The following is a 47,872-nucleotide window of genomic DNA, read 5'->3' as shown; positions in this document are numbered from 1 at the left end:
ACCCGCTCGAACAACTCCCACAACTCGTCCGGCACCAACCGCTCCACAAGCGTCACCGCATCAGACTACCGATCAATCCAAATGAGACGACTTCTTAGGCGGCTCCCTCAAGGCCCAGGTCAGCAAGTCTCTGACCTGGGCCTTTTGCATTCCTTGAGGCTTTCTGGGGCCTGCTGTCAGGTCCAGAGTCGGTTGCCCGGGGTGCCGCCCGGGGTGATGCCCGGGAGTACGTAGGCCACGGCCGAGGCGTGGTGTCCGATCAAGGGGGTCGGTGCGTCCTTCGTGGCCAGGCGGTTCTGGGCGGCCGGGGTCGACGAGGAGTCTCGGCAGCCGAGTCGCGGCGGTCGAAAGCCGCGCCGCTCATCCGCGCGGCGACGTCACCCGGCGATCCACGGCGCCTCCGGCATGCGCACCTTGTCGTCGCGCCCGGCGATCTCGATGGTCGTCGGGGTGTCCAGGCCCGGCATGCGCATCGTCGCCCGCCGCAGACCGCCGTCGCCGTCGACCCAGTACGTCAGCGGCGACCGGGCGCCGGCGCTTTGCCCCTCGCGCGCCGCGTTCTGGGCGCGCGGACCGGAGAACCGGTCGTAGTCGCGGCCCTGGAGGCGCTCGCGGCCCAGCCAACGCGCCCCGGACTGCGCGAGCAGCAGCGGGTTGTCCGGCCGGTCCGCGCCGAGCTGGATCAGGAACCGGAGCCCGGAGTCCAGCGGGGCCGCGGTGTAGGCGCGCGGTGACCAGCCCTGGCGAGGGATGCGCTCGGCCTGTTCCCACGCCGGGCCGCCGGCGCCCTCCGGCATCGGTGCCACGCCCAGGCCGTTGCCGTCCCAGACGATCAGGCCGCGGTCGAGTCGACCGGCGGTCCCGGTGACCTGATAGCTGCCCACGGCGTGGTGGGTGCGGTAGTCCACCACCGCCTCGACCCGGGTCGAGACACCGCCCCCCTCGGTGGCGGTGAGGGTGATCGCGACCGGACTGGCCTGATACAACGTCAGCCGCGACAGCGCCAGCCGTGACGCCTCGTCGACGGTCACCGCCCGGTCCGAGTCCCCGTCGTCGGACAGTGCCCGATAGCCCGCCAGGCCGGCTGCCACGGTCGCGCACACCGCGACCGCCACCAGCGTCACCAACCAGAGCCGCCGACGCGGCGTGCGGTCGTCGGCCTTCTTCCGGGTCATGCGGATGCCTTTTCTCCCGTCGGTCAAAAACTCGGGCGGGTTCACGGACCAATGGTCCGTGAACCCGCCCGATCCATCCCGATCGGCGGTCGGGGGTCGACTGCCGATCGCCGTAACGGAGTTACCTCTGCCGGGCTTCGCGCCTACGGAACAGCACGAGTGCCCCGCCGCCCAGGGCGATCAACGCCGCCGAGATGCCGAACACCAGGGGCAGGTTCCCACCCAGGCCGGTGTGTGCCAGGGGATTCGACGAGCCCCCGTGCCCGCCACCCGACGTCGATGGCGCATCGGGAGTCGCCGGCGGGGTCGTCGGCGGAGTCGTCGTCGGCGGCGTGGTGGGCAGCCGCTTGTTGACCGCGGTCACCGACACCCCGGCTTCGAGGTTGTCGGCATTGAGTACCAGTGGGCCGAGCACCGGCTTCTCCGGCGGGGCGTAGCCCTCGGGAGGGCTGACTTCCTGCCAGTAGTACGTCCCGGGTGGCACGTCGCGGGTGCAGATGCCGTCGGTCCCGGTCGTACAGGCGTCCCCGATCTTCGTGTCGGGGGTGGCGCCGTCGGGTTGGAGTCCGTCGGTGCCGTTGGTTTCCTTCCAGAGTTCGAATTTCGCTCCGGCGAGGGGTTTGCCGTCCTGGTCGTTCTTGACCAGGCGTACCGCGCCTTCCTGTTGGCGGTATCCGAAGTCGAAGGTGTGGTCGTTCTCGCCGGGTCCGCCGGTGGTCAGCGCGCGTTCCGGGTAGTGTCCGCCCTTGGGGACGATGCCCTTGGAGTCGACGAAGCGGTTGTCGCCGACCCCCTCGTCGGTCGGCACCCACTGATAGAGGGGGCCGCCCTTGGCGTAGTCGGCCGGGTTGTCGATCCGGATGGTGTACTTGGTCTTCGGTTTCAGGCCGCCGGTGACGTTCGAGTCGTCGAAGTAGTACTCGCCGCGCTTGGTGGTCCTGGTCGTGCCGACCACCTTGCCCGACTCGTCGTAGAGGTTGACGGTGGCGCCCTCGACCGGACGTTGACTCGGGCTCTGGATGCCCTTGCGCTCGGGGTCGTACCAGACCCGGTTGCCGATCTGCAGCGGCGCCTGGTCGCAGAGCACCTCCAGGTCACCCATCGAAGCACCCTTGCCGAACGAGGCGTTGCCCTCGGTGTTCAGACGCAGACCGGCGGCGGGCTGCCGCTTTCCGTCCCGTCCGATGAACATCGTGCCGGCGCTCCACGGCGTGTCGGTGGGGTCCACACCGGCGGTCGCGACGAACTCCTCGACCTTCGACAGCGCGAGGCCGGCGTAGGACGCGTTCGGGTGGCCGCCACCCATGGTGTTCGTGTCGAAGAACCTGGCGCCCCGCGCCGTCTTCCCGCAGCCGGTGTTCACGTCCATGACGTACTTGCCGTCGGACAGGCACGCCTTGTTCAGGTCACCGCCGGCCACCATCGCGATGGTGGTCGTGGGGTCTCCGGCGCGTGCGTACGCCGTCGTCCGGTCGGTGAACCGGTCGCGGAACGCCAGCAGCATCGAGCCGTCGGTCTCGAACGCGAGGTCGGCCAACTCGGGTTCGGGGTTGGCCATGGCGTTGACGCACGTCTGACCGTTCTGCTGCGTGGGGAACGTATTCGTCCACGGGAACCAACCCTGCCCGGGGCAACTGCCACCGAGGGTGGCCTGGCGCGGGTAGTCCAGGGGCTGGTTCAGCACGGCCGCGCGGAAGGTCCCCGTCGCCGGGTCGAAGGGCAGGACCACGGCGCGCAGGTCCGAGACCTTCCCGGTCGATTCGCCCGAGCAGACGCCGCCGACGTAGCCGACGCCGTCCTGCAGGCCGAGGCCGTACGGACGCCAGTCGCCCGGTGCGGGGCAGCCGGGGTCCGGGATGGCGTAGGAGGCCACCGGCGCGGTCGCGGTCGGCTGGGTGGCGTCGTAGCGGTACAGCTTGCGGTTGTTGAGGTTGACGACGAACAGGTCGTGGCCGTCGTCGGAGACCTCGATGTCGCCCAGGCTCTCCTTGCCCGGAGCGGTGAGGAAGGCTTCGTCACTGGCGCCCACGCCGTGGGCCGACGTTCCGGCGTCCGGGACGGTGGTGAACAACGACGTCGTCTTGTTCGCCACGTCGGTGACGTAGATCCCACCGGCCCCGCCGGGGCCGTACGTCGTGTCGCGCTTGGCCGATGCCGAGCTGAACAGCCGCTTGTCCGACTTGCTCCAGCCGATGCCGTAGAGGTTGCCGGTCTCGGCCCTCGTGGCCAGGTTCGTCACGTTCGTGTTGACGCCGCGTGCGTTGTAGGGGAACGTCACCAACGTACGTTGGGACGTCGGTTCGTTCGTCGCGGGCTGGCATGCGGTGGCCAGCGGCGCGTTCTTCTGGCAGTAGTCGCCGGGGCTCCACAACCCCGTCGTGTACGCGACCTTCTTGCCACCGCCGAGGTCGACGAACTCCTCGTTGCTGCTGAGCTGGTTGGGCGCGCCGTCCAGGCCCTGCCGCGACGCGAACGCCGGGAACAGCACGCCCGGCTTCGGATTCACCACCTGGACCCGATACTTGCCGCTGCCGGACGGCTTGGCCTTGTCGGGCGCCAACGTGACCGTGCCGTCGGCGACCGTCACCCCGGTGACCTTGCCGCCGTCGTCGCCGGTGAGCGTCACCGTCACGCCACCGATACCCGGCTCCAGAACGGGACTCCACACACCGGTCGTGTCCACGGCCCGCACCACCCGGACCGTCACCGAACCGTCGTCTGTCTGCGAATACGCCGGCGTCGCCGCCAGCGCGAAACCGCCGAAACCCACGGCGAGCGCCGCGAGGCCGCCTATGGAGCGACGCACGCGTGCAGCCGACCGCAGTCGGCCCGGCGGGTTTAAGGCGCCGTCCGTCCGTTCACTTGAAGGTCCCATACCTGCTCTCATCGTCTACAAGGGCCCGACGTGATCCTGCGGGTGACTCACGGATCGGCCGTGACCCGCCTCGTTGGCGGAAGCCTAGAGTGGATTTGGCAAGTGCGTGACACCAAGGGGAAGTTGACGTTGAAATCGGTCCCCGAAGCGGCCTCCGCGCGCTCGTCGTGCCCGGACGCAGCCGATCCGGACGGCGATGACGAACACGCATTCGCATGGCGGTCGCCATCGCCACCGCTGTCCTGCGGCAGCCGACCGGCCGCATGCGGGCCGTCGCGGACGAAGCGAACAGGCCCCTGCGGGCACCTCGTTGCGCCCGCCACCACCCCCGCCCCCGCCGGGCTCAGCCCTGTGCCGCCCGCACCGGATTCGAGCGAAGCGCGTGCCACGTCGGCAGCAGCGTGGCCGCGAAGGTGAGGGCCGCCGCGGCGCCCACCACGGTCGCGTAGATCGTGATCGGGCCGTCCGGCAGCCAGGAGTCCGCCGCCGACAGGCTGAACGGGACCACTGCCGCGGCCGCCGCGGCGGTGCCCAGGAGTACCCCGATCAGCGTGGTGAGCGTCGCCTCGACCGCCGCCATGTGCAGGATCTGCCGCCGGGTCGCGCCGTTGAGCCGTTGCAGGCCGAACTCGCGGCGTCGGTTGTGGGTGGCCAGGATCAGCGAGTTGACCAGGGCCAGCGACGTATACAGCGTCAGCATGCCGATGATCAGGTAGTTGACCCACGCCTGGGTCTTCGATTCCTCGGCGTGCGTCTCCACAAGCGCGGCGCGGGACGCGGCCCGCACCCCCGGATGGTCCTTCGCCCAGACACCGAGCGAGTCGACCAGCCGATCCGGGGTGGTGCCCTCGGCGGCGCGGACCAGGATCTGCGCGGGCAGCCCGTTGGTGGTGTGCGGCGCGAGCAGCGACACCGGCAGCAGCATCGACTCGTATCCCGCCCGGGAGTCGAACAGCGCGACCACCCGCACGTCCGCCGAACTGCCGTCGCCGAGCCGCAGTCGGATCGAGTCGCCGGGCCCACGACGCACCTTGCCGGCGAGCCGGTTCGGCAGCGCCACCGTGTTGCCGCGCAGCTCGGCCAACGACCCCGAAGTGGCGGTCACCCCGACCGTGGCCAGGCCCGATTCGACGTCGACGCCCTGGAAGCGGATGCCGTGCCGATTGTCCGGCGCGGTGCGCGGGCTCTCCACGAAGCCCGTGCTCGCGACATACGTGCTCGCGCTCGCCACCCCCGGGAGCCCCCGGACCCCGGCGAGCAGCGCCGGGTCCAGACCGCCGCCCACGCCGGTCAACACCGCGTCGGCCCGCAGGCTTCGGGTGTACTCCCGCTCGCCCTGCGTGGTCGTGGTGGTCTGGATGTACAGCTCGCCGGTGCTGATCGCCACCGCGAGCATGATCGGCGTCACCACGGCGGCCATCCGGACCGAGGTGACCCGCGCGCCGAGCATCGCGACCCGGCCGGACTCGCCGGTGAGCGCGCCGAGCGGGCGGGCCAGTACCGATGTGCACATCCGGATCAGGCCGGGCGCGAGCAAGGCCAGCGCGATCGCGGCGCAGATCGCCGCCGGACCCGCGGTGCTCGCCGCGACCGGGCCCTTCAGGACGTACGCGGTGACCAGCATCAAGGTGGCCGTGCCGGCCAGTGCGAGCAGCGCGACCACCAGCCGGAACCAGTTGAACCAGCGCTGTCGGAACGCGGATTCGGCGAGCGCCTCGGTCGGCTTCGCGGTCACCGCGCGCCACGCGCCTACGTACCCGCCGACCAGCGCGGTCAGCAATACCGCGCCCGCCGCGGCCACCGTCGGGATCCAGCCCGATTCGAACTCCACCGTCTCGGCGACCATGCCCGAAGCCACCAGCCGGTCGAACAGCCCCCGCCCGGCCGCCGGCCCGGTGAACCAGGCGACGCCCGCCGCCAACACCGTGACCAGGAACGTCTCGCCCAGCAACATCCGGCGCAATTGGCGGGGCGTGGCGCCGATCGCCCGCATCAGCGCGAACTCGCGACGCCGCTGCTGTACGGACAAACCGATGGTGCCAGCCACCACGAATACCGCGACCGCGACCGCCAGTCCGCCGAACACCGCGGCCAGCGTGATCAGGTCCGACCCGTTCGTCAGGATCTCGGGATGTTCGACCGCGCCACGATCGTCGCCGGTGAGGATCCGGATCGGCTGGTCGTGCAGGGCCCGGGAGACCCGCTTGCGCACGGTGCCGCGATCGGCGCCGGGTGCGAGGGTGATCGCGATGTCGGCGACGGTGCCGGCCGGCGCGGCGAGCCGATCCGCCTCGGCCGGGTCGAAGAACACGCCGGCCTGCGGGACGGTGCGCGCGGCCCGCGCGATGCCGGTGACCCGGTACGCGCTCGCTCCGCCGTGCGCGGCGATCTCGATCCGGTCGCCGACGGCCACCCCCGCGCGGCGGGCCAGCACGGTGTCCACGACCACCTCGTCCGGCGCGGTCGGCGCGGCGCCGCGATCCAGTGCGTAGGGGGTCAGCGGCGCCGAATCCCAGCCGTGGCCCTGGGCCTTGTGGTTGCCGCCGGGCCCGGTCAGCGCGGTTGCGAAGGTACGTTCCCCGACCACCGTGCGCACCCCCTCCAAGGCGCGCACCCGATCCACCAGCCGCGCGTCCAACGGCACCCGCTCGCGGAGCGCGTAGTCCCGGGTACGGTCCGACCCCTCGCGCGGGCCGGTGAAGGTCGGGTCGCCGATCACCAACAGCGAGGCCTGGGCCAGTCGTTGCGGCGGCGCGTTGTTGCGGATCCCGGTCTCCAGGAGGCCACCACAGGCCATCACCACGGTCGCGCCGAGGCACAGCGCGATGAAGGTGGCCACGAAGCCGCCGGCCCGAAAACGCAGCGTGCGCAGCGCGAGCCCCCACATCAGCGGACCTCGCCGAACGACTTGCCCGGACGGGTGCGCGGGTCGTCCGCGAACGCGCCCAGGTGGGTCATCCGCTCCGCGATCGTGTCCACGGTCGGCGCGGTCAGCCGATCGGCGATCCGCCCGTCGGCGAGGAAGACCACGTGGTCGGCGTAGGACGCGGCGACCGGATCGTGGGTGACCAGCACGATGGTCTGCCCGTCGACTCGTACCGACTCCCGCAGCAGGCCGAGCACTTCGGCCGCGGTCCGGGTGTCGAGCGCGCCGGTCGGCTCGTCCGCGAACAGTACGGCGGGGCGCACGGCCAACGCGCGGGCGATCGCGACCCGTTGCTGCTGGCCGCCGGACAACTCGTGCGGGCGGTGCCGGGCCCGGTCGGTCAGGCCGACCCGGGCGATCACCTCGGCGATCTCGCGGCGGTCGGCACGTTTGCCCGCGAAGCGCATCGGCAATGTGATGTTCTGCTCCACGGTGAGCGTGGGCAGCAGGTTGAACGCCTGGAAGACGAAGCCGATCCGCTCTCGGCGCAGCCTGGTCAACGCGTTCTCGTCGAGCTCGGCCAGCGGCCGGCCGGCCACCGTGACCGAGCCCGAGGTGGGCCGCTCCAGGCCCGCCGCGCAGTGCAGGAACGTACTCTTCCCGGACCCGGACGGGCCCATCACTGCGGTGAACGAGCCGGGTGCGAAGGCGATCGTGACCCCGTCGAGGGCGGCCACCGAGGCCGAGCCCCGGCCGTGGACCTTGCGTACCGCGTCGAGCCGGACGGCCGACTGCCCGCTCTCCTCGACGTCGTTCGTGCGCCGTTGCCCTGTCGGTCGCCCGCTCACATTCGTCCTCCCGCCGGGTTGCGCCGCCGCCCGCCGCGACGCCGTACCCAACGCTAGGAACGCGCGACCCACCCGCCCATGGGGCGGGCCGGCCTCTGGGGGGTGGGTCTAGACCCCCCTGACCCCGGCCCGATGGGCGGCAAGATCGGCGTGGTGCTGCTGATCGTGGGTCTGGCCGAGGTGCTCTACGCGCTCTACCTGATGACCCGAGAGTTGCGCAAGGCATGACGCGGCGCCGTTCGGCCGACCCGCGCGCCGGTCGGTCGGCGGCGGGCGACCAGGACCAGTACGCCCGCGGCGGGCAGCGCGCTGGCCAGAAACGCCAGGAGCAGCCACCGTCCATCCGCACCGGCCCCGGTGGAGTGCGGGCGCGGCGCCCATTCGGCGGCGGCCGGCCGCAGTCGGCCGACGCCGCGACGCCCGCTGAGTCGATCCGAGATCGGCTCGCCCACCTGCGCGCCCGCGCGGGAACCGGCCGGCAACACATCGATCCGCACACTCGCGCCGGCCTGCCGACCGAGCCGGTCGCCGATCGTGTAGCGGAAGCCGTCCCGGCCGGTGAAGCCCGGACCCGGGGTGTAGCGCAACACGGCGGCCGGCCCGGTCGGTTGCTCGGGGCGGAACACCAGGCCGTGCTCGGGCATGGTGTACGACAACACGACCAGCCCCTCGCCGATGTCGTTGTCCAGGATCGGCACATCCACCGGTTGCCCGGCCCGGGTCTCGGCCCGATCGGCGACGGCCCGCGGTGCGGGCGGCCCAACCGGTGCCGGCGGGCCCGGCCGGGGGTCGGCGGCCTGCGCCCCGGTCGGCGCGAACAGGACGGCGCAACACGCGAGTACCGCACCCGCTCGGCGGGTGCGGGTGGGCGCGGCGAACGCGGTGGGCACGAACATCTCCCTGTATCGGGGGCATCGATGGCATCGAGGGCATCAGGGGTATCAGGGGTATCAGGGGCATCGGTCCGGAAACGGGACGATCTCCGGGCGATCCCTCCGATCCTGGGCCCCCACGTCCGCCGGTCCCGGGCACGGCACGCGGACCGGCGCCGGCTTCACCCCCACGCGTGGCGGTGGACCGGGCCCCGCGCGCGTGCGATGGTGGTGGACGCCATGCGACGGCGGTACGCGGAAGCCGGTGTGAATCCGGCACGGTCCCGCCACTGGGATCGGAAGCGACTCCCGAACCGGCCACGACCCCGGCGGGGTTGGCAGGCCGGGAGGAGCGACGATCCGAGAGCCGGGAGACGCACGCCGTCGCCACCCCACGACCCGGGGCGGAGCTCCCCGAGAGAGGCCGGTGTGCCGCCATGTCCTCGGTGTCGAGCCGCATCCACACCCGCGCCGGCGCTGCCGGCCGCGCCGCGCCGGGCGTGCGCCGTTGACCGGGGTGGGCGGGCGACTCGCCGAGGTGGGGCCCTACTTCGAGCTGCGCACCGGGTCGATTGCCGACGGTGCGGGTTTTCGGCCGTTGGCCGAGTTGTACGACCCGGCCGCGCCTGCCGCGTGGGCGGATCGGGTGGAGTGGGTCGGGGGCCGGCTGGGCACCGACGAACCTCGCGTCGCCGCGTCGATCCTGTATCAGGGCGTGGCCTCGCGACTGTGGTCGGTGGCGCTCGGCGCGGCGGTGCTCGGCCGAGTGTTGCCCGACCTGGACCCGGGCCGGACCCACTGGCGTTTCCCGGACACCGGGCCGATGGAGCTGTGGACGCCGGATCCTGTCGGCACCCCGGTGGCCGCCGACCGGTCGGGGATCGACGCCCTGTACGACGCGGTGGTCACCGCCCAGCTGATCCCGCTGACCCGCGTCACCCGGGCCGTCGTACCGGTCGCGGAACGCCTCCTGTGGGGCAACGCGGCAGCCGCGCTGGCCGGCGCGGCCCGTGCGCTGGACCGGCACGTCGCCGGCACCGAACCGGAACTCACCGCGACGATACGGTCGTTCGCCGCGGGCATGCTGACCCGGGACCGACTGCGCGGCATGATGTTGGCGTGCCGCCGCACCACGTGCTGTCTGTACTACCGAGTCCCCGGCGGCGGCGTATGCGGCGACTGTGTCTTCCACGACAACCCCCCACAACCACCCCGCCCGCGGCTCGCCGCCCTGGCCCTCGGCCACGAGGGCGACCACTGACCGGTACACGATCGTGCGCCGTCCACGGCGTGCCGCGCCCGGTACGGAACGGCGGGGCGCGGTCCGGGGTTCCGCCCCGCGCCTGCGCGGCGGCCTCGAACGCCCGGGCCGGGTAAGGGTGTTCGGCGTCGAGGTCGGCGGTGGACCGGGCCCGGTCGGCGGCCGGGCCGACGGCCGGATCGGACACGCCGGGCGAGGCATCCGGGTGACATTCCCCGATCCTCGGCCCGAACCTTTCTAGCCTCGGCCACGAGGCACCGATTCCGGCCCGACGAACGTGGGCGCCGGGAGCGTGTCCTCGGTCCTGCCGGGTCTGCGCCCCCGGCAGGATCGGGGAGACGGTCCCGGACCCCGAAGCGCCCCAGAGGACGAACGACCCGCCGGGGCGCGTTCCTCGGCGGCAGAGGAGCACGCCCCCCATGAGTACGAACAGCGGGCCCACGGCGCCCGATCCCGCCCCGTCCCCCGCCGAGTCGGCCGGCGCGTCCCGCGCCGTCGACCCCGAACTCCCGCACCACGAGCAAGGTGCGGCCCACGAGCCCGCACGCCTCGACCAAGCCGGCGCACACCACGGCGAGCGGCCCGACCGGGTCACCGTGCAGAGGCCCGAACAGGTCGGCCGAGCCGGCACCCCCGGGCCGGAGCCGCTCGACGAAGCGACCGCCCACCGGCCGGAGCAGCCCGCCGTGCCCAAGGTCGGACGGGCCACCGAAGCCACCGCCCGCCGGGCGGAGCAGGCCGAAGCAGCCACCGCCGACCGGCCCGGCCGGGGCGCCGGGCCCACGTCCCGACCACTCGGCCGAACCCCCACGCCCAAGGCCCGGCCCGGTGCCGGGGCCAGTCGGCTTCGGGCCGCCGGGCAGGGCCGGGAGGCCGCCGGCCGCAGGGTCACGGAGGTCAGGGAGCGGACCGTGGAGGTCGGCCACACGGCGGGGCGGCAACTCTTCGATCACACGCCGGACCCGTTGCGGTATGCCACCGTCGTCGGCACCGCCCGGGCCCGTCGACGGCCCACCCCCGCCGCGTTCGCCGCCGTGGCGATCGTGGTCGCCCTGGTCTGGGCGATCCGTCGGTCGCGGCGCTGACTCAATCCGCGGGCGCGTCCTGCGCCCACGTCCGGAGCATCCGCCGGGTCGCCTCGTCCGCGCCCGCGCCGTACTTCGCGGGCGCCGTCGCGGCGATCGCGACCCGTACGTCCGCCTCGGCGCACCCGGCCCCCCGGGCGTACTCGGCGGGCAGCGCGGTCTCCAGGGCCGAGGCCAACTCCGGCTCGCCCGCGTGCGCGAGGATCAGTCCGCTCAGGTCCTCGCCCGGCAGCCCGTAGCCGGCATACGCCCAGTCGAGCAGTACGACGTCCCGATCCCGCGCGATCAGGTCGACCGGCCGCAGGTCCAGGTGGCACAGCACGTACGGGAGCGCCGCGGCCCGGGTCGCCCACGGCCCGACCGGGGGCGGTCGTTCGAACAACCAGGACGGCCCGGCCGGTCGCGAGGCCGCCTGCGCCGCGCCCAGGCGTCGGGCGAAGTCGGCCCAGCGGGGGAGGTCCCACGTGGTCCCGGACATCCCGCGTACATAGTCCAGCCACAACGCCACCGACCCGTCCCCGCGCGAGTCGGCCTGCAGGGTCCGGGGCGCGGTCAGCCCCTGCGCCGCGTAGACGGTGTGCGCGAAGCCGCTCCGATACGCCTCGACCTCCCGGGCCCAGTAGCGCGGATTGGCCGGTGTCGTGTCGTCCGGCGTGGCCAGCTTGAGCACCGCGTCGGCGTCGCTGCCGAGGATGTGCCAGACGTGGGCGTGGGCGGACAGCGGGGCGGCGCCGAGGGGCGAGCCCAACTCCGGCGGGACGGATTCGATGCGCACCGGGGGCGGCGCGCCGGACTCACTCAGGTTCGGCTCCGGGACGATGCGCCGACGGTCGACGCAGGACCGAGGCTCGGGGCGGGCGCCGCCGGCCGATGTGGTGGCGGTAGGCGAGCAGGGACGCAGGCCGGCGGGCGTGTCGGCCCCGGCCGCGCACGGCCCGCCCGGCCGGATGCGGCTCGCCGGCCCGAGCGGGCGACAGCGGTGCGGGCCCGGATCCGGGTGCAGGCGCGGGCATCGACACCGGAATCCGGTCTCGAACCGGAGGCGCCGCGTCGGCGGCCGGTGCGACCTTCGGCAGCGGCGGTGCCGGTGTGGGCGGCTTCGGCGGCGGGTGTGGCCCCAGCAGGCGGTCCTCGAGCCAGGCGAGTCCGGGTATCAGCAGGAACATCACGATCGGTGCCAGCAGAGCGAGGACCAAGTACATGGTTTGCCGCCTGGGGTGAGCGTATCCGGGCCGTAGTGACCCCCTAGCCGGTGGCGAACGGCGCAAACGTGACGGTTAGGCAACGGCAGATGTTTCCCCAGGTCCAGAGTTGATCACTTTCGATCGATTTCTGAGCTGTGTGGGTGGTCGATCAACGCAACGTGATCATGCGGCGGAAAAGCCTCGACGTTGCCCCGCCGCCCCTGACAGCCTGGTCGAATGGCGAACGACGGTACGACGCTCGACTGCGACGCGGTCCTGTTCGATCTGGACGGCGTGCTGGTGGACTCCCATCCCCTGATCGAACGCATCCTGCGCGCGTGGGCCCTCGATCGCGGCGTCGACCCGGACACCGCGGTGGCCGCCTCGTACGGTCGCCGGGACGTCGATCTGGTGCGCGTGGTCGCCCCCACGCTGGACGCCGAGGTCGAGGCCGCGTGGATCGTCGAGCGCGAGGAGCGGGACTTCACCGGGATTCGGCCGATCCCCGGCGCGGCCGGACTGCTCGCCGCGCTGCCCGCGACGCACTGGGCCATCGTCACGTCCGGCACCCGGCGGGTGGCGAGCGGGCGACTGCGCGCGGCGAAACTGCCCGAACCGGTGTACATGGTCACCGCCGAGGACGTCCGCGAGGGCAAACCGGCCCCCGAGGGCTACCTGCGCGCGGCCGGCCTGCTCGGCGTGCGGCCGGACCGCTGCCTGGTCGTGGAGGACGCGGAGAGCGGCGTACGCGCGGCCGAGGCGGCCGGCATGCGCTGCCTGGGCATCGGTGCGGCGCTGGCCGAGGGCGGCATCGGTGCCGCGCTGGACGCCTGGGCGGCGGATCTGCGTCCGGTCGATCCCGAACCGGTCACGGCCGGACATGTCCGGCTGAACATTCACGCGAATGGGTCAAACTAGGGACGCAACCTCTCGCGCCCCACCGGCGTCTACAAGGGTGCACGACTCGGGGAAACACACCACATTTGGGTTTGGGTCGGGAGAGGCACCACTCGATGAAGAAGACTCGTATATCCCTCGCGGTCACCGTGACCGCGATCTTGGCCGTGTCGGCCTGCAATGCCGGCTCGTCGAGCGACTCGACCGCGAAGGCCGGCGCCCAGTCGCCGGCGCCCGTCACCGCCTCGTCCGCCCCGACCACCCCGGGGCCCGAGACGAGCGCCCCGGCCACGTCGGCCGCCCCGAGCAGCAGCGTCCCGAGCAGCGCCGCGCCGAGCGAGACCCCGTCGTCGAAGCCGCCCACCGGCAAGCCGCCGGCCGGCACCGCCCCGGCGAGCAAGCCGCCGACCACGAAGGCCGCGCCGGCCAAGCCGCCGGCTGCGCAGGCCGGTCTCGACGAGCGCTGCCTGACCGGGCGGGCGATCTGCATCGACAAGCGCACCGACCGGCTGACCTGGGTGATCGACGGCAAGGTGCAATACGCGACCGACGTGCGCTTCGGCTCGGCCGAGACGCCGACCCGCGAGGGCGCGTTCAGCATCAACTTCAAGAGCCGCGACCACGTCTCGACGATCTACCACACGCCGATGCCGTACGCGATGTTCTTCTCCGGCGGCCAGGCCGTGCACTACTCGGCCGACTTCGCCGCGCGCGGCTACAACGGCGCGTCGCACGGCTGTGTGAACGTCCGGGACAAGGGCCTGGTCCAGCAGCTCTTCGAGGAGACCCGGGTCGGCGACAAGGTGATCGTCTACCGCTCGGCCAAGTAGCCGGAGCGGAGGGGGAGCCCGCTCGGCCACGACGACCGAGCGGTGCCGACCGCGCGGCGACCCCGCGCCGACCGGGCTCAGCGCTCCTTCGGCGAGCGCACCGTCTTGAACTCGGCCGGGCCCGCGCCCATCTCGAAGGTGCCGTCCGAGTAGAGCATCGGGCGACGCTCCTGCATCAGCTTCGAATACTTCTCCACGTGCCGGATCGAGACCCCCTCGGGGTCGGTGAAGTCGACCAGCGCGATCGCCACCCAGAACACCGCGCGTTTGTTGTTGAACAGCGGCACGGTCACCGTCGAGCCCTGACCGTCGGTGACCTCTGCGTGCGCGCCGTAGGACTTGAAGCTGCCGAAGCCGTTCTCCACCGCGCTGTACGCGCAGATCAACACATAGCCCTGCTGATCGGGACGGGTGATCCGGACCGTCTCGCGGCCGGGCGCGCGCGAGTCGCCGTCCAGCTTGATGTAGGGCGCGGAATTCAGGCTGCCGAGGTCGCGGTAGTAGACCACCCCGTCGCCCTCCGGCTTCCCGTCCGCCCGCGGACCCACCTTTGCCCCGGGCACGAACAGCGCGTACAGGTCGAGGTCGGCGCCGGTCTTGCGGCGCGCGTCGTCGCCGCCGTCCCAGACCAGCGACGCGGTGACGGTGACCGAGCGGTCGTCCTTGTCCAGGCTGATCGTCGCGCGCCCGCCCTTGGCCAGGTCGACCCGGCCGAGTGGCTCCTTGGCCATCGAGATCGGCGCGGGGGCCGAGGCCGGGGCCGGCTCCTTGACCAGGACATGCGCCGGCTCGGCGGGCGCGGGAGTCGGTACGGCGGCCGGCTCGGGCTCGGGTTCGTCCTCGACCGTGATGCCGAAGTCCGTGGCGAGCCCGGCCAGTCCGCTCGCGTAGCCCTGGCCGACCGCGCGCACCTTCCACGCGTCGCCGCGCCGGTACAGCTCGACCAGCACCGCGACCGTCTCGCCGCCGGTGAACGCGTCCGTCGGGTACACGATGCGCGCGTCGCCGGACGTGGTCACCGCGCTCAACCCCGGCACCCGACCGAGCGTGCTGCCGGGCCGGTCGGCGTCCGAACTCACCACGACCACCACACGGGCGATCTCGGCGGGCACCTTGGCCAGTTCCACACTCACGTGGGTGGTCCCGGCGGGCCCGGCCGCGGTACGGACCGCGCCGTCCCCGCCGACCGGATTATTGAAGAAGACCAGGTCCTCGTCGGTGCGCACCTTGTGCGCGTCGGTCAGCAGTACGGCGGACACGTCCACGACGTCGGCCGAGGCCCACCCGATCGAGACCTCGGCGCGGTCGCCGGTCAGCGGTGCGTTGGCCCCGGTGGGCAGCGTGACGTCGGACATGGAGGGCCCTCCCGCGTTGGACAAAGGCGCCGTATCGCGCCGTTGTCCAGGGGAACGACCCTCCCGCCGACGACGTTCCGAAAACCTGAAACTTTAACCAAGCAGGGGTAAAGTCCCAGGTGGGAAGCCCAACTTGAGGGCGATTCAGGCCCCGGACATCACCTTGTCGAACAACTTCCTGGCCTCGGCGAAGAACGCGGGCGCGCCCTCGGGACCGGTACAGAACACCTGGATCGGCAGCTGTACGGCGGTCGCCCCGGCCGCGATCACCTCGGCCGCGCCGGCCATCGTGCGGGCCAGGTCGAACCGGCCCGCGTCGTCCTTGACCAACGGCAGTGGCCCCTGCACCCGCAGCGCGCGCGGATCGCGGCCCGCCGCGGCGAGTGCCTCGCGGATCCGCAGCACGTCCCGGGCCATATCCGCGGTGGACAGGCCCATGATCGGGATCCAGCCGTCGCCGCTGCGCACGATCCGGTCCAGATTGCGCCGGCCCAGCGTGCCGCCGATCCACAGCGGCACGCCGCCCGGCCGGACCGGCTGCGGCGCGCAGTAGACGTCGGTGAAGTTCACCGTCTCGGACGCGAAGGACGCGGGCAGGTTCGTCCACAACACCTTGCACGCCGCGAGCGTGTCGGTGAGCAGCTGCCCCCGCGTGTCCCAGTCGAGCCCGGCGGCGTCGTACTCCTCGCGCTGCCACCCGGTCGCCACGCCCAACTCCAGGCGCCCGGCGGAGATCCGGTCGAGTGTCGCGGCGGTCTTGGCGAGCAGCGTCGCGCCGCGCAGCGGGGCCACCAGGATTCCGGTGGCCAGGCGCACCCGCGAGGTGACCGCGGCGATCGCGGCGAGCAGGGTGAGCGGCTCGGGCCAGGCCGCCTCGGGCGGGGTGGGGAAGCGCCCCCACGAGTAGTGGTGCGTGTTCGGGCCCATCACCACGTGGTCCACCAGCACGATCCGGTCGATCCCCGCGTCGTCGGCGGCCCGGCCGACGTCCACGAAGCCGCGCCAGTCGCCGGCCGGCCAGGTGCCGAAGTTCGGCAGGCCGATGGAAAGTTGCACGTCGGTACTCATCCGGATGCTCCGTCGGGTCGAGGTCGGGCGAGGAACTGATGGTGCGTCAGTTCCACTGCGACGTTACACCTCGAATCATTCGAGCTGTAACGAAGTTCGGCTAGGGTGTGGCCATGACCACGAGGGGAGACGACATCGGGTCGGCCGAATTGCCGGGGCTGACCGCACTGCTCTACGCGGCCACCGCGCGCCTGGACGCGCACTTCGCCGCCTGCGCCGGCGCCGTCGGGTTGACCGCGTCGCAGGCCAACGCGGTGCACGAACTCGCCGCGCCGCTGGGGATGCGTGAGTTGGGCCGACGGATGTGCTGCGAGCCGCCGAACGTGACCTTCGTGGTGGATCGCCTCGAAGAGCGCGGCCTGGTCGAGCGGCGCCCGCATCCGAGCGACCGGCGGGCCAAGCTGATCGCGCTCACCCCCGCCGGCACCGAGCTGCGGGCGCGCCTGTTCGCGGGCCTCGCCGTGGACCCACCGCTGGCCGGGCTGCCGGACGCCGATCGGCGCGCCCTGCGCGTACTGCTCGACCGGGCGCTGCACGGCCGCTGACCGGTCCGGTCCCGGCCGACGTCGCCGGGCCCGGCACTGGTTCTCCTCGACCGTGGCCACTAACCTGACGCCCCATCAGAGATGGCGGCGCCGCTCACCCCGGCGGCGTCGAGGACAGGAGAACGGCATGGCTGTGTTCGCGCTGCGTTTCGACTTCCGCAATCCGGCTTTCGCCGGCACGAGCATGGGGGAGCGCTACGCGGCGGCACTCGACATGGTCGAGTGGGCCGACCGGCGCGGCTTCTTCATGGTCACGCTGTCCGAACACCACGGCTTCGCCGACGGATACCTGCCCGCCCCGCTCCAGTTCGCCGCCGCGATCACCGCGCGCAGCCGCACCATGGGGGTGACCATCGCGGCCATTCCCGCCCCGCTGCACGACCCGCTGCACCTGGCCGAGGAACTCGCCGTCCTCGACCTGCTCAGCCAGGGCCGGGTCAACGTGGTGCTCACCAACGGCTACGTGGACACCGAGTTCGCGATGTACGACGTGCCGATGCGCGAGCGGGTGGGGCGCACCGTGGAGACCGTCGAGACGTTGCGGAAGGCTTGGACGGGCGAGGAGTTCGAGTATCGGGGCCGGACCGTGCGGGTGACCCCGGCGCCGTTCCAAAAGGGCGGGCCGCCGATCATCCTCGGCGGCAGCGTGGAGGCCGCCGCGCGTCGTGCCGCGCGGATCGCCGACGGGTTCATGCCATCCAACCCGGGCATCTGGGAGTTCTACCGGGACGAGAAGGTCACCCTCGGCGAGGAGGACCCGGGCCCGTACTTCGGTGGCGACACCGGCTTCTTCCACCTCTCGAACGACCCCGACCGGGACTGGGCCCGGATCGCGCCGCACGCGCTGCACGAGGTCAACGCCTACGGCGAGACGATGGCCGCGGCGGGCACCGCCGGGGCGGGCGGCTACACGAGCGTGACCGACGCCGACGCACTGCGCGCGGGTGGTCAGTATCGGGTGATCACCCCGGCGACCCTGGTCGCCGAGCTGAAGGCCCAGGGCGACGCGGCGTTCGCGATTCTGCACCCGATGATGGGCGGCATCCCGCCCGAGCTGGCCTGGGAGAGCCTGCGCCTGTTCGAACACGAGGTGCTGCCCAACCTGTGACGCCCGCCGGCGCGGCGGGCGGGCCGCCCGGTCAGCGGTGCGGTGCGCCCGCGACGAAGTCCTTGGTGTGGTCCCACCAGGTGCGCCGATCCGGCGGGAAACGCCGCAGCGAGCGGGCCAGCTTGGTGTCCGCGTGCGGCGACGTGCGTCCCGGACCCTCCTTGTAGCGCCAACGCGCCCACGGCGACTCGGGCTTGGCGATGCGCAGCGCGGACACCATCGCGACGAACGGTACGAACACCCCGATCAGCCCGGTGGCCACCTTCCCCTTGGCCAGCGCGCACAGCGCGAAGGCCAGGTTGAACACGACCACCACGGCGGCCACCGGCTTGGTGTCCCCGTCGCCCAGGCCGAGCGGGTTGGCGCCGACGAACAGCAGCAATCCCATCGCCGCGGTGATCAGTACCGCGTCCACCGACTTGCGGCCGTCCGCGGCCCAGTAGACGTCGTCCAGGTGCACGAGCAGCGCGAACTCGTCCAGGGTCAGCGCCGCGCCCATCCCGAAGAACCCGGCGAGCACCTGGCGCAGCACACCGCCCGGTTCGTAGGCGAATTCCAGGGCGCCCGCGATCAGCATCAGGAAGATTCCGTAGACCTGGTGGTGCACATGGATCCGGCCCACCACCATGTTCCGGAACGGGCCCTTGCCCGCCCGGATCAACCTGGTGATCAGCCGGGTCACCGCGAATGTGAAGATGAAGGCGACGAGCATCCAGCCGACACCGTGCGGCCCCGCCTCGGCGTCGCGCGCCAGCCGGGCGGTCGTCGAGATCAAGCCTTGGTCGTGCACTTACCGTCCCTGAACGCGATTCCCGTGTGCGGACGATTGTCCATGATCGAATGGACCGAAGGCCGCCATCGCCGCACCGGCGGGACGGCGACCGCACCGATTCGAGACTAGGACGCAGATGCCCCTCCCCACGAGCTCCACCGAGGTGACCTTTCCGGCGGGCGCGACCACCGGCGAAGCACCGATCCTGGCCGCACCCCGGCTGCCCGACGGACGGACCGCGCTGGTGGTCGCGCGTACGCCGTTCCATCCGCTCGACCACACCTGGCCGGACCAGCCCGCCGACACGGGGGTGATCCGGGTGGCGGGCGGCGAACTGGCCGTCGTGGACTGCGTGACCGGCGCGGTCGGCCCGGACGGGGAGTTCGCGGTGGGCGAGGCGATCCCGGTCCGGCGCGGCGACCAGGCGTGGGCGTGGCTGGCGCTGCACGTGGTCGCCGAGGTGCCGGGCGAGCCGGCCGACCTGGTCGGCGCCGCCGCGGAACTCGTGGTGGACGCCGAGCGCCGGGCCGCGCTGAGCGCCGCGCACACCTCGTGCCATCTCCTCGCCTTCGCGCTCAACGCGACGCTCGCGCCGCGCTGGCGCAAGGAGGTGCGGGTGGACAGCCTCGGCCGGCCCGATTTCGACAACCTCGCGATCACCTCGTCCCGGATGGACGAGGGCGGCAGCCGCGACGAGTACCGGATCGGCAAGTCGCTGCGCAAGAAGGGGTTCGGCGCCGAAGACCTGGCCGCCGACCTGCCCGGGATCCGGGCCGAGGTCGAGGCGCTGCTCGGCCAGTGGCTGAAGACCGATGCCGAGGTACGGATCGAGGTGCCGGGACCCGCGCTCACCGACCGCCGGGTGTGGCACTGCGGACTGCCCGACGGCGACGCGCACATCCCGTGCGGCGGCTCGCACCTGGGCCGGCTCGGCGAGCTGCGTGCCCTCGGCGTCGAACTGACCCTGGACGACGAGGGCGCCCTGGTCGCGCTGACCCGGCCGGAACGCGGCTGACCCCCCTCGGGAACCGGTCCCAGGATGCGGACGTTACCCTCGGAAGGAATTCTCTTTACCTAATCATGACCTGGTCGGGGGACTTCCGAGGTCCGCCATCGCCCGTTCCAGGAGGCTCGCGCCGTGCAAACCATCGCCCTGGGTCCATCCTTCCTGGACCCCGACAAGCTGATCTCCACGTTCGGCCTGATCGGCATCCTGGTGATCGTCTTCGCCGAGTCGGGCCTGCTGATCGGCTTCTTCCTGCCGGGCGACTCCCTGCTGTTCACCACCGGCTTGCTGGTCTCCGACGGCAAGTACATCTCCCAACCGCTGTGGCTGGTCTGCCTGTTGCTCTGGATCGCGGCGGTGGTGGGCGACCAGGTCGGCTTCCTGTTCGGCCGCAAGGTCGGGCCCGCGCTGTTCAATCGGCCCAACTCCCGGTTCTTCAAACGGGAGAACGTGGAGAAGGCGCACGAGTTCTTCGACAGGTACGGCCCACGCTCGATCGTGCTGGCCCGCTTCGTGCCGATCGTGCGCACGTTCACCCCGATCGTGGCCGGCGTGGCCCGGATGAAGTACCGCACCTTCATCGTCTACAACGTGCTCGGCGGCCTGCTGTGGGCCTGCGGGGTCACCCTGCTCGGCCACTCGCTGGGCCGAGTGCGCTTCGTCCGGGACAACATCGAGTTCATCCTGGTGGCCATCGTGCTGATCTCGGTGATCCCGGTGGCGATCGAACTCCTGCGCGCCCGCTCGGCGGCGCGCCGGCGCGCCGCCGAGGCGCCCGCAGCCGAGCCGGCCGGGCAGCCGGCTGGTCGGGGCCGGCATCGTGCGGACCCGGGTCGCCCCGAGCCGGAGCCGGGCGAGCGGCGCTGAGCCGTAGGGGTCGGCGCCCGGGCGCCAATAGAGTGCACGCCATGCGCGCTCAACTTCTGGCCCGGGCAACCCTGCCGTCCCTGTGGAGTCTCGACCGCATCCCCGGTGCGGCGGCCTGGCTGGCACACGGCGTGGACGGTTCGCTCGTCGTGCTCGACGATTCGCTGACCACCGTGCGCGAGATGCGACTGCCCGGGGACTGGAAGGGCGGCCACTCGGTCACCCCCGACCTCGGCCACTTCGTCGCCTCGGCGCCCGACCGGGTGGTCCTGCTCGACGCGGCGGCGGGCACCGAGGTGTGGTCGCACCCGCATGTGCCGTGGGAGTCCGAGGAGGCCGGGTCGGCCGCGGTGACCGCCGCCGGGATCTGGGCGATGACGCGCACCGCCGAGGGGGACCGGTGTGTCCTGCTCGACGGCGCGGACGGCCGCGCGCAGGCCTCCTGGCCGCTCGAACCGGCCACCGTCGGCTCCGAGTTGTTGCCACACCCCGACGGGGTGCACGTGGGACTGGCCGCGTCGCACGCGGACGACGCGTACCGGATCTTCGTACTCGGCGCGCACGCCCCGGAGTCGGCCGTCGAGGTGCCGCCGGGGGAGAGCCGGGTGTTGACCGACATCCACGGCTCCGGTCGGATCATGCTGACCACGCCGATCGAGGCCGGCCCGTTGGCGCTGGTGCGCTTTCCCGACGGCGCGGTGATAGCGGCGCGGCCGGGCGAGCAGGTCTTTCCGGACCCGGACGAGGTGTTCGACATCTACGCCGGCTTCCTGCGCCGCGACCTGGTGCTCGCGGCCTCCTCCGGCGAGCGGCACGTGTTGTTCTCGGTGCCGGACCTGCGCGCCGTCGCGGAGATCGACTATCCCGAGGACGCGCCGCGCGAATGGCTCGTGGTGCGTGCCGACGGCACCTGGCTGACCGCCGACGCGGAATCCGGGACGGTGTGCGCCTGGGCGCTGGAACACCAGCCGGCGGCCGGGTGACCCATGGGACCGGTGTGCCGGACGGATGTTCGAGTCATCTCCCGTGAAATAAGCCCATTAGCGGGAAATATGTTGCTTATGGTGCAGCTGTGATCGCGGATCGTTAGCGTGAGGAGACCTGCCCGGAATCGGAATATCCGGTTCCCCTCGGTGCCCGCCGCTTGGAGGGAGACCGCATGCCTCGACCGTTCATCCGCGGCACAGTCCCGGCCGGACTCGCCGCAGCGATCGTCCTCACCCTCACCCCCGGAGCCCTCGCCGACGACCCCGGCGGGTCCGCGTACCCCGGCGCCGACCAGGTGCGCCGGGCCCGGGAAGCGGTCACCGGCAAGGTCGCCGACGTCGGCCGGATCGAGGCCGAACTGGACCGCGAAGCAAACGATTCGGCCCGGCTCGACATCCGCGCCGGGGCCGCGGTCGAGGCGTACGACGGCGCGGTCGTGCTCAGCGGGCGAGCCCGGGACCGGGCCGTGGCGGCCGACGCCCGCCTGCGCACCGCCGACGCGCAACTGACCCGCGCCCGGGACGAACTCGGCCGGCTGGCCGCGCACACCTACCGGATGGGCGGCGGCGCCGGACTCGGCGTCTTCCGGGCGGTCCTGGGCGCCGACTCGCCCGGCGACCTGGTCGCCCGGATGGAGAGCCTGCGCCGGATCGCCCGGGACGGCGACGACACGCTGCGCCGCTGCACCACCGCGGTCCGCGACGCCGCGACGGCCAGGACCGACGCCGAACACACCGCGGACGCCGCGGCCCGCGCCGCCGAGGCGGTGCGCGCGGCCAAGGACCGGGTCGAGGCCGAACTCGCCGCGCAGCAACGCCGGGTCGGCGAGATCACCGCCCGCCGCACCGCGCTGCTGACCGAACTGGCCGCGCTCAAGCAGACCTCGGTCGCGCTGGAGACGCAGCGCCGGGAGGGACTCGCCGCCGAGGCGCGGCGCCGCGCCGAGGAGGCGGCCCGAGCCCGGGCCGAGGCCGAGGCGGCCCGCGACCAGGCCCGCCGGGAGGCCGAGCGGCAGGCCGAGGCGGCCCGCACGGCGGGCCAGGCGGCGGCGAACCGGCCCGCCGACCCGGCCCGGCCCGCGAAGGGCACCGCACCGGTGGCCGCGAGCCGCCCCGACCGGCCGGACAACCGCGCCGCGACCAAGGGCGCCGGCGCGTCCGCCGCGATCGCCTACGCCAAGGCCCAACTCGGCAAGCCCTACCTCTGGGGCGGTGAGGGCCCCCACGGCTACGACTGCTCGGGCCTGGTCATGCAGTCCTGGCGACAGGCCGGGGTCGAACTGACCCACTTCGCCGCCACGCAATACGTCGAGAGCACCCCGGTGTCCTACCGGAACCTGCGCCCCGGCGACCTGATCTTCTGGACCGAGTCCCGAAGCGCCGCCGACATCCACCACGTGGCGATGTACCTGGGCGAGGGCCGGATGATCCACGCGCCGCGCACCGGCGAGGTGATCAAGATCAGCAACATGTTCTACATGGGCACCCCGGACTTCTACGCCCGCCCGTCCTGACCGACGCCGGGCCACGGACGGCGAACGCCGATCGGCGGCGGACACCCCGCTCGGGTGTCCGCCGCCGATCGGCGTTCGGGTGTGCGCGGCGCGCTACCGGGTCAGTGGTGACCCTGTTCGGTGAGCCGCTTGCGCGAGGCCTCGACCTCGGCCTCGGCCTCGTCGCGGCCGACCCAGTTGGCACCCTCGACCGACTTGCCCGGCTCCAGGTCCTTGTAGACCTCGAAGAAGTGCTGGATCTCCAGCCGGTCGAACTCCGAGACGTGGTGGATGTCACGCAGGTGCTCCACGCGCGGGTCCGTCGCCGGCACGCACAGGACCTTGTCGTCGCCGCCCGCCTCGTCCGTCATGCGGAACATGCCGATCGCGCGGCAGCGGACCTGGACACCCGGGAAGGTCGGCTCGTCGAGCAACACCAGCGCGTCCAGCGGGTCACCGTCCTCACCGAGGGTGTCCTCGATGAAGCCGTAGTCCGCCGGGTAGCGCGTCGAGGTGAACAACATCCGGTCCAGCCGGATGCGACCCGTCTCGTGGTCCACCTCGTACTTGTTGCGCGATCCCCGGGGGATCTCGATGGTGACGTCGAACTCCAAGGCTCCTCCATGTGCTGCGCCGGGACCGTTGCCGGGACCGTTAGGGTCGTTCTGTCCGCGAGGCCGAACCCGGCACAGGTCCCGGACAGAACCTGATCTGGTCTCAGTGTCTCGCATGGCCGGTGGTCCGGCGGAAGGGGATGGTCTCGCGTGGCCGGCATGAGGAGCAAAGCGATCGCCGCGGCGCTCGCGGCGGTGCTGCTGGCGGCACTCGCGACCCTCGCCCACGGGTCCTGGAAGGGCGAGCCGCTCGCCGCCCGGGCCGACGAGCACGGCAGGCAGAGCGCGAACACCGCCGCACCGGTGCTCGCGCCGGTGTCGGGGGATCCCGCCGGGGCGACCCCGACCGAGGCGGGCATCCGGGCCGCGCTCGAACCGCTGGGCAGGAACGCCGCGCTCGGTGCGCCGCCCGCGGTGGCCGTGGTCGACGCGCTGACCGGGCGCCCGCTCTACGGCGCCAACCAGGACCGCCCGGCCACCCCCGCGTCCACCACCAAGATCACCACGGCGGTGGCCGCGCTCACCGCGCCCGGCCCCGACCACCGGATCGCCACCCGGGTGGTGCCCGGCTCCACCCCGGGCACGATCGTGCTGGTCGGCGGCGGCGATCCGACGTTGACCGCGCTCGACGGCAAGCAGTACGGCGCCGGCTTCCAGCCCGCCAAGCTGTCCGATCTGGCCGCCGCGACCGCGACCGCGCTCAAGGCGACCGGCACCACGCAGGTGAAGCTGCAATACGACACCGCGCTGTACACCGGCCCGGCGATGCACGCGATCGGCGTCAACGAGAACATCGCCCCGGTGGTGTCGCTGATGGTCGACGAGGGCCGGGTGGACCCGACGATCGTCGGCAAGGAGAGCACCCGGGTGCAGTCCCCGGGCGCCGACGCGGCGAAGAAGTTCGCGGCCATGCTCAAGACCGCCGGCGTCACCGTCGACGGCGCCCCCGCCGCGGGCACCGCGCCGGCCGGCGGCGCGCCCGAACTGGCCTCCGTACAGTCCCCGCCGCTGGCCGCGCTGGTCGAGCAGATGCTCACGGTCAGCGACAACGACCTGGCCGAGGCGCTGCTGCGTCAGGTGGCCGTCGCCAAGGGGCAGCCGGCGAGCTTCCAGGGCGGCACCACCGCCGCCCGACAGGTCCTGGAGGGCCTGGGCATCGGCTACGGCGCGTCCAACCTCAAGGACGGCAGCGGCCTGGACAAGGACGATCGGCTCACCCCACAGACCCTCGTGCAGACCCTGTCCGCCGCCGCCTCGCCGGCGCACCCCGAACTGCGCCGGGCGCTGACCGGGCTGCCGATCGCGGGCTTCACCGGCACGCTGAGCGAGCGGTACGGGCCGAGCAGCGGCGCCGCCGACGCGGCCGGCGTGGTGCGGGCCAAGACCGGCTCGCTGACCGGGGTGAGCACCCTGTCCGGACTGGTGCGCGATCGGGACGGTCGACTGCTCGCCTTCGCGATCCTGGCGGATCGGTTCGGCGGCGACCCGGACCCGGCCCGCGCGGCGATCGACCGGATGGCCGCGGCGCTGGCCGACTGCGGCTGCGGTACCGCCGGCTGAGTCCGCGCCCGCCCGGTCGCCGGCCCGGCTCGGCGCCGCTCCCGGGTCCGGCAAAACCCGAACCCGCGGAAGTCGCGGACCCCGGTTCCTCTTTCGAGGCCGCGCCGAGCACGTACCGTGGCCGTATGACGAGCGGCAACGGTGCGGACATGATCGATTGGGACCTGGCCGTGGCGACGGTGAACCGGCTCGTGCGGCCGGGACCCGACGTCGGACGGGACGAGGCACGGGCCGTGGTGGCGGAGTTGCGCGAGCACGCCAAGACGTCCGAGGGACACGTACGGGCCTTCACGGGACTCGACTCCGGCGACAACGACACCCCGGTCCTGGTGGTGGACCGACCCGGCTGGGCCCGCGCCAACGTGCAGGGCTTCCGGCACGTGCTGCGCCCGCTCCTGGACAAGGTGGAACAGCGCCGCGAGACGCTGCCGGGCGGCGCGGCCCTTGGCACCGTGGGCGGCAAGGTGACCGGGATCGAGCTGGGCACGCTGCTCGCGTTCCTGTCCTCGCGCGTGCTCGGCCAATACGAGACATTCGCCCCGCAGACCCCGGGGGCGAGCGGTCGCGGTCCGGGCCGACTGCTCCTGGTGGCCCCGAACATCGTCCAGGTCGAGCGCGAACTGGGCGTGGATCCACACGACTTCCGGCTGTGGGTGTGCCTGCACGAGGAGACCCACCGGACCCAGTTCACCGCCGTACCGTGGTTGCGCGACCACCTCGAACAGGAGATCCACGGCTTCCTCGGGGAGACCGAGGTCGACCCCTCGGCGGTGCTCGGCCGGCTGCGCGAGGCGGTCTCCACGTTCGCCCACGCGCGGCGGGGCGGCGCCGAGGCGGAGAGCGAGGGCGGCTCGCTGGTCGAACTCGTGCAGACCCCCGAACAGCGCGAGATCCTGGGCCGGATCACCGCGGTGATGTCGCTCCTGGAGGGGCACGCCGACTTCGTGATGGACGGGGTGGGACCGCAGGTCATCCCCACCGTGACCGAGATCAGGGAGAAGTTCGCCGAGCGCCGCGCGCAGGGCACCGGGCGGCTCGACCAGGCGCTGCGCAAGCTGCTGGGGATGGACGCGAAGCTGCGCCAGTATCGCGACGGCGAGCGCTTCGTCCGCGAGGTGGTCGGCCGGGTCGGCATGGACGGCTTCAACCGGGTGTGGACCTCGCCGAACACGCTGCCCACCAAGGCCGAGGTGGCCGACCCGGGCAGCTGGGTGGACCGCGTGCACGGCCGGGCCGGCACCGCCGGCGCCACCCCGCCGACGGGCCCCACCGACCCCAAGTGAACCGCCGGGCGACCCGGACCACCGGGGAGCGCGCCGGCCGACCGCTCGTCGACGCCGCGCCCCCGGTTCCGGTCCGGGCGGTCCGGATCGCGCCCGCGTCCCCATCCGGGCGACATCCGGTGGTGTCTGCGGCCCGGGGCGCTTCGGGTGACGTAGCGTGGGCAAACCAAATCTCTTCGGCATATCTCGCGGAGGCCGCGACCTCCGCGAACCGGCCGAACCGGACGTGCAAGGAGGTGTCGTCGAGCCGTGGGACCCCATCCCGCCGTGGCCGCCACCAGGCTGGCCGTCCGCAAGACCCTGCGCGAGCTGCAACCGGGTGATCTCGTCCTGGTGGCGTGCAGTGGTGGCGCGGACTCGTTGGCGCTCGCCGCCGCCACCGCGTTCGAGGCCCCGCGCGCGGGGTTGCGGGCCGGCGCCATCACCGTCGACCACGGGCTCCAGGCGGGTTCCACCCGGCGGGCCGTGGACCTGGTCGCCCGGCTGCGTGACCTGGGCCTGGGGCCGGTCGACGCGCTCGGCGTCACGGTCGGCACCCGGGGCGGCCCCGAGGGCGCCGCCCGGCTGGCCCGATACACCGCGCTCGACACCGCCGCCGGCACCCACGGCGCCGCGCTGGTGCTGCTCGGGCACACCCTCGAGGACCAGGCCGAGACCGTGCTGCTCGGGCTCGCCCGCGGCTCCGGCGCCCGCTCGCTGGCCGGCATGCCGCCGTTGACCGGCCACTACCAGCGCCCCTTCCTGGAACTGGGCCGCGACATCACCCGGCAGGCCTGCGTCGCGCAGGACCTGCTGCCCTGGGAGGACCCGCACAACGCCGACCCCGCCTACACCAGGGCGCGGGTGCGGCACGAGGTGCTCCCGGTCCTGGAGAAGGCGCTCGGCCCCGGGGTCTCCGAGGCGCTCGCCCGGACCGCGCGGCTGTTTCGCGACGACGCCGAGGCGCTGGACCAGTGGGCCGACCGGGCCCAGGCCGATGTCACCCACGGTGAGGGCGAGCTGGAGGTGGCCGGCCTGGCCGAGTTGCCCGCCGCGGTCCGCCGCCGGGTGTTGCGCCGCACCGCGGTCGGCGCGGGAAGCCCCTCCGGCCTGTTGTTCGCGCGCCATGTGGAGGCGGTGGATCGGCTGGTCATCTCCTGGCACGGCCAAGGACCCATCCACCTGCCCGGGGGCGTCGAGATACGCAGGCGGTGTGGCAGGCTTCTCTTTCACCGGCCGGCGCAAACCTGACCGGTGAGTGCGGGCTTCGTCGAAAACTTCGTAGTAAGGCATGTGGTGGACGAGAAGGACATGGGCGCCGACCTCGAAAGGGTCCTCGTCACGCAGGAGGAGATCGAGGCGAAGCTCGTCGAGCTGGCCGAGCGGATCGACGAGGACTACCGAGGTCAGGACCTGCTCCTCGTCGGTGTGCTCAAGGGCGCGGTGATGGTCATGGCCGACCTCGCCCGGGCCGTGCACTCGCCGGTCAAGATGGACTGGATGGCGGTGTCGTCCTACGGCTCCGGCACCAAGTCCTCCGGCGTGGTGCGCATCCTCAAGGACCTCGACGCGGACATCGCCGGTCGGCACGTCCTGGTCGTCGAGGACATCATCGACTCGGGTCTGACCCTGTCGTGGATGCTCGCCAACCTCACCTCCCGCGGTCCCGCCTCGCTCGAGGTGTGCGCGTTCTTCCGCAAGCCGGAGGCGGCCAAGGTGGACATCCCGGTCAAGTACGTGGGCTTCGACATCCCCAACGAATTCGTGGTGGGCTACGGCCTCGACTACGCCGAGCGCTACCGCAATCTGCCGTTCGTCGGCACACTGGCCGAGCACGTATACGGTGGTTCGAAGCCGACCTGACCCGCTCGGGCACACGGATTCCGCCTTCGGGTTCGCCCGATCGACATCCGGTGACGGCATCCGGGAACAAGGGGAACGTTTCCCCTCGTTGGAGGGTGCGTCGGGGGTCGTCACACGAAGGCGCGGATCGCGAGTGAACGCGCGGCGCGTTGGCGTGCGGACGCCCGGTGTACCGTCTAACGCAGTGACATCCGATCAGCACGGGCGACCGTGCCGGGCGATACCGGACAGGCAACGTACCCGGGGCCATGAGGCGTCCGGGTCAAAAGTCGGCAGGAGGGACGGGGCGTCTGCTGCCCCGCATCGATGGACGTCAAGCGCTATTTCCGCGGGCCGGTCATGTGGATCGCGCTGGCCGTCATTGCTGTGATCCTCCTGATGCAGCTCGTCTCCTCTTCGAGCGGCTTCAAGGGTGTCGACACCGGCAAGGCGATCCAGGCGATCCAGAACGACCAGGTCAAGTCAGCCAAGCTCATCGGCGGCAACGACCAGTCACTCGAGCTCACCCTGATCGACGGGGTGAAGGTCGACAAGCACAACAAGATCAAGACCTCCTACATCGACGAGCAGGGCGTGGAGATCCAGCGCCTGCTCCAGTCGAAGTACGAGCAGGGCAAGATCCAGGACTCGTACACGGTCAAGCTCAGCAAGCAGAGCACGATCGTCAGCATCCTGTTCTCCCTGCTGCCGTTCGTGCTCATCGTCGTGGTCTTCCTGTTCCTGATGAATCAGATGCAGGGCGGCGGCTCCCGAGTGATGAACTTCGGGAAGTCCAAGGCCAAGCTGATCTCCAAGGACACGCCGAAGACGACCTTCGCCGACGTGGCCGGCGCGGACGAGGCGGTCGAGGAGCTCCACGAGATCAAGGAGTTCCTCCAGGAGCCCGCCAAGTTTCAGGCGGTCGGTGCCAAGATCCCCAAGGGTGTGCTGCTCTACGGCCCGCCCGGAACCGGCAAGACGCTGCTCGCCCGCGCGGTCGCGGGTGAGGCCGGCGTGCCGTTCTACTCGATCTCCGGCTCCGACTTCGTCGAGATGTTCGTCGGTGTCGGTGCCTCCCGGGTGCGCGACCTGTTCGAGCAGGCCAAGGCCAACGCGCCGGCGATCGTCTTCGTCGACGAGATCGACGCGGTCGGCCGGCACCGCGGCGCGGGCATGGGCGGCGGTCACGACGAACGCGAGCAGACGCTCAACCAGCTCCTGGTCGAGATGGACGGCTTCGACGTCAAGGGCGGCGTGATCCTGATCGCCGCGACCAACCGGCCCGACATCCTGGACCCGGCGCTGCTGCGGCCGGGTCGCTTCGACCGGCAGATCGCGGTCGACCGGCCCGACATGCAGGGTCGCTGGGACATCCTCAAGGTGCACGCCAAGGGCAAGCCGGTCACCGAGGACATCGACCTCAAGGCCGTCGCGCGGCGCACCCCCGGGTTCACCGGCGCCGACCTGGCGAACGTGCTCAACGAGGCCGCGCTGCTGACCGCCCGCGCCGACGCCAAGCTGATCGACGCACTGGCGATGGACGAGGCGATCGACCGGGTCGTGGCCGGGCCGCAAAAGCGCACCCGGATCATGAGCGACAAGGAAAAGAAGATCACCGCGTACCACGAGGGCGGCCACGCCCTGGTGGCCCACGCGCTGCCGAACACCGACCCGGTGCACAAGATCACCATCCTGTCCCGGGGTCGGGCGCTCGGCTACACGATGGTCCTGCCGGAAGAGGACAAGTACTCCACCACGCGCAACGAGATGCTCGACCAGCTCGCCTACATGATGGGCGGGCGCGCGGCGGAGGAGCTGGTCTTCCACGACCCGACCACCGGTGCCTCGAACGACATCGAGAAGGCCACCGGTCTGGCCCGCTCGATGGTGACCCAGTACGGCATGACCGAGCGGCTGGGCGCGATCAAGTTCGGCAACGACGGTGCCGAGCCCTTCCTGGGTCGTGAAATGGGTCACCAGCGCGACTACTCCGAAGAGGTCGCGGCTATCGTCGACGAAGAGGTCAAGAGGTTCATCGAGACCGCGCACAACGAGGCGTGGGAAATTCTCATCGAGAACCGCGACGTGCTGGACAACCTGGTGCTGGAGCTGCTGGAGAAGGAGACCCTGGACAAGGCCCAGGTCGCCGAGATCTTCGCACCCGTCACCAAGCGCCCGGCCCGCCCGGCGTGGACCGGCTCCAGTCGGCGTCAGCCGTCCAGCCGACCCCCGGTCATGACGCCCCGCGAGCTCACGCTCTCCGGCGGTGGCAGCGACAACGGGATTCTCAACGGCGGCTCGACCTCTGCGACGGGCACCACGACGGGGTCCGGTGGGGCGGTAGCGCACCCCGAGCCGCCGTCCGATACTCCGGAGATTTGAACGTGACGATCGACCCGGTCACCTACGACGGTCGCGCAGTGGGTGAGTTCGACCAGGATCGCGCCGAGCGCGCGGTTCGGGAGTTGTTGCTCGCGGTCGGGGAGAACCCCGACCGCGAGGGTCTCAAGGACACCCCGGCGCGGGTGGCCAGGTCGTATCGGGAGATCTTCGCGGGCCTGCGCCAGGAGCCGGAGGACGTGCTCACCACGACCTTCGACCTCGGCCACGACGAGATGGTCCTGGTCAAGGACATCGAGGTCTACAGCACCTGCGAACACCACCTGGTCACCTTCCACGGGGTGGCGCACGTCGGCTACATCCCCTCGGAGGACGGGCAGATCACCGGGCTGTCCAAACTGGCCCGGCTGGTCGACGTCTACGCCAAGCGGCCGCAGGTACAGGAGCGGCTGACCACGCAGATCGCCGACGCGCTGGTGAACATCCTGCGCCCGCGCGGGGTGATCGTGGTGGTCGAGTGCGAGCACCTGTGCATGACCATGCGCGGCATACGCAAGCCGGGTGCGCGCACACTCACCTCGGCCGTGCGCGGTCAACTGCTCAACGCGGCCACTCGGGCCGAGGCGATGAGCCTGATCCTGAGCCGGTAGCCACATCGAAGCGCACCGTCGCGGGACGCGCGGGCGCCGATAACAAGTCGCGACGCAGTAGTCAGGGGTTGACCGGGCAGCGCCCGGTCAACCCCTACTCTGTTCCCCATGACAGCGACGACCGGCCCGCGACATCGGGCTCCCGACCGCCTGCCGAGGGTGCGCGGCCTGCCCGAGTTCGGCCGGTGCGCGGTCATGGGTGTGGTCAATGTGACCCCCGATTCGTTCTCCGACGGCGGTTTGTGGTTCGACTCGAAGGCCGCCATCACGCGTGGACTCACGCTGCTCGACCAGGGCGCCGACCTGATCGACGTGGGCGGCGAGTCGACCCGGCCGGGCGCCGGTCGGGTGGACCGGGACGAGGAACTGCGCCGGGTGGTGCCGGTGGTGCGCGAGTTGGCCGCGGCCGGCGCGGTGGTCAGTGTGGACACCACCCGGGTCGAGGTGGCGAGCGCCGCCGTCGAGGCCGGGGCGCGCCTGGTCAACGACGTCAGCGGCGGGCTGGCGGATCCGGCGATGGCCGCCTACGTCGCGGACAGCGGTGTGCCGGTGGTGGTCATGCACTGGCGCGGGCACTCGCACGGGATGCAGGAGCACGCGGTCTACGCCGACGTGGTCGCCGAGGTGCGCGCGGAGCTGGCCGAGCGGATGGACAAGGTGGTCTCGGCCGGCGTCCACCCCGACGCGATCGTGCTCGACCCGGGCCTGGGCTTCGCCAAGACGGCCGAGCACAACTGGCCGCTGCTCGCCCACCTGGACGCGCTGCACGAGCTGGGTCGCCCGCTCCTGGTGGCCGCGTCCCGCAAGACCTTCCTGGGGCGGCTGCTCGCCGCCGAGGACGGCACACTGCGCCCGCCCCGCGGGCGCGACGACGCGACGGCCGCGGTCTCCGCACTGGCCGCCGCCGCGGGCGCGTGGGCCGTCCGTGTGCACGAGGTGCCCGCTTCGCTCGACGCGGTCAAGGTGGCGGCTGCCTGGCAGGAGGCCCGATGAACCCGATCGACGACCAGACGTCGCCCGAGGCGGACGCGGTACGCGAGGTCAACCTCGCGCTGTGGACGGCCGTCGAGGAGGGCGACATCGACGCCCTCGGCGCGATCTGGGCCGACGGCGCCGACGCGCCGAGCGTGACCTGCGTACATCCGGGCTGGCCCGCGCTGCACGGACGCGCGGAGATCCTGCGCTCGTACGCGCTGATCATGGCCAACACCGCGTATGTGCAGTTCTTCCTGACCGATGTCGAGGTCAAGCTGGCCGGCGAGGTCGCGGTGTTGTCCTGCACGGCGAACATGTTGACCGGGATGGCCGAGGAGGACGGCGGTGACGAGACCGGCTTCGCGGGCGGCCGGGCGGTGGTCACCAACGTCTTCCGGCGCACCCCGGCGGGCTGGCGACTGTGGTTGCACCACGCGTCCCCGGTGATGGCGGAGGTCGACGCCGAAGAGGAGATCTGATCGCTCCCGACCGCTTTCCTACGGCGTTCGGGTGGGTTCCGGGCACCCGGCCGAGCGAACCTGTCGGGACCGCTGGGTACATTCGTACCGCACAGAGGTGGTCCGGCCGTCGGCGCGACCGCCCCTCGACAGGTCGTCGACCGGCCGCTCGGGGTGCGCAGTGATGGGATACGCGCCGAGGAGGCGACTGATGCTGGACCGCGTCGCGCTGCGGGGGCTGAAGGCCCGCGGCAACCATGGAGTGTTCGCGAAGGAACGCGAAGAGGGACAGACCTTCGTGGTCGACGTCGTGCTCGGGGTGGACACCCGGCCGGCCGCGCGGTCCGACGACCTCACCCTCACGGTGCACTACGGCGAGGTTGCCGAGGACGTGGTCGGCGTCGTCCAGGGCGACGCGGTCGACCTGATCGAGACGCTCGCGCAGCGGATCGCGGATGTGTGCCTGGCCCGGCCGCTGGTCCAGGAGGTGGAGGTGATCGTGCACAAGCCCGACGCGCCGATCACCGTCCCCTTCGACGACGTGACCGTCACCATCGTGCGGAGGCGGGACGCGTGAGCGAGATCGAGACCGAGACCACCGCACAGCGCGCGCAGCTGAGCTGGAGCCGGGTCGTGCTGGCCCTCGGGAGCAACCTGGGCAACCGCCTGGAGACCCTCCAGGGCGCGATCGACGAGATCGCCGACACCCCGGGGGTGACCCTGCTGCGGGTGTCCCCGGTCTACGAGACCGACCCGGTGGGCGGCCCCGAGCAGGACACCTACTTCAACGCCGTGGTCGAGGTGCGCACGCTGCTCACCCCGGAGCTGATCCTGGAGCGGGCCAACTCGATCGAGGAGGCCTTCCAGCGGGTCCGGGTCGAGCGCTGGGGTCCACGCACGCTGGATGTGGACGTGATCCGCTTCGAGCACGTGGTGCAGGACGACCCGCACCTGACCCTGCCGCATCCGCGCGCGCACGAGCGCTCGTTCGTGCTCGCGCCGTGGCACGACATCGACCCCGAGGCCGAGGTACCGGGCCACGGCCGGGTCGCCGACCTGCTCGCGCGGGTGGGCCTGGCCGGCGTACACCGCCGTGACGACCTGGAGCTGACCGCAGACCGATGAAGCCCACGCGCCCGCTCGTCCTGCTCGCCCTCGCGCTGGGGGCGGGCGGCATCGCGTATGCCGGAATCGACCTCTGGGACTCGCGCGGCACCCCGCCGGTGGTCCCGATCCTGGCCCCGATCGTGCTCCTGTGTCTGGCCGCGATCGCGCTGGCCACCGCGATCTCGCTGCGTTCGCGTCTGAAGGCCCAGCGCGAACGCCGCCCCACCGCGCGCCCGGTCGACCCGCTGGTCGCCGCGCGAGCGGTGGTCTTCGCCAAGGCGGGTTCGCTGGTCGGGGCACTGGTGGTCGGCCTGTACGGCGGCTACGCCCTCTACCTGTCCCACTTCCTGGAAGTGACCGAACGCGCCGCCCAGGCCGAACGTTGCGCCCTGTCGGTGGGCGCCGGAGCCCTCCTGATCGGCGCGTGCCTGTTCCTGGAACGGATACTGCGCGTCCCGGAGGACCCCAAGGAGAAGTAACCCGGGCTTTATTCACCCGGGTCGAGCAATTCCAGCCCGTCCGGCGTTTGCGGACAGGAGCCTCGGCCGCACGGCTCGGGCTCAGCCCTCGATCGTATCGAGCACGACATCCGCGAGCGGGATGTCCCGCTCCTCCGCACCGATCGACCGCCGCAAGGCCTCATGCAGCCGCGCCGGCGTGAGCACGCCGACGAACCGGTCCCCGTCCACGACGGCGATCCACCCCGCATCGTGCTGAAGCATCTCGCCGAACGCCTGCTTCAGCGACGCCCGCACCGGCACCCACGCCTCCATCCGCCGGGCCCGATCGCGGACCGTACCGGTGCCCACCCGATCGTCCACCCAGCCGTGCAGGTCGCCCTCGTCGTCGAGTACCACGGCCCAGCGCGAACCGGCCGCGCGCAGCTTGGCGAGTGCCTCCGGCATCGGATCGTCCAGCCGCACGATCGGCGGCAGTTCGAGGTCCTCGGGGGTGATCTCGGTCACCGACAGCCGCTTGAGTCCCCGGTCCGCGCCGACGAAGTCGGCCACGTAGTCGTTGGCCGGCGCGCCCAACACGCTGGACGGTGTGTCGAACTGCTCGATGTGCCCGCCCATCGAGAAGACCGCCATCCGGTCGCCGAGCCGGACCGCCTCCTCGATGTCGTGCGTGACGAACAGGATCGTCTTGCGCAACTCCTGCTGGAGCCGCAGGAATTCGGTCTGCAGCCGCTCGCGCACCACCGGGTCCACCGCGCCGAACGGCTCGTCCATCAGCAACACCGGCGGATCGGCCGCGAGCGCCCGGGCCACCCCGACCCGCTGCCGCTGCCCGCCGGAGAGCTGATGCGGGTAGCGGTCGCCGAGCTTGGCCGGGTCCAGGCCGACCAGTTCGAGCAGTTCGATACCGCGCGCCTTGGCCTTCTTCCGCTCCCAGCCCAGCAGGCTCGGCACGGTGACGGTGTTCTCCAGCACGGTCCGGTGCGGGAACAGGCCGCCGGACTGGATCACATAGCCCATCCGCCGACGCAGCTTGACCGGGTCGGCCCCGGTGATGTCCTCGTCGTCCAGGAAGATCCGCCCGGAGGTGGGCTCGATCAGCCGGTTGACCATCTTCATCGTGGTGGTCTTGCCGCACCCGGACGGGCCGACCAGGGTGACCAGCTCGCCCGTGGCGACCTCCAGGGACAGTTCCGCGACCGCCTCGGTGCCGTCGGGATACCGCTTGGTGACGCGGTCGAGCCGGATCATGGGGACCCTCCGGGGGCATGGCAGGCGGTCGTGGCAGGTGTGTGGCAGGTGTCCGGAGACCCGGATGTTTCCGGTCCCCCAGGGGTGGCAACGTACCCGGGCGGTCCCGTTCACACACCGGGTGTGTCCGCCGTCACGGGATTGTTGTCGGACCCCTGGGGTACTGTCCGGCCGTGATTGTGGCCTCCGGTGACTGCCTGAAGCGCAACTCGTGGGTCTGCGGGAAGTACTTCGACGAGTACTCCGGGGAGATCACCACCGCGTTGCGCGAACACATCCATCTGACCGTCGTCTCGGTGGCGATCGGGTTGCTCGTCGCGTTCCCGATGGCCTTGGCGGCCCGGCGGTGGCGGCTCACGGGCAGCGTGCTGCTCGGCTCGACGACGATCCTGTACACGATTCCCTCGCTGGCGATGTTCGCGATCCTCCAGCCGTTCACCGGCCTGACCGAAACCACGGTCATCATCGGCCTGGTGCTCTACTCGTTGACCATCCTGGTCCGGAACATGCTGGCCGGGCTCAACTCGGTGCCGCCGGACGTGGTGGAGGCGGCGAAGGGAATGGGCTACGGGCCCGGCCGGCTGCTGTTCCAGGTCGAACTGCCGCTCGCGCTGCCCGCGATCATGGCCGGCGTACGGGTGGCCACCGTCTCCACCGTGGCGCTCACCACGGTCGGCGCGATCGTCGGCTCGGGGGGTCTGGGCAACCTGATCTACTCGGGCATCGACACGCTGTTCAAGGCCCAGGTGCTGACCGCGTCGGTGTTGTGCGTGGCCCTGGCGGTGGTCGCCGACCTGCTGTTGCTGGGCGTACAGCGGTTGTTGACGCCGTGGGAGCGGGCGGGCGGACGCAAGCGCCGGTTGCCGTTCGTGTCCGCGCCGACCGCCGAGGTCGACGTACGAGCGGGGGCGGCGGCGTGAACGCGCTCGGCGACGCGTGGGATTGGTTGGCCACCGGCTCCAACTGGAGCGGCGAGAGCGGGGTGTGGAATCGGCTCACCGAACATGTCGTGCTGACCGTGGTCTGTGTGCTGATCGCGGTCGCCATAGCGCTGCCGATCGCGCTGTGGCTGGGCCATCTGGGGCGCGGCGGCGCGCTGGCGATCAACATCTCCAACATCGGGCGCGCGATCCCGACGTTCGCGGTCCTGGTGCTGCTCGGGCTCAGCCCGATCGGCATGGGCGACACCGCGACGATCATCGCGCTCGTGCTGTTCGCGATCCCGCCGGTGCTCACCAACGCCTATGTCGGCATGCGTGGAGTGGACCGGGACGTGGTCGAGGCATCGCGTGGCATGGGCATGACGGGCGGCCAGATGTTGTTCCGGGTCGAGCTGCCCCTGGCACTTCCGTTGATCATGACGGGAATTCGCACGTGTGCCGTGCAGGTTGTGGCCACGGCAACACTCGCGGCACTGGTCGCGGGGGGCGGTCTCGGGCGCATCGTCACGGCGGGTTTCGACCTGCAGGACAACGGTCAAGTGGTGGCGGGGGCAATTCTCGTCGCCGCGTTGGCTCTGGTGGTGGAGGGTTTGTTCGCGCTCGTGCAGCGGTTCACGGCCCGCACACCGCGTGGCGGGGTGACCTCGTGAGAACGGAAAGGGCGGTGCATCGCATGTTCATGCGGCGCGGTAGGACTGGCATGACGGTTGGCGCGGCGGCGGGACTCTCGCTGGTATTCCTGGTGGGCGCGACGGGTTGTTCGTCCTCGGACAGCGGTGGCAAGACGGTGGTCGGCTCGGCCGGTTTCACCGAATCGGAGATCCTCGCGCAGATGTACAAACAGTTGCTCGACAAGGGCGGGCAGAGCGCGAGCATCAAGACGGTGAAGAACCGCGAGCTCTACGAACCCGAGTTGGAGAAGGGCAATATCGCGGTGGTGCCGGAGTACGCGGCGACCATGGCGGAGTTCCTCAATCGCAAGAAGAACGGCCCGACCGCGACCCCGGTCGCGTCGGCGGACGTGACGGCCACGGTGGCCGCGCTGAACACGCTCGCGGGTCCGGTCGGGCTCAAGACCGGTACCCCCGCCCAGGCGGTGGACCAGAACGCGTTCGCGGTCACCAAGGAATTCGCCGCGAAGAACAACCTGAAGACCCTGTCCGATCTGGGTCGTTCCGGCCTCTCGGTGAAGATCGCGGCCGGTGAGGAATGCAAGACGCGGCCCTTCTGCGCGCCGGGCCTGGAGAAGACGTACGGCATCAAGGTCGGTGGCGTGGACCCGCTCGGCGTCGGTACCACCGCCGCCAAGCAGGCGGTCAAGGACGGCAACGACCAACTCGTGCTGACCACGTCCACCGACGCGACGCTCGACCAGTTCGGCCTGGTCCTGCTGGCCGACGACAAGAAGCTGCAGAACGCGGACAACGTCATCGCGGTGGCCAACACGGACAAGGCGGCCAAGATTCTCCCGATCGTCGACAAGCTCGCCCCGATCCTCACCACCGAAGACCTGACCGCACTCGACAAGCAGGTGGACGAGGATCGCAAAAAGCCGGCCGACGTGGCAAAGGCGTACCTGAAGTCCAAGAACCTGATCTGACATTGCATCACCTCAACCGCCGGCCGGCGTTTCGCAGGCAACTCGCCTGAAGCACAGGCAATTTCAGCCCGGCCGGCGTTTGAGGCCACACTTGAGCCCGGCCGGCGCTTGAGGCCGACCCAAGCCAAGTCCCACCCACCGAAAGCAAAAATCCCGCGCCCACGGCAACCCCCGCACCGAGGCGAACCCCGTCTGCGCGCTAACGTCTCTACATGCCCCGTGGACGCCATCGCTCGGTCTCGACCGCCACACGCATATCCCTGCTTGCCGCCATATGCGCACCGGCGCTCGTCGCCATCGTGTTGGCGGCCGTCGCGGGAGGTGCGACCACCCTTCGAATCGCCGTGCTGCTCGGGGTGGCGTCGGCCGCCGGCGCGATTGCGTGGGTGGTCCGCGGCAGCACCGCGCACCATCGGCGGCTGGCCGAGGAGACCATCGCGCGGCGTCGAGAGCGTGAGCGCATGGCCGAGGAACTGCGCGCGGCCAACGAGCGGGCCGGTGAGCACGAGTTCGCCCTGCACCACATCGGCGGCGAATTGGCCGCCGCGCACCTGGTGTCGCGTCCGCAACAACTGACCCCGGATCTGTTCGCGCGCGGCGCGGCCGTACTGGACCTGCTGGACCGCCGCGCCGGCGAGGCGCGCCGCACCGCCCCGTCCATCGTCCCGGCCGTACGCCGCCCGCCGGTGTCCTCGCCGGACCTGGTGCCGGCCTACGCCGCGTCGATGTTCGGCCCGGCGGCCCAGCCCCGCGCCGCCGACCCGGCGCCGATGCGCCCGGCCCCGGCGAGCGAGCCGGTACCGGCCGCCGACCGCCGCCCCGCGCCGACCGCCGCGCCGACCCCGGCCCGTGCCGCCGAGCCCGCGCCGATCGCCCGCGAGGCCGCGCCGATCGATCCTCCCGCCGCGCCGCTCGCGCCGCCCACCGAGCTGATCCGCACCCCCGCGCCCGAGGTCGCCCCCGCCGCCGCGGTCGAGGCGCCCGTGGTCGCTGCCGTCGAGGCTCTCGCCGAGGCGCCCGCCGAGGTGCCCGCGTCCGGTGAAACCGCCGAGGTGACCCGGATGGTTCGGGACAAGGTGCTCGAAGTGACCCGCCGGGTGGCCGACTCCGGGGCGTCCGGGCGGTTCGACTTCTTCGCGCCGCGCGTCGACCCGGCCGAGCCGGAGGCCACCGGCTTCCTGACCGACGAGCTGTTCGGCTCCGACGCGCGCTACGACGCCCTCGTGGCCGGCCGCCCGCACGACGAGACGTCCGACGCCGAGTCGCCCGACGGCCCGATCGAGCCGACCCGGGCCGAGCCCGAGGTCGCCGCCGCGCCGGACCCGGTGGTGGACGACATCGAGGCCGACCGGATCGCCGACCCGGTCCGCGCCGAGGAGACCCCGACCGTCCAGCCCGCACCGGTGCACCGCGGCCACGGCGTGCGATTCGCCCCGGCCGAGGCGGGCCGGTCCCGCCCGGGGGTGCCGCAGCCCAAGCCGCTGCCGGTGGACCTCACCGCGCACGACGACACCGAGGAAATCCCCCGGATCGACATCCGCAAGCACGCCTGATCGAAGCCCGGACCCGCGACCAGCACCGCCTGAGCCGAGCCCGGACCCGCAGCAGGCACAGGCACGCCTGAGTCGGGCCCGCGCCCGCCCGCCGCGGACCTACTTGTCGATGTCGCCCACCACGAAGAACAGCGACCCGAGCACCGCGACCATGTCCGCGATCAGGCAGCCCGGCAGCAGCTCGGTCAGCACCTGCACGTTGTTGTAGGACGCCGAGCGCAGCTTGAGTCGCCACGGCGTCTTCTCGCCGCGCGAGACCAGGTAGTAGCCGTTCAGGCCGAGCGGATTCTCCGTCCATGCGTAGGTGTGGCCCTCGGGCGCCTTGAGCACCTTCGGCAGTCGCAGGTTCACGGGACCCTGCGGGAGTTCGTCGAGCCGATGGCAACACGCGTCGGCGAGGTCCAGGCTCACGTGTACCTGTTCCAGGAGGCACTCGAACCGGGCCAGGCAGTCGCCCTCCTGCCGGGTGACCACGCGCAGCACGTCGGTCAACTCGCCGTAGGCCAGGTACGGCTCGTCCCGGCGCAGATCGAAGTCCACCCCGGACGCGCGCGCGACCGGCCCGCTGACCCCGTACGCGGCCACCTGAGCCGGCGTCAGCACACCCACACCGCGGGTGCGGGCGCGGAAGATCTCGTTGCCGGAGACCAGGGCGTCCAGTCCGGCCAGCCGGGTGCGGACGGTGTCGATCGTGTGCCGTACCCGCCCGGTCCAGCCCGCGGGCAGGTCCTCCTTGAGCCCGCCGACCCGGTTGAACATGAAGTGCATCCGGCCGCCGGAGATCTCCTCCATCACCGCCTGGATCTCCTCGCGTTCGCGGAACGCGTGGAAGATCGGGGTGATCGCGCCCAGCTCCAGCGGATACGAACCCAGGAACATCAGGTGGTTGAGCACCCGGTTCAGCTCGGCGAGCAGCGTGCGGGCCCACACCGCGCGGCGCGGCACCTCCATGCCCAGCATGCGCTCCACCGCGAGCACCACCCCCAGCTCGTTGGCGAACGCGCTCAGCCAGTCGTGCCGGTTGGCGAGCATCACGATCTGCCGGTAGTCGCGGACCTCGAAGAGCTTCTCGGCCCCCCGGTGCATATAGCCGACGATCGGCTCGGCGGAGACGATCCGCTCGCCGTCGAGCACCAGGCGCAGTCGCAGTACGCCGTGCGTGGACGGGTGCTGGGGCCCGATGTTGAGCACCATGTCGGTCGTGTCGAGCTGGTCGGCGCCGATACCCACGCCCACGGTCCTGGCGGTCATGGAACCCGAGTGTGCCAGTAGTCGTGTACTGCTTCGTACCCTTGTCCGCGCACCTGGGAGGGTTGGCCCATGAAACCGGCCGATGACGCTCTGGCTCCCCCCGACCTCGACTGGCGTTCCGTCTCGGAGCAGCTCTACACGATGCGCCGCGCGCTGTTGCTCGGGGTCTGCGCGCTGCTCGCGATCCTCGGCGGCGGGCTGCTCGGCTGGCTCGTCGCGTGGTGGGCCGGGCTGGTGCCGGTGCTCGTGGCGATCGGGGTCGGCGCGTGGGGTGTGCCGGCGATCGGGCGCAACCAGCGTTCCTGGCGCTACGCCGAGCGGGCCGACGACCTGCTGATCGAGCACGGCGTGTTGTTTCGTCGGTTGGTCGTGGTGCCGTACGGGCGGATGCAGTTCGTGGACGTGGCCGCAGGTCCCCTGGAGCGGCGGTTCGGGATCGCCACGGTGACCCTGCACACCGCCTCGGCCTCCTCGGACGCGGTCGTTCGCGGGCTGCCGCCGACCGAGGCCGGCCGGTTGCGGGACCGGCTCGCCGCGCTCGGCGAGGCCCGATCGGCGGGGCTGTGAGCACGGGGACCGAGCAGTCGCCGGCGCCGCCGGTCGGGCCGCCCGGCGAGCCGCGTCGGCTGCACCCGCTGACCCCGCCCGCGCGCGGCTGGGTGGTGATCGCGGCCTGTCTGGGCGTGGTCGTGCACAACTTCAACTCCCAGTGGGCGACCCCGAGTCGGCTGATCATCGGGCTCGGCGTACTGATCCCGCTCGCGCTCGGCTACGGCTATCTGTCGTGGTGGTTCACCACGTTCCGGATCGAGGGCGACGATCTGCGCCTCGACTCGGGGGTGGTCTTCCGCCGGACCCGGCATGTGCGGTTGTCCCGGCTTCAGGCCGTGGACGTGGTACGTCCGCTGGCCGCCCGGCTGTTCGGGCTGGCCGAGCTGCAACTCCAGGTGGCCGGCGGGGACAAGGCCGAGGCGAGCCTGTCCTTCCTGGGCGAGGCCGACGCGCAGCGGTTGCGGGCCGAACTGCTCGCCCGGGCGGCGGGGGTGCGGCCGGATGTGGGGGAGGCGCCGGAGCAGGCGCTGGTGTCGGTGCCGCTGTCGGCGGTGGTCGGCTCGGTGCTGCTGTCGCTGGGTACGTGGGCCGCGCTCGCGCCGAGCCTGGTGGTGCTGTTCCTGGCCGTCGTACTGGCCGAACCCGCCATCGTGTTCGGCACGGTGCCGCTGTTCCTGGCCGCGTGGCAGTTCACCGCGGGACGGGTGATCCGCAACTTCGACTTCACCGTGGCCCGCTCGCCGGACGGTCTGCGCCTGCGCCACGGCCTGCTCGAACAGCGACACCAGACGGTGCCGCCCGGTCGGGTCCAGGCGGTACGGATCGCGCAGCCGTGGTTGTGGCGGCTGCGCGGCTGGGTCCGGGTGGAGATCAATGTGGCCGGCTACGGCGGCCGGGACGGGGACAAGAAGGAGACGATCCTGCTGCCGGTGGCGCCGCGCGAGGTCGCACACGGGCTGCTCGGACAGATCCTGCCGGGTGTCGACATCGACACGATCGAGCTGATTCCGGCCCCGCGCCGGGCCCGTTGGCACGACCCGGTCGGCTGGTCGGCGTACGCGTACGGGGCGGACGCCGAGGTGTTCGTGGCCCGCAGCGGCCGCTTCCACCGGATCCTGGACGTGATCCCGCACGCGAAGGTACAGAGTGTGCGGCGCACCCAGGGACCGTGGGAGCGCCGACTCGGCCTGGCTACCGTGCACCTGGACTCGACCCCCGGGCCGGTACACGTCAAGGCGGCCCGCCGGGACGTGGCCGAGGCCGAGGCGATGGTGGCCGAACAGGCCGAGCGCTCGCGCACCGGACGTCGCGAGGCGGGTGCGGAACGCTGGATCCAACCGGCATCTGACAGTTCGTCAGGTTCCACCTCTTCCCTCGACGGAGGTGCCCGTTAATATCTGACGCATCGTCATATTCGCAGGGAGGCAACGATGAGTCAGGTCGAGTCGAAGGGTGGGGCCCCGCTCGCGGGGGTGCGCATCATCGAGTGTTCGATGCTGGGACCGGCCGCGATCACCTCGTCGTTGGTGGACCTCGGCGCCGAGGTGATCAAGATCGAGCCGCCGCAGGGGGACTACATCCGGGACATGACGTGGCCGATCGTGGAGGGCTCCTCGCTGATGCACCTCCACGTCAACCGCGGCAAGAAGTCGCTGGTCCTGGACCTGCGCAAGCCCGAGGCGATCGAGACGTTCAAGGCGCTGGTCAAGGACGCCGACGCGGTGATCGAGGCGATGCGGCCGGGCGGGCTGGCCCGGCGCGGGATCGGCTACGAGGACCTGAGGAAGATCAACCCGAGGATCGTCTTCTGCACGATCTCCGGCTACGGCGCGACCGGGCCGTATCGGGACATGCCCAGTCACGGGGTGGCCTACGACACCTGGGCCGGCGTGGTGAAGCCGGCGATCGACGAGGACGGCTTCCCGTACCTGCCCGAGCACGCCTCGATCGGCATCCACGCGGGTCCGATGTTCGGCGCGCTCGGGGTGCTCGCGGGGATCATCCGGGCCCGGGCCACCGGCGAGGGCAGCGTGATCGACATCGCCCAGTCGGACGCGGCGGCGTCGATGGACTGGCTGCGCAGCGAGACCTGGAAGGCGTACGAGCGCCCGGAGTCCGAGGTGACCGGGAACAAGTCGGACGGCTACCGGCGGCGGGCGCCCGGTACGGGTGGGATGGAGAAGGGCGTCCGGTACCAGATCTACGCGACCAAGGACGACCGGCACGTGTTGTTCATGGCGTCCGAGCAGTCGTTGTGGAAGAACTTCTGCGAGGCGGTGGATCGGGCCGACCTGTTCGAGCGCTGGCCGGGGTCGAAGTACGCGGACCACGCGGTCGGCAACGTCGAACTGCGCGGGATTTTGCGGGACATCTTCGCGACGCGGACGGCGCGGGAGTGGATCGAGTTCGGCAACACGGCGAACACGCCGATCGCGCCGGTGAATACGCCGCAGACGATCGCCGAGGACCCGCAGTTCCGGCACCGCTTTCCGTGGATCGGGCGGGAGCGGCTCGGGGCGGAGCAGTTGCCGTCGCCGATCAAGTTCGTCGGCGAGACGCTTCCGGTGCCGGAACGGGCACCTGCGGTGGGCGAGCACAGTGCGGCTGTCCTGGCGGATTTGCTCGGGTACGACGCGGCTCGGATCGATGCGCTTCGGGCTGCGGGGGCGCTGGGCGACAGCTGACGGGTGGCCTCATGCGCCGGCCGGGCTTTTGGCCTCAAACGCCGGCCGGGCTGATTTGGCCTCATGCGCCGGCCGGGCTGAAAGGTGGCCTCAAACGCCGGCCGGGCTGGTTGTGTGCGCCCGTTGGGCCGGCGGGTGGCGTCATGGGTCGGCCGGGTTGGGTTGGGAGTCGGGGTCAAGGGCGGAGGCGGGTGGGGAGGGGCATGTTCTTGGCTTGGGTCAGCCAGTGGAAGTCGCCCAGGCCGCCTCGTGCGGTCAGCTCGCCTGCCTCGCCCGCGTCTCGGAGGCCGGCCAGGTAGCCCGTCGGGTCGGTGCGGGCCAGTTCGTAGGGTGGGCGGGTGGCGGTCAGGCCCAGGGCGTGGAGCGCTTGGCGCTGGGTGGTCAGCACGGTGTCGTGCGCTCCTGCGGCCGCGCCCGCCGCGGCGACCGCGTCCATCGCGACATGGCAGGTGACGTCGCACGTGCCGTCCGGCACCGGCGGGACCTGGCGGCCCTGCCGGTAGCCGGTGAGCGAGCCGTACGGCGGGCGCTCGCCGAGCACGTGGCCGTAGTCGATCGCGACCGCGACCCCCCGCTCCAGGCGCTCCACCGCGCCCGCCCACGCGGCGTCCCGCGGCCCGCCCGGTTCCGCCCGGGTGCCGGGCTCCGCGCCGGCCAGCGGCCACCAGCGCGCCAGCCAGCGCGCGTCCTGGTCCCCGACCGGCGGCCCGAGCCGCTCGTGTCCGGTGTGCGCGTCCACCTCCACCACGCGCGGCACGCCGTGCCCGTCCACCTCCACCACGTCGGCGGGCACGTTGTCCAGCCACTCGTTGGCGATCAACAGCGCGTTTCGGCCGGCCGGAATCTCCGCTCCCCAACCGATCGACGGCGGCAATGCCTCGGGGCGGTCGGCGATGTCCACGCCGATCAATTCGAGCCCCGGCGCGATCCGGCACAGCGCGATCAACAACTCGCCGCGCCCGGCGCCCACGTCCACGACGGTCGACAGACCCGCCGTCGAGGCGAGGTCGGCCAGCGCCCGGGCGAACAGCGGGGAGGCGTGCACCGAGGTGCGGAAATGCCCGGCGGGGCCCTCGGCCCGGCGGTAGAAGCCCTCGGCTCCGTACAACGCCCGACGGGTGGCTTCCTTCCAGGTCAGCCGTCGTTCCATCGCTCCCGACGGTACCGGCCCGACGGCGCTGCCGGGCAGGCCGGGGCGCGCCCGGGGTCGGTCTGGGTGGGTCCGTCCGGAGTGTGGGCGAACGCGTGTGCCCGTCTACCCTGCCTGTGTGCATCACCTGTACGCCTGGCTGCGCGGGCGCCCCCTGCTCGTCGATGGCGCGTGGGCGCTGCTGCTGCTCATGTTCGGCCTCTTCGAGGTGATCGTCGACCGGCCGGGCCCGCCCGACGTGGCACACCTGGTCGCCCTGGTCGCGATGTCGATCGTGCTGCTGCTGCGCCGGCGCAATCCCACCCTCGCCCTGCTGGCCACCTTCGCCATCGGCCTGTTCCAGCTCTTCGACAATGTGGCGCCGGGTCTGGAGGCGCTCGCGATGCCCGCGATCGCCTACAGCGCGGCGGCGTACAGCCCGCGCTGGGCCTCGCGCACCGCGCTGATCGGCGGCGTGCTCGCGCCGATCGCGGCGATGTTGCGCTGGTGGGACAACCCCGACGTGGGCGCCACCGGCGTCGTCTTCTTCACGTTGCTCCTGATGGGCCCGTTCGTGATCGCGTGGGTGCTCGGCGATTCGATGCGCACCCGGCGGGCGTACTACGTCGAACTGGAGAATCGGGCCGATCGGCTGGAGCGCGAGCGCGATCAGCAGGCGCAGATCGCCGCGGCGGCCGAGCGGGCCCGGATCGCGCGTGAGCTGCACGACGTGGTCGCGCACAACGTGTCGGTGATGGTGGTGCAGGCCGACGGCGCCGCGTACGCGCTCGACGGCGCGCCCGAGCTGACCCGAGCGGCGCTGGGCACGATCTCCTCGACCGGGCGCGAGGCGCTCGCCGAGATGCGCCGACTCCTGGGCGTACTGCGCTCGCAGTCCGAGACCGACGCCTACGTCCCACAACCGGGCGTCGAGCAGCTCGAAGACCTCCTGGCGCGGGTCCGCAGCGCGGGCCTGCCGGTCGACCTCACCGTCGAGGGGGTGCCGGTCGAGCTGTCCCAGGGGGTCGCGTTGACCGTGTACCGGATCGTCCAGGAGGCGCTGACCAACACCCGCAAACACGGCGGCTCGAACGTCAGGGCGCTGGTCCGGCTGCGCTACCTGGGCGAGGACGTGGAACTGGACGTGGGCGACGACGGCCGCGGCGCGGCGGCCCCGGGCGACGGGATGGGCCACGGCCTGGTCGGCATGGGCGAGCGGGTCGCGCTGTTCGGCGGCCGGTTGGAGACCGGGCCGTGCCCGAACGGCGGCTGGCGGGTGCGCGCGGTGCTCCCGGTCCGACCCGCGGCCGGCATCTGAGGCAGCGGTGCAGGTCCCCGGGTCGAGCCGGAGCCCCACCGGGTGCGACTTGGGGCGGAGGGATGATTCGGCACGTCGGTTGACGCGCGCCCGCCCGGGTCCCACGTAGCGTCGAAGTGTGCAACGAATCTATGCCTGGCTGCGAGCGCACCCGCTGTTGGTCGACTCGGTGTGCGCGCTTCCGGTCTTCGGCCTGGGTGTATTGCAGATCTTCTCGGACGGCGCCGGGGACGCCCCCAAGGGGTGGTGGCTGCTGATCGTGCTGATGTTCGGCGTCGCCGTGGCGCTGCACCGGGTGCGACCGATGACCGCGACCGCCCTCGTGGTGGTCGCCGGGTTGTTGCAACTGGTCTGGGACGGCACCATCACCTTCGCCAACTACGCGATGCTCGTGGCGCTGTACACGGCCGCCAAATCGGGTCCGCGGTGGTTGTCCCGCGCGGGGCTGGCGATGACCCTGATCGGGCCGTCCGTCCTGCTCGCGCGATTCCCGGGGGAGACGTCGTGGCGGACCAACCTCTTCGCGCTGTGCTTCACCGTGGTCCTGCTCGGGATCGCGTGGGTGCTCGGCGATTCGATGCGCACCCGCCGGGCGTTCTACGCCGAGTTGGAGGAGCGGGCCACCCGGCTCGAGTTCGAGCGGGACCAGCAGGCGCAGCTCGCGGCGGCGGCGGAGCGGGCCCGGATCGCGCGGGAGCTGCACGATGTGGTCGCGCACAACGTGTCGGTGATGGTGGTGCAGGCCGACGGCGCGGCGTACACGATCGACGCGTCGCCGGAGCGGGCCCGCGAGGCGCTGGGCACGATCGCGGCGACCGGGCGCGAGGCGCTGGCCGAGATGCGCCGGCTGCTCGGTGTGCTGCGCTCGCAGACCGAGACCGACGCCTACGTCCCACAACCGGGCGTGGACCAGCTCGGCGAACTGGTCGAGCAGGTGCGCACCACCGGCCTCAACGTCGAACTCCGGATCGAGGGGGTGCCGGTCGAGCTGCCGCAGAGCGTCGCGCTGACCGCGTATCGGATCGTCCAGGAGGCGCTGACCAACACCCGCAAGCACGCCGGTCCCGATGCCACCGCCACGGTCGGCGTCGGCTACGGGGAAGATGGCCTGAAGATGGAGATCAGCGACGACGGCCGCGGCGCCGCGGCCCCCGGCGACGGGATGGGCCACGGCCTGGTCGGCATGCGCGAGCGGGTCGCGATGCTGGGCGGCCGGTTGCGTACCGGCCCGAGC

General features: G+C 71.9%; 43 protein-coding genes and 1 riboswitch (1 of these 44 only partly in view). Of the genes, 30 read left to right on the top strand and 13 right to left on the bottom strand.

The features are described from left to right. Nucleotides 1-377: 377 nt before the first annotated feature. The 5 genes from ABIA38_RS33930 to ABIA38_RS33910 form a co-directional block, all read right to left on the bottom strand. Nucleotides 378-1,175, bottom strand: a complete 798-nt coding sequence (locus ABIA38_RS33930) for a hypothetical protein (protein WP_424642754.1) — start codon at nucleotides 1,173-1,175, stop codon at nucleotides 378-380. 121 nt (nucleotides 1,176-1,296) lie between these two features. Continuing rightward, a complete protein-coding gene (locus ABIA38_RS33925; RefSeq protein ID WP_424642753.1) occupies nucleotides 1,297-4,050 on the bottom strand; it encodes an SdrD B-like domain-containing protein in 2,754 nt (917 codons plus the stop codon). Nucleotides 4,051-4,393: 343 nt separating this feature from the next. Then, nucleotides 4,394-6,937 (bottom strand): ABC transporter permease, encoded by a 2,544-nt coding sequence (locus ABIA38_RS33920; protein WP_424642752.1) that lies wholly within the window; start codon nucleotides 6,935-6,937, stop codon nucleotides 4,394-4,396. Further along, the gene (locus tag ABIA38_RS33915; RefSeq protein WP_424642751.1) at nucleotides 6,937-7,764 is read right to left on the bottom strand and encodes an ABC transporter ATP-binding protein; all 828 of its coding nucleotides are present in this window, start codon (nucleotides 7,762-7,764) and stop codon (nucleotides 6,937-6,939) included. Before ABIA38_RS33915 ends, ABIA38_RS33920 begins: the two co-directional genes overlap by 1 nt. A 194-nt stretch (nucleotides 7,765-7,958) precedes the next feature. Continuing rightward, nucleotides 7,959-8,654: an Ig-like domain-containing protein gene (locus ABIA38_RS33910; protein WP_424642750.1), complete on the bottom strand. Its 696-nt coding sequence runs from the start codon at nucleotides 8,652-8,654 to the stop codon at nucleotides 7,959-7,961. Between the two features lie 239 nt (nucleotides 8,655-8,893). Continuing rightward, a riboswitch (cobalamin riboswitch) is annotated at nucleotides 8,894-9,012 on the top strand. A gap of 141 nt (nucleotides 9,013-9,153) precedes the next feature. On the opposite strand from ABIA38_RS33910, the gene ABIA38_RS33905 reads away from it, so the two are divergent. Both ABIA38_RS33905 and ABIA38_RS33900 read left to right on the top strand, forming a co-directional pair. Continuing rightward, on the top strand, nucleotides 9,154-9,897 hold the full coding sequence (locus ABIA38_RS33905; RefSeq protein ID WP_424642759.1) for a (2Fe-2S)-binding protein: 744 nt from the start codon (nucleotides 9,154-9,156) through the stop codon (nucleotides 9,895-9,897). A 419-nt stretch (nucleotides 9,898-10,316) separates the two neighbouring features. After that, nucleotides 10,317-10,982, top strand: coding sequence for a hypothetical protein (locus ABIA38_RS33900; RefSeq protein WP_424642749.1), 666 nt, complete (start codon nucleotides 10,317-10,319; stop codon nucleotides 10,980-10,982). A gap of 1 nt (nucleotide 10,983) precedes the next feature. On the opposite strand, the gene ABIA38_RS33895 is transcribed toward ABIA38_RS33900, so the two are convergent. After that, on the bottom strand, nucleotides 10,984-11,757 hold the full coding sequence (locus ABIA38_RS33895; RefSeq protein ID WP_424642748.1) for a phosphotransferase: 774 nt from the start codon (nucleotides 11,755-11,757) through the stop codon (nucleotides 10,984-10,986). 646 nt (nucleotides 11,758-12,403) lie between these two features. Between ABIA38_RS33895 and ABIA38_RS33890 the strand changes: the two genes are divergently transcribed. Both ABIA38_RS33890 and ABIA38_RS33885 read left to right on the top strand, forming a co-directional pair. Continuing rightward, a complete protein-coding gene (locus ABIA38_RS33890) occupies nucleotides 12,404-13,084 on the top strand; it encodes an HAD-IA family hydrolase (protein WP_424642747.1) in 681 nt (226 codons plus the stop codon). Nucleotides 13,085-13,179: 95 nt separating this feature from the next. After that, the gene (locus tag ABIA38_RS33885) at nucleotides 13,180-13,893 is read left to right on the top strand and encodes a L,D-transpeptidase (RefSeq protein WP_424642746.1); all 714 of its coding nucleotides are present in this window, start codon (nucleotides 13,180-13,182) and stop codon (nucleotides 13,891-13,893) included. A gap of 77 nt (nucleotides 13,894-13,970) precedes the next feature. On the opposite strand, the gene ABIA38_RS33880 is transcribed toward ABIA38_RS33885, so the two are convergent. Both ABIA38_RS33880 and ABIA38_RS33875 read right to left on the bottom strand, forming a co-directional pair. After that, nucleotides 13,971-15,248, bottom strand: coding sequence for a TerD family protein (locus tag ABIA38_RS33880; RefSeq protein WP_424642745.1), 1,278 nt, complete (start codon nucleotides 15,246-15,248; stop codon nucleotides 13,971-13,973). Between the two features lie 144 nt (nucleotides 15,249-15,392). Next, nucleotides 15,393-16,316, bottom strand: a complete 924-nt coding sequence (locus ABIA38_RS33875) for a TIGR03619 family F420-dependent LLM class oxidoreductase (protein WP_424642744.1) — start codon at nucleotides 16,314-16,316, stop codon at nucleotides 15,393-15,395. A gap of 113 nt (nucleotides 16,317-16,429) precedes the next feature. On the opposite strand from ABIA38_RS33875, the gene ABIA38_RS33870 reads away from it, so the two are divergent. Both ABIA38_RS33870 and ABIA38_RS33865 read left to right on the top strand, forming a co-directional pair. Further along, a complete protein-coding gene (locus tag ABIA38_RS33870; protein ID WP_424642743.1) occupies nucleotides 16,430-16,861 on the top strand; it encodes a MarR family winged helix-turn-helix transcriptional regulator in 432 nt (143 codons plus the stop codon). Between the two features lie 127 nt (nucleotides 16,862-16,988). Further along, nucleotides 16,989-17,969: an LLM class flavin-dependent oxidoreductase gene (locus ABIA38_RS33865; RefSeq protein WP_424642742.1), complete on the top strand. Its 981-nt coding sequence runs from the start codon at nucleotides 16,989-16,991 to the stop codon at nucleotides 17,967-17,969. Nucleotides 17,970-18,000: 31 nt separating this feature from the next. Here the strand turns inward: ABIA38_RS33865 and ABIA38_RS33860 are convergent, their stop codons facing one another. Then, on the bottom strand, nucleotides 18,001-18,744 hold the full coding sequence (locus tag ABIA38_RS33860; protein WP_424642741.1) for a hypothetical protein: 744 nt from the start codon (nucleotides 18,742-18,744) through the stop codon (nucleotides 18,001-18,003). Between the two features lie 133 nt (nucleotides 18,745-18,877). On the opposite strand from ABIA38_RS33860, the gene ABIA38_RS33855 reads away from it, so the two are divergent. The 4 genes from ABIA38_RS33855 (at nucleotide 18,878) to ABIA38_RS33840 (ending at nucleotide 23,114) form a co-directional block, all read left to right on the top strand. Further along, complete coding sequence (locus tag ABIA38_RS33855) at nucleotides 18,878-19,756, top strand: metal-dependent hydrolase (protein ID WP_424642740.1); 879 nt, start codon at nucleotides 18,878-18,880, stop codon at nucleotides 19,754-19,756. A gap of 123 nt (nucleotides 19,757-19,879) precedes the next feature. Then, nucleotides 19,880-20,614, top strand: a complete 735-nt coding sequence (locus tag ABIA38_RS33850) for a DedA family protein (RefSeq protein WP_424642739.1) — start codon at nucleotides 19,880-19,882, stop codon at nucleotides 20,612-20,614. Nucleotides 20,615-20,655: 41 nt separating this feature from the next. After that, on the top strand, nucleotides 20,656-21,597 hold the full coding sequence (locus ABIA38_RS33845; protein ID WP_424642738.1) for a hypothetical protein: 942 nt from the start codon (nucleotides 20,656-20,658) through the stop codon (nucleotides 21,595-21,597). Nucleotides 21,598-21,773: 176 nt separating this feature from the next. Beyond that, entirely contained in the window at nucleotides 21,774-23,114 is a 1,341-nt protein-coding gene (locus ABIA38_RS33840) for an NlpC/P60 family protein (protein ID WP_424642737.1), read from the top strand. A gap of 101 nt (nucleotides 23,115-23,215) precedes the next feature. Here the strand turns inward: ABIA38_RS33840 and ABIA38_RS33835 are convergent, their stop codons facing one another. Beyond that, on the bottom strand, nucleotides 23,216-23,707 hold the full coding sequence (locus tag ABIA38_RS33835; RefSeq protein ID WP_020549566.1) for an inorganic diphosphatase: 492 nt from the start codon (nucleotides 23,705-23,707) through the stop codon (nucleotides 23,216-23,218). 159 nt (nucleotides 23,708-23,866) lie between these two features. Here ABIA38_RS33835 and dacB point away from each other — a divergent pair, with 159 nt between their 5' ends. From dacB to ABIA38_RS33780, 11 genes are all read left to right on the top strand, one after another. After that, nucleotides 23,867-25,267, top strand: a complete 1,401-nt coding sequence (gene dacB / locus ABIA38_RS33830; protein WP_424642736.1) for a D-alanyl-D-alanine carboxypeptidase/D-alanyl-D-alanine endopeptidase — start codon at nucleotides 23,867-23,869, stop codon at nucleotides 25,265-25,267. A gap of 125 nt (nucleotides 25,268-25,392) precedes the next feature. After that, on the top strand, nucleotides 25,393-26,550 hold the full coding sequence (locus ABIA38_RS33825) for a zinc-dependent metalloprotease (RefSeq protein WP_424642735.1): 1,158 nt from the start codon (nucleotides 25,393-25,395) through the stop codon (nucleotides 26,548-26,550). 249 nt (nucleotides 26,551-26,799) lie between these two features. Beyond that, nucleotides 26,800-27,780 (top strand): tRNA lysidine(34) synthetase TilS, encoded by a 981-nt coding sequence (gene tilS, locus ABIA38_RS33820; protein ID WP_424642734.1) that lies wholly within the window; start codon nucleotides 26,800-26,802, stop codon nucleotides 27,778-27,780. A 45-nt stretch (nucleotides 27,781-27,825) separates the two neighbouring features. Beyond that, nucleotides 27,826-28,392, top strand: coding sequence for a hypoxanthine phosphoribosyltransferase (gene hpt / locus ABIA38_RS33815; RefSeq protein WP_078979398.1), 567 nt, complete (start codon nucleotides 27,826-27,828; stop codon nucleotides 28,390-28,392). A gap of 306 nt (nucleotides 28,393-28,698) precedes the next feature. Then, a complete protein-coding gene (gene ftsH, locus ABIA38_RS33810; protein ID WP_424642733.1) occupies nucleotides 28,699-30,753 on the top strand; it encodes an ATP-dependent zinc metalloprotease FtsH in 2,055 nt (684 codons plus the stop codon). 2 nt (nucleotides 30,754-30,755) lie between these two features. Beyond that, nucleotides 30,756-31,361 carry a GTP cyclohydrolase I FolE gene (gene folE / locus ABIA38_RS33805; RefSeq protein WP_424642732.1) on the top strand — a complete coding sequence of 202 codons (606 nt, stop codon included), beginning with the start codon at nucleotides 30,756-30,758 and terminating at the stop codon, nucleotides 31,359-31,361. A 108-nt stretch (nucleotides 31,362-31,469) separates the two neighbouring features. Beyond that, entirely contained in the window at nucleotides 31,470-32,354 is an 885-nt protein-coding gene (gene folP / locus ABIA38_RS33800; protein ID WP_424642731.1) for a dihydropteroate synthase, read from the top strand. Further along, the gene (locus ABIA38_RS33795; RefSeq protein ID WP_078976561.1) at nucleotides 32,351-32,815 is read left to right on the top strand and encodes a nuclear transport factor 2 family protein; all 465 of its coding nucleotides are present in this window, start codon (nucleotides 32,351-32,353) and stop codon (nucleotides 32,813-32,815) included. The genes folP and ABIA38_RS33795 overlap by 4 nt, the downstream gene beginning before the upstream one ends. 193 nt (nucleotides 32,816-33,008) lie before the next feature. Further along, nucleotides 33,009-33,371, top strand: coding sequence for a dihydroneopterin aldolase (gene folB, locus ABIA38_RS33790; RefSeq protein WP_424642758.1), 363 nt, complete (start codon nucleotides 33,009-33,011; stop codon nucleotides 33,369-33,371). Continuing rightward, the gene (folK, locus tag ABIA38_RS33785; protein ID WP_424642730.1) at nucleotides 33,368-33,919 is read left to right on the top strand and encodes a 2-amino-4-hydroxy-6-hydroxymethyldihydropteridine diphosphokinase; all 552 of its coding nucleotides are present in this window, start codon (nucleotides 33,368-33,370) and stop codon (nucleotides 33,917-33,919) included. The genes folB and folK overlap by 4 nt, the downstream gene beginning before the upstream one ends. Then, nucleotides 33,916-34,380 (top strand): DUF3180 domain-containing protein, encoded by a 465-nt coding sequence (locus ABIA38_RS33780; RefSeq protein WP_424642728.1) that lies wholly within the window; start codon nucleotides 33,916-33,918, stop codon nucleotides 34,378-34,380. Before folK ends, ABIA38_RS33780 begins: the two co-directional genes overlap by 4 nt. An 81-nt stretch (nucleotides 34,381-34,461) precedes the next feature. Here ABIA38_RS33780 and ABIA38_RS33775 read toward each other — a convergent pair whose 3' ends face one another. Beyond that, on the bottom strand, nucleotides 34,462-35,610 hold the full coding sequence (locus ABIA38_RS33775) for an ABC transporter ATP-binding protein (RefSeq protein WP_424642727.1): 1,149 nt from the start codon (nucleotides 35,608-35,610) through the stop codon (nucleotides 34,462-34,464). A 179-nt stretch (nucleotides 35,611-35,789) separates the two neighbouring features. Here ABIA38_RS33775 and ABIA38_RS33770 point away from each other — a divergent pair, with 179 nt between their 5' ends. The 4 genes from ABIA38_RS33770 to ABIA38_RS33755 all read left to right on the top strand — a co-directional run bounded on the left by ABIA38_RS33770 (nucleotide 35,790) and on the right by ABIA38_RS33755 (nucleotide 39,704). Then, nucleotides 35,790-36,530 carry an ABC transporter permease gene (locus tag ABIA38_RS33770; RefSeq protein ID WP_424642757.1) on the top strand — a complete coding sequence of 247 codons (741 nt, stop codon included), beginning with the start codon at nucleotides 35,790-35,792 and terminating at the stop codon, nucleotides 36,528-36,530. Beyond that, nucleotides 36,527-37,201, top strand: coding sequence for an ABC transporter permease (locus ABIA38_RS33765; protein ID WP_424642726.1), 675 nt, complete (start codon nucleotides 36,527-36,529; stop codon nucleotides 37,199-37,201). Before ABIA38_RS33770 ends, ABIA38_RS33765 begins: the two co-directional genes overlap by 4 nt. A 50-nt stretch (nucleotides 37,202-37,251) precedes the next feature. Then, a complete protein-coding gene (locus ABIA38_RS33760) occupies nucleotides 37,252-38,151 on the top strand; it encodes an ABC transporter substrate-binding protein (protein ID WP_424642725.1) in 900 nt (299 codons plus the stop codon). A 212-nt stretch (nucleotides 38,152-38,363) separates the two neighbouring features. Continuing rightward, complete coding sequence (locus tag ABIA38_RS33755; RefSeq protein WP_424642724.1) at nucleotides 38,364-39,704, top strand: hypothetical protein; 1,341 nt, start codon at nucleotides 38,364-38,366, stop codon at nucleotides 39,702-39,704. Nucleotides 39,705-39,803: 99 nt separating this feature from the next. On the opposite strand, the gene ABIA38_RS33750 is transcribed toward ABIA38_RS33755, so the two are convergent. Then, complete coding sequence (locus ABIA38_RS33750; RefSeq protein ID WP_424642723.1) at nucleotides 39,804-40,955, bottom strand: NADH-quinone oxidoreductase subunit D; 1,152 nt, start codon at nucleotides 40,953-40,955, stop codon at nucleotides 39,804-39,806. A 69-nt stretch (nucleotides 40,956-41,024) separates the two neighbouring features. On the opposite strand from ABIA38_RS33750, the gene ABIA38_RS33745 reads away from it, so the two are divergent. Genes ABIA38_RS33745 through ABIA38_RS33735 form a run of 3 tightly spaced genes read left to right on the top strand, consistent with a single transcriptional unit; the run spans nucleotide 41,025 to nucleotide 44,191 of the window. Next, complete coding sequence (locus ABIA38_RS33745) at nucleotides 41,025-41,522, top strand: PH domain-containing protein (protein ID WP_424642722.1); 498 nt, start codon at nucleotides 41,025-41,027, stop codon at nucleotides 41,520-41,522. After that, the gene (locus tag ABIA38_RS33740; protein WP_424642721.1) at nucleotides 41,519-42,901 is read left to right on the top strand and encodes a PH domain-containing protein; all 1,383 of its coding nucleotides are present in this window, start codon (nucleotides 41,519-41,521) and stop codon (nucleotides 42,899-42,901) included. Before ABIA38_RS33745 ends, ABIA38_RS33740 begins: the two co-directional genes overlap by 4 nt. Before the next feature lie 36 nt (nucleotides 42,902-42,937). Next, a complete protein-coding gene (locus ABIA38_RS33735; protein ID WP_424642720.1) occupies nucleotides 42,938-44,191 on the top strand; it encodes a CaiB/BaiF CoA transferase family protein in 1,254 nt (417 codons plus the stop codon). A 175-nt stretch (nucleotides 44,192-44,366) separates the two neighbouring features. On the opposite strand, the gene ABIA38_RS33730 is transcribed toward ABIA38_RS33735, so the two are convergent. After that, a complete protein-coding gene (locus ABIA38_RS33730; protein ID WP_424642719.1) occupies nucleotides 44,367-45,341 on the bottom strand; it encodes an SAM-dependent methyltransferase in 975 nt (324 codons plus the stop codon). A gap of 118 nt (nucleotides 45,342-45,459) precedes the next feature. Here ABIA38_RS33730 and ABIA38_RS33725 point away from each other — a divergent pair, with 118 nt between their 5' ends. Together ABIA38_RS33725 and ABIA38_RS33720 are read left to right on the top strand one after the other, a co-directional pair. Then, entirely contained in the window at nucleotides 45,460-46,638 is a 1,179-nt protein-coding gene (locus ABIA38_RS33725; RefSeq protein ID WP_424642718.1) for a sensor histidine kinase, read from the top strand. Between the two features lie 118 nt (nucleotides 46,639-46,756). Beyond that, on the top strand, nucleotides 46,757-47,872 hold the 5' portion of the coding sequence (locus tag ABIA38_RS33720; RefSeq protein ID WP_424642717.1) for a sensor histidine kinase. 108 nt of this gene lie beyond the right edge of the window; only the first 1,116 of its 1,224 coding nucleotides appear in the window; its start codon is at nucleotides 46,757-46,759; its stop codon lies beyond the right edge, outside the window.

Source organism: Embleya sp. AB8 (assembly GCF_049739465.1).
Lineage (GTDB): Bacteria > Actinomycetota > Actinomycetes > Streptomycetales > Streptomycetaceae > Embleya.
This window is presented reverse-complemented; position numbering and strand designations above follow the sequence as displayed.

What these genes read in the sequence shown, in the direction of transcription:
- ABIA38_RS33930 (WP_424642754.1), bottom strand. Translation starts at nt 1,175, where the DNA reads ATGACCCGGAAGAAGGCCGACGACCGCACGCCGCGTCGGCGGCTCTGG.
- ABIA38_RS33925 (WP_424642753.1), bottom strand. Translation starts at nt 4,050, where the DNA reads ATGGGACCTTCAAGTGAACGGACGGACGGCGCCTTAAACCCGCCGGGC.
- ABIA38_RS33920 (WP_424642752.1), bottom strand. Translation starts at nt 6,937, where the DNA reads ATGTGGGGGCTCGCGCTGCGCACGCTGCGTTTTCGGGCCGGCGGCTTC.
- ABIA38_RS33900 (WP_424642749.1), top strand. Translation starts at nt 10,317, where the DNA reads ATGAGTACGAACAGCGGGCCCACGGCGCCCGATCCCGCCCCGTCCCCC.
- ABIA38_RS33890 (WP_424642747.1), top strand. Translation starts at nt 12,404, where the DNA reads ATGGCGAACGACGGTACGACGCTCGACTGCGACGCGGTCCTGTTCGAT.
- ABIA38_RS33885 (WP_424642746.1), top strand. Translation starts at nt 13,180, where the DNA reads ATGAAGAAGACTCGTATATCCCTCGCGGTCACCGTGACCGCGATCTTG.
- ABIA38_RS33880 (WP_424642745.1), bottom strand. Translation starts at nt 15,248, where the DNA reads ATGTCCGACGTCACGCTGCCCACCGGGGCCAACGCACCGCTGACCGGC.
- ABIA38_RS33875 (WP_424642744.1), bottom strand. Translation starts at nt 16,316, where the DNA reads ATGAGTACCGACGTGCAACTTTCCATCGGCCTGCCGAACTTCGGCACC.
- ABIA38_RS33870 (WP_424642743.1), top strand. Translation starts at nt 16,430, where the DNA reads ATGACCACGAGGGGAGACGACATCGGGTCGGCCGAATTGCCGGGGCTG.
- ABIA38_RS33865 (WP_424642742.1), top strand. Translation starts at nt 16,989, where the DNA reads ATGGCTGTGTTCGCGCTGCGTTTCGACTTCCGCAATCCGGCTTTCGCC.
- ABIA38_RS33855 (WP_424642740.1), top strand. Translation starts at nt 18,878, where the DNA reads ATGCCCCTCCCCACGAGCTCCACCGAGGTGACCTTTCCGGCGGGCGCG.
- ABIA38_RS33845 (WP_424642738.1), top strand. Translation starts at nt 20,656, where the DNA reads ATGCGCGCTCAACTTCTGGCCCGGGCAACCCTGCCGTCCCTGTGGAGT.
- ABIA38_RS33840 (WP_424642737.1), top strand. Translation starts at nt 21,774, where the DNA reads ATGCCTCGACCGTTCATCCGCGGCACAGTCCCGGCCGGACTCGCCGCA.
- dacB (WP_424642736.1), top strand. Translation starts at nt 23,867, where the DNA reads ATGAGGAGCAAAGCGATCGCCGCGGCGCTCGCGGCGGTGCTGCTGGCG.
- ABIA38_RS33825 (WP_424642735.1), top strand. Translation starts at nt 25,393, where the DNA reads ATGACGAGCGGCAACGGTGCGGACATGATCGATTGGGACCTGGCCGTG.
- ftsH (WP_424642733.1), top strand. Translation starts at nt 28,699, where the DNA reads ATGGACGTCAAGCGCTATTTCCGCGGGCCGGTCATGTGGATCGCGCTG.
- folP (WP_424642731.1), top strand. Translation starts at nt 31,470, where the DNA reads ATGACAGCGACGACCGGCCCGCGACATCGGGCTCCCGACCGCCTGCCG.
- ABIA38_RS33795 (WP_078976561.1), top strand. Translation starts at nt 32,351, where the DNA reads ATGAACCCGATCGACGACCAGACGTCGCCCGAGGCGGACGCGGTACGC.
- ABIA38_RS33780 (WP_424642728.1), top strand. Translation starts at nt 33,916, where the DNA reads ATGAAGCCCACGCGCCCGCTCGTCCTGCTCGCCCTCGCGCTGGGGGCG.
- ABIA38_RS33775 (WP_424642727.1), bottom strand. Translation starts at nt 35,610, where the DNA reads ATGATCCGGCTCGACCGCGTCACCAAGCGGTATCCCGACGGCACCGAG.
- ABIA38_RS33760 (WP_424642725.1), top strand. Translation starts at nt 37,252, where the DNA reads ATGACGGTTGGCGCGGCGGCGGGACTCTCGCTGGTATTCCTGGTGGGC.
- ABIA38_RS33755 (WP_424642724.1), top strand. Translation starts at nt 38,364, where the DNA reads ATGCCCCGTGGACGCCATCGCTCGGTCTCGACCGCCACACGCATATCC.
- ABIA38_RS33750 (WP_424642723.1), bottom strand. Translation starts at nt 40,955, where the DNA reads ATGACCGCCAGGACCGTGGGCGTGGGTATCGGCGCCGACCAGCTCGAC.
- ABIA38_RS33745 (WP_424642722.1), top strand. Translation starts at nt 41,025, where the DNA reads ATGAAACCGGCCGATGACGCTCTGGCTCCCCCCGACCTCGACTGGCGT.
- ABIA38_RS33735 (WP_424642720.1), top strand. Translation starts at nt 42,938, where the DNA reads ATGAGTCAGGTCGAGTCGAAGGGTGGGGCCCCGCTCGCGGGGGTGCGC.
- ABIA38_RS33730 (WP_424642719.1), bottom strand. Translation starts at nt 45,341, where the DNA reads ATGGAACGACGGCTGACCTGGAAGGAAGCCACCCGTCGGGCGTTGTAC.